Annotated in this window: 43 protein-coding genes; 37 read left to right on the top strand and 6 right to left on the bottom strand. The window is 43.5% G+C overall.

Annotated features, from left to right (window positions below; translation table 11 throughout):
- Positions 1–241 precede the first annotated feature (241 nt).
- Entirely contained in the window at positions 242–958 is a 717-nt protein-coding gene (locus tag ADI76_RS06800) for a GntR family transcriptional regulator (protein WP_009731970.1), read from the bottom strand.
- 132 nt (positions 959–1090) lie between these two features.
- Here ADI76_RS06800 and ADI76_RS06795 point away from each other — a divergent pair, with 132 nt between their 5' ends.
- The 7 genes from ADI76_RS06795 (at position 1091) to ADI76_RS06765 (ending at position 7900) form a co-directional block, all read left to right on the top strand.
- Entirely contained in the window at positions 1091–2878 is a 1788-nt protein-coding gene (locus ADI76_RS06795; RefSeq protein WP_049515301.1) for a glycoside hydrolase family 35 protein, read from the top strand.
- Positions 2875–3351: a PTS system mannose/fructose/N-acetylgalactosamine-transporter subunit IIB gene (locus ADI76_RS06790; RefSeq protein ID WP_049515298.1), complete on the top strand. Its 477-nt coding sequence runs from the start codon at positions 2875–2877 to the stop codon at positions 3349–3351. The genes ADI76_RS06795 and ADI76_RS06790 overlap by 4 nt, the downstream gene beginning before the upstream one ends.
- Before the next feature lie 39 nt (positions 3352–3390).
- Positions 3391–4305 (top strand): PTS mannose/fructose/sorbose/N-acetylgalactosamine transporter subunit IIC, encoded by a 915-nt coding sequence (locus ADI76_RS06785; RefSeq protein ID WP_049515296.1) that lies wholly within the window; start codon positions 3391–3393, stop codon positions 4303–4305.
- Entirely contained in the window at positions 4292–5110 is an 819-nt protein-coding gene (locus ADI76_RS06780) for a PTS system mannose/fructose/sorbose family transporter subunit IID (RefSeq protein ID WP_045760097.1), read from the top strand. The genes ADI76_RS06785 and ADI76_RS06780 overlap by 14 nt, the downstream gene beginning before the upstream one ends.
- A gap of 11 nt (positions 5111–5121) precedes the next feature.
- Positions 5122–5526, top strand: a complete 405-nt coding sequence (locus ADI76_RS06775; protein WP_049515293.1) for a PTS sugar transporter subunit IIA — start codon at positions 5122–5124, stop codon at positions 5524–5526.
- 82 nt (positions 5527–5608) lie between these two features.
- A complete protein-coding gene (locus tag ADI76_RS06770) occupies positions 5609–6778 on the top strand; it encodes an SIS domain-containing protein (RefSeq protein ID WP_049515291.1) in 1170 nt (389 codons plus the stop codon).
- 81 nt (positions 6779–6859) lie between these two features.
- The gene (locus ADI76_RS06765; RefSeq protein WP_049515289.1) at positions 6860–7900 is read left to right on the top strand and encodes an aldose epimerase family protein; all 1041 of its coding nucleotides are present in this window, start codon (positions 6860–6862) and stop codon (positions 7898–7900) included.
- 546 nt (positions 7901–8446) lie between these two features.
- Here ADI76_RS06765 and ADI76_RS06760 read toward each other — a convergent pair.
- The 3 genes from ADI76_RS06760 to ADI76_RS06750 all read right to left on the bottom strand — a co-directional run bounded on the left by ADI76_RS06760 (position 8447) and on the right by ADI76_RS06750 (position 11444).
- Positions 8447–9754 carry a hypothetical protein gene (locus tag ADI76_RS06760; protein WP_049515287.1) on the bottom strand — a complete coding sequence of 436 codons (1308 nt, stop codon included), beginning with the start codon at positions 9752–9754 and terminating at the stop codon, positions 8447–8449.
- A gap of 244 nt (positions 9755–9998) precedes the next feature.
- A complete protein-coding gene (locus tag ADI76_RS06755) occupies positions 9999–10724 on the bottom strand; it encodes a hypothetical protein (RefSeq protein ID WP_049515284.1) in 726 nt (241 codons plus the stop codon).
- A gap of 15 nt (positions 10725–10739) precedes the next feature.
- Positions 10740–11444, bottom strand: a complete 705-nt coding sequence (locus ADI76_RS06750) for a hypothetical protein (RefSeq protein WP_239683625.1) — start codon at positions 11442–11444, stop codon at positions 10740–10742.
- Positions 11445–11662: 218 nt separating this feature from the next.
- Between ADI76_RS06750 and ruvB the strand changes: the two genes are divergently transcribed.
- From ruvB to ADI76_RS06655, 19 genes are all read left to right on the top strand, one after another.
- Positions 11663–12661 carry a Holliday junction branch migration DNA helicase RuvB gene (gene ruvB / locus ADI76_RS06745; protein WP_045760104.1) on the top strand — a complete coding sequence of 333 codons (999 nt, stop codon included), beginning with the start codon at positions 11663–11665 and terminating at the stop codon, positions 12659–12661.
- 6 nt (positions 12662–12667) lie between these two features.
- Positions 12668–13234 carry a nucleotidyltransferase family protein gene (locus ADI76_RS06740; protein ID WP_049515279.1) on the top strand — a complete coding sequence of 189 codons (567 nt, stop codon included), beginning with the start codon at positions 12668–12670 and terminating at the stop codon, positions 13232–13234.
- A gap of 173 nt (positions 13235–13407) precedes the next feature.
- Entirely contained in the window at positions 13408–13833 is a 426-nt protein-coding gene (locus ADI76_RS06735; RefSeq protein ID WP_049515277.1) for a low molecular weight protein-tyrosine-phosphatase, read from the top strand.
- A 28-nt stretch (positions 13834–13861) separates the two neighbouring features.
- Positions 13862–14266, top strand: coding sequence for a membrane protein (locus ADI76_RS06730; RefSeq protein WP_049492303.1), 405 nt, complete (start codon positions 13862–13864; stop codon positions 14264–14266).
- Positions 14256–16058 (top strand): acyltransferase family protein, encoded by a 1803-nt coding sequence (locus ADI76_RS06725; RefSeq protein WP_049515275.1) that lies wholly within the window; start codon positions 14256–14258, stop codon positions 16056–16058. Before ADI76_RS06730 ends, ADI76_RS06725 begins: the two co-directional genes overlap by 11 nt.
- A 402-nt stretch (positions 16059–16460) precedes the next feature.
- Positions 16461–19112: a bifunctional acetaldehyde-CoA/alcohol dehydrogenase gene (adhE, locus tag ADI76_RS06720; protein WP_049515273.1), complete on the top strand. Its 2652-nt coding sequence runs from the start codon at positions 16461–16463 to the stop codon at positions 19110–19112.
- A gap of 310 nt (positions 19113–19422) precedes the next feature.
- The gene (locus ADI76_RS06715) at positions 19423–19974 is read left to right on the top strand and encodes a hypothetical protein (RefSeq protein WP_049492291.1); all 552 of its coding nucleotides are present in this window, start codon (positions 19423–19425) and stop codon (positions 19972–19974) included.
- A 9-nt stretch (positions 19975–19983) separates the two neighbouring features.
- Positions 19984–20289 (top strand): hypothetical protein, encoded by a 306-nt coding sequence (locus tag ADI76_RS06710; RefSeq protein WP_049515270.1) that lies wholly within the window; start codon positions 19984–19986, stop codon positions 20287–20289.
- Positions 20289–20612 carry a hypothetical protein gene (locus tag ADI76_RS06705; RefSeq protein WP_003009394.1) on the top strand — a complete coding sequence of 108 codons (324 nt, stop codon included), beginning with the start codon at positions 20289–20291 and terminating at the stop codon, positions 20610–20612. Before ADI76_RS06710 ends, ADI76_RS06705 begins: the two co-directional genes overlap by 1 nt.
- Positions 20613–20775: 163 nt before the next feature.
- A complete protein-coding gene (locus ADI76_RS06700) occupies positions 20776–21828 on the top strand; it encodes a zinc-dependent alcohol dehydrogenase family protein (RefSeq protein ID WP_049515268.1) in 1053 nt (350 codons plus the stop codon).
- Between the two features lie 158 nt (positions 21829–21986).
- Entirely contained in the window at positions 21987–22373 is a 387-nt protein-coding gene (locus ADI76_RS06695; protein WP_049515266.1) for a hypothetical protein, read from the top strand.
- 170 nt (positions 22374–22543) lie between these two features.
- Positions 22544–23242, top strand: a complete 699-nt coding sequence (locus tag ADI76_RS06690) for an N-acetylmannosamine-6-phosphate 2-epimerase (protein WP_009731987.1) — start codon at positions 22544–22546, stop codon at positions 23240–23242.
- 162 nt (positions 23243–23404) lie between these two features.
- Positions 23405–23857 carry a YhcH/YjgK/YiaL family protein gene (locus ADI76_RS06685; protein ID WP_023920078.1) on the top strand — a complete coding sequence of 151 codons (453 nt, stop codon included), beginning with the start codon at positions 23405–23407 and terminating at the stop codon, positions 23855–23857.
- Between the two features lie 113 nt (positions 23858–23970).
- Positions 23971–25320, top strand: coding sequence for an ABC transporter substrate-binding protein (locus ADI76_RS06680; protein ID WP_023920080.1), 1350 nt, complete (start codon positions 23971–23973; stop codon positions 25318–25320).
- A 53-nt stretch (positions 25321–25373) separates the two neighbouring features.
- On the top strand, positions 25374–26258 hold the full coding sequence (locus ADI76_RS06675) for a carbohydrate ABC transporter permease (RefSeq protein ID WP_023920083.1): 885 nt from the start codon (positions 25374–25376) through the stop codon (positions 26256–26258).
- Positions 26258–27091: a carbohydrate ABC transporter permease gene (locus tag ADI76_RS06670; RefSeq protein WP_045760232.1), complete on the top strand. Its 834-nt coding sequence runs from the start codon at positions 26258–26260 to the stop codon at positions 27089–27091. The genes ADI76_RS06675 and ADI76_RS06670 overlap by 1 nt, the downstream gene beginning before the upstream one ends.
- Before the next feature lie 25 nt (positions 27092–27116).
- Complete coding sequence (locus ADI76_RS06665) at positions 27117–28223, top strand: Gfo/Idh/MocA family protein (RefSeq protein WP_049515264.1); 1107 nt, start codon at positions 27117–27119, stop codon at positions 28221–28223.
- Positions 28224–28254: 31 nt separating this feature from the next.
- Positions 28255–29172: a dihydrodipicolinate synthase family protein gene (locus ADI76_RS06660; protein ID WP_049515262.1), complete on the top strand. Its 918-nt coding sequence runs from the start codon at positions 28255–28257 to the stop codon at positions 29170–29172.
- Between the two features lie 15 nt (positions 29173–29187).
- On the top strand, positions 29188–30075 hold the full coding sequence (locus ADI76_RS06655; protein ID WP_049515259.1) for an ROK family protein: 888 nt from the start codon (positions 29188–29190) through the stop codon (positions 30073–30075).
- 97 nt (positions 30076–30172) lie between these two features.
- Here ADI76_RS06655 and ADI76_RS06650 read toward each other — a convergent pair whose 3' ends face one another.
- Positions 30173–31012: a MurR/RpiR family transcriptional regulator gene (locus ADI76_RS06650; RefSeq protein ID WP_003009426.1), complete on the bottom strand. Its 840-nt coding sequence runs from the start codon at positions 31010–31012 to the stop codon at positions 30173–30175.
- 293 nt (positions 31013–31305) lie between these two features.
- On the opposite strand from ADI76_RS06650, the gene ADI76_RS06645 reads away from it, so the two are divergent.
- The 11 genes from ADI76_RS06645 (at position 31306) to ADI76_RS06595 (ending at position 42309) form a co-directional block, all read left to right on the top strand.
- Positions 31306–31629 (top strand): hypothetical protein, encoded by a 324-nt coding sequence (locus ADI76_RS06645; RefSeq protein ID WP_003015405.1) that lies wholly within the window; start codon positions 31306–31308, stop codon positions 31627–31629.
- Positions 31619–33580, top strand: a complete 1962-nt coding sequence (locus tag ADI76_RS06640; protein WP_049515257.1) for a V-type ATP synthase subunit I — start codon at positions 31619–31621, stop codon at positions 33578–33580. The genes ADI76_RS06645 and ADI76_RS06640 overlap by 11 nt, the downstream gene beginning before the upstream one ends.
- A gap of 30 nt (positions 33581–33610) precedes the next feature.
- On the top strand, positions 33611–34090 hold the full coding sequence (locus ADI76_RS06635; RefSeq protein ID WP_003009435.1) for a V-type ATP synthase subunit K: 480 nt from the start codon (positions 33611–33613) through the stop codon (positions 34088–34090).
- Positions 34091–34160: 70 nt separating this feature from the next.
- Positions 34161–34751, top strand: coding sequence for an ATP synthase subunit E (locus tag ADI76_RS06630; RefSeq protein WP_049515255.1), 591 nt, complete (start codon positions 34161–34163; stop codon positions 34749–34751).
- 9 nt (positions 34752–34760) lie between these two features.
- Positions 34761–35780, top strand: a complete 1020-nt coding sequence (locus ADI76_RS06625; RefSeq protein WP_049515252.1) for a V-type ATPase subunit — start codon at positions 34761–34763, stop codon at positions 35778–35780.
- Positions 35761–36081 carry a V-type ATP synthase subunit F gene (locus tag ADI76_RS06620; protein WP_003009443.1) on the top strand — a complete coding sequence of 107 codons (321 nt, stop codon included), beginning with the start codon at positions 35761–35763 and terminating at the stop codon, positions 36079–36081. The genes ADI76_RS06625 and ADI76_RS06620 overlap by 20 nt, the downstream gene beginning before the upstream one ends.
- Positions 36078–36782 (top strand): GNAT family N-acetyltransferase, encoded by a 705-nt coding sequence (locus tag ADI76_RS06615; protein WP_049515249.1) that lies wholly within the window; start codon positions 36078–36080, stop codon positions 36780–36782. The genes ADI76_RS06620 and ADI76_RS06615 overlap by 4 nt, the downstream gene beginning before the upstream one ends.
- A 33-nt stretch (positions 36783–36815) precedes the next feature.
- Positions 36816–38606, top strand: a complete 1791-nt coding sequence (locus ADI76_RS06610; protein ID WP_049515247.1) for a V-type ATP synthase subunit A — start codon at positions 36816–36818, stop codon at positions 38604–38606.
- Positions 38593–39978 carry a V-type ATP synthase subunit B gene (locus ADI76_RS06605; protein WP_003002370.1) on the top strand — a complete coding sequence of 462 codons (1386 nt, stop codon included), beginning with the start codon at positions 38593–38595 and terminating at the stop codon, positions 39976–39978. Before ADI76_RS06610 ends, ADI76_RS06605 begins: the two co-directional genes overlap by 14 nt.
- A gap of 3 nt (positions 39979–39981) precedes the next feature.
- A complete protein-coding gene (locus ADI76_RS06600; protein ID WP_049515244.1) occupies positions 39982–40605 on the top strand; it encodes a V-type ATP synthase subunit D in 624 nt (207 codons plus the stop codon).
- A gap of 585 nt (positions 40606–41190) precedes the next feature.
- A complete protein-coding gene (locus ADI76_RS06595) occupies positions 41191–42309 on the top strand; it encodes a LysM peptidoglycan-binding domain-containing protein (RefSeq protein WP_049515242.1) in 1119 nt (372 codons plus the stop codon).
- Positions 42310–42393: 84 nt separating this feature from the next.
- Here ADI76_RS06595 and ADI76_RS06590 read toward each other — a convergent pair whose 3' ends face one another.
- Positions 42394–43563: a CynX/NimT family MFS transporter gene (locus ADI76_RS06590; protein WP_049515240.1), complete on the bottom strand. Its 1170-nt coding sequence runs from the start codon at positions 43561–43563 to the stop codon at positions 42394–42396.
- Positions 43564–43784: the final 221 nt, after the last annotated feature.

Below are 43784 nucleotides of genomic sequence, written 5' to 3'. Positions count from 1 at the left end.
GTTGAGTGGGCTCTACTACGCTGATTTCATCAGCTTTTACAGCCCTACTCAACTGTGCGGAGGAGGGACGACGAAATCGAATTCTAACGAATTACCGATTTCTGTCCCACTCTCTTTTTTAAACTTTTTATAGCTAAACTATCACTAATTATATATATTTTTAAAGAGGTCTTTAGAAATCGTTTTCAACATGTTACAATGTACATATAAAAAGACCGAGCTGTCTCAGTCTTTTTGCTTCTTAGTGATCGCGGTCACAGGAGATGAATTTAATCTTGTAGTAGTCACCGCGTTTGTAGGTTTCCGTGTATTCAAGGATTTGGCCAGTAGCTTCTAACTTGGTCGTCTTCACTTGTTTAACAGTTGGGAAATTTTCATCGATCTCCAAAACTTTAGCCACCTTGCTCGGTGTAGGAAAGACGATTTCATTGATTTCTTCGAAGTGCTCATCATTCATATGAATGTGGTAATCCTCTTTGAAGCGATCATAGATAGAACTATAGTATTCCAAATTTGGATAGTTTGGATTGATATATTGTTCAGGAATATAGGTTTGGTGGAAGATATACGTATCATCCCCTGTCTGGCGGGTCCGTTCGATCTTATAGTAGAATTGCGTTGGGTTGAGGCCTAGTTTGTCTAGGATGCTTAAGGTGTTTCCACGTTTAATAGAGAGAACTTTGACTTTGGCCTTTTGGATGGGGAAGGTTTCAACATCTGAAAATTCAACCAGTTTGTGTTTTCGAGCACGAGAAACAAAGGTCCCTTTTCCTTGCTGGCGGACAATGTAGCCATCGGCAGCGAGGTCATTCAAAGCACGGACAACGGTGATAGAGCTAACATCATAAATTTTGATGAGTTCAGCTTCAGTATAAAATTTATCCCCATTTTCAAATTTTCCTGAGATAATTTGCTGTTTCAATTCATCTTTGATGTGTTGGTACTTTGGAATTGCCATAGTGCTACCTCTCTTTAGATTTCTCTTATTTAACCCTATTTTAACATATTTTTTCTAAAAGTGTTGACATTTTTAAAAAAATTTATTATATTAATAACTGAAAAGGGTTACATATAAGAAAGGGGGGCGTTTATGGGAGTTTTTGAGATTCGCGATGCTTTCTATTTAAAAGGTCAACCCTTCAAGATTTTGTCCGGAGCGATCCATTATTTCCGAATTGACCCAGCAGACTGGTATCATTCCTTGTATAATCTAAAGGCTTTGGGTTTTAACACGGTTGAGACTTATGTCCCTTGGAATGCGCATGAACCTCGCAAAGGGGAATTTGACTTTAGTGGTCGATTGGATCTAGAGCGTTTCATTCAAACAGCTCAGTCCCTAGGACTTTACATGATTGTAAGGCCGTCGCCCTTTATCTGTGCAGAGTGGGAATTTGGTGGATTGCCAGCCTGGCTCTTAGAAGAAGACCTGCGAATCCGCTCATCAGACCCAGCCTTTATCGAAGCGGTAGATCGTTATTATGATCGCTTGCTTGGATTGTTGACACCCTACCAAATGGATCGGGGTGGTCCAATCCTTATGATGCAGGTGGAAAATGAGTACGGCTCTTATGGAGAGGACAAGGATTATCTTCGTGCCATTCGGGATTTGATGAAGGAAAAAGGCGTGACCTGCCCCCTCTTTACATCAGATGGGCCATGGCGAGCAACGCTAAGAACAGGAACCTTGATCGAAGAGGACCTCTTTGTGACGGGAAACTTCGGTTCTAAAGCAGCCTATAACTTTGGTCAAATGAAAGAATTCTTTAACGAATACGGCAAGAAATGGCCTTTGATGTGTATGGAATTCTGGGATGGCTGGTTTACCCGCTGGAAGGAGCCTGTGATTCAAAGGGACCCAGAGGAGTTGGCAGAAGCTGTCCATGAGGTCTTGGAGCTCGGCTCCATCAATCTCTACATGTTTCATGGTGGAACCAATTTCGGCTTTATGAATGGTTGCTCAGCTCGGGGGACGCTGGATTTGCCACAGGTGACGTCCTATGACTACGGGGCTTTGCTCAATGAGCAGGGCAATCCGACGGAGAAGTATGATGCTATTCAAAAAATGATGGCGACCTATTATCCGGAATACCCACAGCAAGAACCGCTCATCAAAGAATGTTTGCCGGAACAAAGCTTGCAATTGGCAGCCAAGACCAGTCTCTTCGCTAATCTGGACAACTTGGCTCAGCTTAAGACTAGTCTCTATCCAGAAAAGATGGAAGAGTTGGGGCAAACCACAGGTTATCTCTTGTATGAGACAGACCTTGAATTGGATGCGGAGGAAGAAAAACTGCGCATCATTGATGGTCGGGATCGGGTACAGATTTACCTGGATGATCAACATGTAGCAACGCAATACCAAACAGAGATCGGTGAAGATCTTTTTATCAAAGGAAAAAAGAAAGCGGTTACGAATTTAAAAATCTTGCTTGAGAATATGGGACGTGTCAACTACGGGCACAAGCTCTTGGCTGATAGCCAGCACAAGGGTATTCGCACAGGTGTCTGTGTGGATTTGCATTTCCACCTTCATTGGAAGCAGTACCCGCTGGATTTACAAGATCTCAGCCAGCTCGATTTTTCAAAGGAATGGCAGGCAGGTGCTCCAGCATTTTACCGATATGATTTTCAGCTGGACCACACCCTTGACACCTATCTAGATATGACAGGATTTGGGAAAGGGGTCGTCTTTGTCAACGGCCACAACCTTGGTCGCTTCTGGGAGGTCGGTCCGACCACTTCACTTTACGTGCCTCATGGTTTCCTTAAAGAAGGAGCCAATAGCCTGATCGTCTTTGAGACAGAAGGGCGTTACCAAGAGACACTTCAACTTGTTCAACAACCTACATTCAAAGAAGTAAAGGGGGAAAACTTATGACAATTGTAGGATGCCGTATCGATGGACGTTTGATCCACGGGCAGGTAGCTAATCTTTGGACTACCAAACTAAATGTTTCACGTATCATGGTGATCGATGATGAAGTCGCTCAAAATGATATCGAAAAAAGTGGCTTGAAACTAGCGACACCACCTGGTGTTAAGCTTAGTATCTTGCCAGTCGCAAAGGCTGCGGAAAATATCTTGGCTGGAAAATATGATAGCCAACGTCTCTTCATCGTAGCTCGCAAGCCAGACCGTTTCCTCGGTTTGGTGGAAGCAGGTGTGCCACTTGAAACCTTAAACGTAGGGAACATGTCTCAATCAGACGAGACTCGTCCCGTTACTCGTTCAATCAACGTAGTGGATGCCGATGTGGAAGCTTTCCACAAGCTAGCTGAAAAAGGAGTTAAGCTAACTGCTCAAATGGTTCCAAATGATCCAGTTGAAGACTTCTTGAAGTTGCTCAAATAGTTTATAAATAAAAAAGAAAATTTTTAGGAGGAAATTGTCATGATACAATGGTGGCAAATTTTACTACTTACTTTGTACTCAGCTTATCAAATCTGTGATGAGTTGACGATTGTTTCATCAGCAGGATCACCAGTCTTTGCTGGTTTCATTACAGGACTTGTTATGGGAGATTTAAAGACAGGTCTATTTATCGGAGCTTCTCTTCAATTGACAGTGCTCGGTGTTGGTACTTTCGGTGGTGCTTCTCGTATTGACGCCACTTCTGGTGCCGTTCTTGCGACTGCCTTCTCAGTAGCACAAGGGATTGATCCAGAGATTGCTATTGCTACAATCGCTGTGCCAGTAGCAACTTTGTTGACCTACTTTGATATTCTTGGTCGTATGACTACAACTTACTTCGCTCACCGTGTAGATGCTGCAATCGACCGCTTTGACTACAAAGGTATCGAACGCAACTACCTTCTTGGAGCGATTCCTTGGGCTCTTTCTCGAGCTCTCCCAGTTTACTTCGCGCTTGCTTTTGGTGGATCTTTCGTAGAAACTGTTGTTACAGGTCTTGCTAATGTACAATGGTTGGCAAACGGTCTGAAACTTGCAGGTCAAATGCTTCCAGGTCTTGGATTTGCGATCTTGCTTCGTTACCTTCCTGTTCGTCGTAATCTTCACTACTTAGCACTTGGATTTGGCTTAACAGCAATGTTGACAGTGCTTTATAGCAATGTTCAAAGCCTTGGTGCTGCAGTGTCTAGCATTGTTGGTTCTGAAGTGTTTGCTAAACTTCCAAAAGAACAAGCTATTACTTTTGTTAACAACTTCAAGAGTGTATCTATGATTGGGGTTGCCATCATCGGTATCTTCCTTGCAGTACAACACTTCAAAAACAGTCAACGTACAGTCGTAGCTGCTCCAGTAACTGAATCAGAAAGCGGGGAAATTGAAGATGACGAATTCTAATTACAAACTAACAAAAGAAGATTTTAAACAAATCAACAAACGTAGCCTCTTCACCTTCCAATTGGGTTGGAACTACGAACGGATGCAGGCTTCTGGTTATCTTTATATGCTTTTACCTCAGTTGCGTAAAATGTATGGTGATGGCACTCCAGAATTGAAAGAAATGATGAAATTGCATACGCAATTCTTCAATACTTCACCATTCTTCCACACTATTATCACTGGTTTTGACCTTGCTTTGGAAGAAAAAGATGGTGTCAAATCAAAAGATGCGGTGAACGGGATCAAGACAGGTCTCATGGGACCATTCGCTCCTCTTGGAGACTCAATCTTTGGATCATTGGTACCAGCTATTATGGGTTCAATCGCAGCAACTTTGGCTGTTGCAGGAAACCCAGCCGGTATCTTCTTATGGATCGCTGTGGCAGTTGCTTATGACATTTTCCGTTGGAAACAATTGGAATTTGCCTATAAAGAAGGGGTTAACCTCATCAACAACATGCAAAGTACCTTGACAGCTTTGATCGATGCAGCTGCCGTTCTGGGTATCTTCATGGTTGGTGCCTTGATTGCCAGCATGATTGGTGTTGAAGTTTCTTGGACTCCACACATTGGGGACAAAGCGATTGAAATTCAAGATATGCTCAACCTTATCTTCCCACGTTTGGTACCAGCTATCATCACAGGTGTCATCTACTGGTTGCTTGGACGTAAGGGTATGAACTCTACAAAAGCTATCTTGCTCATCATCCTTGCAGCAATCGCATTCTCAGCATTTGGCCACTTCTTCTTTGGAATGGCATAATGGAGTAAGGTATGGCAAAACAGTTAGTATTGGTCAGCCATGGTCACTTTTGTGAAGAGCTTAAAGCCAGCACAGAGATGATTATGGGACCACAAGAATCCATCCATACAGTTGCACTCTTACCAGAAGAAGGGCCAGAAGACTTTACTGCTAAATTTGAAGCAACAGTTCAAGGCCTAGAAGACTATATTGTATTTGCAGATCTATTAGGAGGGACTCCTTGCAACACTGTGAGCCGCTTGATCCTTGAAGGACGTGCGATTGACTTATACGCAGGGATGAATCTTCCGATGGTTATCGAATTTATCAATAGCAGTCTGACTGGTAGCGAAGGGGACTACCCTGAGCGTGCAAAAGAAAGTATTGTCAAGGTCAATGACCTCTTGTCAAACCTTGATGATGATGAAGATGAGTAGGTTGGTAGGGAGTCTGGGAGTATCATCTCAGGCTCCTTTCCCATTTATCAATGTTAGATTGTAGAAAGGAACAACAGGTTCTATGTTAGAATATACAAAAGAAGACCTGCAGGAGCTAGGAGCAGAGATCACAACACGTGAGATCTACCAACAACCAAGTGTTTGGAAGGAAACGGCTCGCTTGTACCAAGAAAGACAAGCAGAAATAAAAGCTTTCTTAGATAAGATTGGCCAAGAGCATGACTATATCAAGGTTATCTTGACAGGGGCAGGTACCTCTGCCTATGTGGGGGACACTTTGGTTCCTTACTTGCAGGAAGTGCACGATGAACGCCACTGGAATTTCCAATCCATTGCGACGACCGATATCGTGGCGCATCCACAAACCTATCTCAAAAAAGAAGTGCCGACGGTCTTAGTTTCCTTTGCACGAAGTGGTAATTCGCCAGAAAGTGTCGCAACCGTGCAGTTGGCCCAAGATCTGGTTGATGAACTCTATCAGATCACCATTACCTGTGCAGCAGAAGGAAAACTGGCCCAGCAGGCCCACGGAGATGAGCGCAATCTCTTGCTTCTCCAGCCGAAAGAAACCAACGATGCTGGCTTTGCCATGACTTCGAGCTTCACCTCCATGCTCTTGACAGCCCTCTTGGTCTTTGATCCAAGTGAGGAAAAAACCAAAGAAAAACGGGTAGAAGAATTGATTCATCTGTCAGAGCAGGTCTTGGAGAAAGATCGTGAGGTCAAGGAAGTGGTCGATCTAGACTTCGAGCGCGTGATCTATCTGGGGGCAGGACCTTTCTTTGGTCTAGCCCATGAAGCCCAGCTCAAAATTTTGGAATTAACAGCAGGCAAAATCGCAACCATGTATGAGAGTCCTGTCGGCTTCCGTCACGGTCCAAAATCCCTCATCAATGAGCAGACTCTGGTCTTGGTCTTTGGATCCATTGATCCTTATACCCGTCAGTATGATCTGGACTTGGTTCGCGAAGTTGCAGGAGATCAGATTGCCCGTCAGGTCGTCCTTTTGACCGACCAAGCTGCAGGCATTGAGCATGTACGGGAAGTGTTGATAGCATCTTTAGACGATTCACTGGACATCTATCGTGCCTTCCCATACATTATCTATGGTCAATTGATTTCTCTCTTGACTTCGCTCAAGGTGCAAAATCGCCCAGATACGCCTTCACCGACTGGTACCGTCAATCGGGTTGTTCAAGGAGTGATCATTCATCCATTTCATAAAGAATAGCCACTAATTTTCTATAAAAAGTGGAGTGTTTCTTCTTATGAAACTGATACAATGGAGAAAAACAGTGAGAGGAGAAGGTTTGTGAAACAGTATCAAGAAAGCGTGTTTGGGGAATGGCAGAATCAGGAAGTTCGTGCTTATCGCCTCGAAAATGATAAGGGCTACCAATTATCTGTCATGACCTATGGGGCGACGATCTTAGAATATGTGACACCGGATAAAGAAGACCGGTTTGCTAATATTATCCTAGGCTTTGATCGCTTTGAGGACTATGTAGGCAACAGCCCTAAATATGGGGCTAGTATTGGTCCAGTAGCGGGCCGGATTGCGGGGGCCAGTTTTGAACTCAATGGAGAGACCTATCACTTGGAAGTTAATAACGGTGCCAACTGCAACCACAGTGGGTCGACTGGTTGGGACAGCGCCTTGTTTAGCGTGGAGTCGGTAACGGACCAAGAAATCACTCTCTATACAGAACGGGCGGATGGGACAGGCGGTTTCCCTGGAAATCTCAAGATCTGGGTGACCTATGGTTTAACGGAAGATGGTGAACTCGAGATTGCTTATCGGGTAGAAACGGATCAAGACACCTTGGTTAACCCGACCAACCACAGCTATTTCAACCTATCAGGCAACTTCACTCAGCCGATTAATGACCATGTCTTTCAGATCAATCATAAAGGGCTTTACCCTATCCACCCAGATGGTGTCCCTCTTCACACTGTGGATAGAGAAAGTCCGGTTGTCCAGCATCTCTATCAAGCTATGCTCTTGGAAGATCTTTTTAAGGACTCTGATCCGCAAATCCGCCTGGTAGAAGGATTGGACCATCCTTTCGCTCTACCAGATGGACATGAAAATGCAGGCTTCTTCTACCATCAACCATCTGGACGCTTCTTGACCTTCAAGTCAGAGGCTCCCGCCTTGGTGGTGTATTCTGCCAATTTCGTAGATGAAACCGTTCGTCTCCAAGGCCAACCAATGGTTCAGCACAATGGCTTGGCTCTAGAATTCCAAACAGTGCCAGATGCCATTCACGGTGACCAGGCTGAAAAGGTCATCCTGAGAGCAGGTCAAGTCTTTACCAGTAAGACTAGCTACCATGCCATCGCTAAGAAATAAAGAGGAAAGGGGAGTGGCCAAACAAGGATGTGAAATTCTTGCTTGAGACCTCCTCTTTTTCTCAAAAAAAATTTAGAAAAACTATAAGGAAAGTTTAAGCTTCCTATCGTATACTAATACCATCATCAAAGACCTCCTAACTTTGAATGATAAAACTCCTAAAACTTTTTCATAATAATCTCCCTATAAGAGCCACCAAAACCGGTGGCTTTTCTATGTACCTTAGTGAGTCAAGTCCAATCGGGACGCAGACGAACTTAGGTACATTGACGCAGTTCGAACGGTAGTGAGAACTACGATCTTTATTTTTCACGAGCATCAGCGAGCTTAGGTACATTGATGCAGTTTGAGCGAAGCGAAAACTACGATCTTTATTTTTTACGAGCATCAGCGAGTTTAGGTACGTTGATGCAGTTTGAGCGGAGCGAAAACTACGTTCCTTCCTAACCGAATCAAAGGTAACGAAGTATTTTAACAGAGCGTAAGCTCTTATTTTTCTTTACACAAAAAAGCCCCTTGAGAATTTCTCAAGGGGCAGTGGAATGACTAATTAGTTTTGGCGTCAGACACTTTTTTGAATTTTGCAGAGATAATCGTATTTAGATTATTCTGTCCATCGCGTTGCTCAATCGTCAACGTTAAAATATCTCCATCAATAGAGTATTTATACGTAGTTTCTTTAGCGACAGGTCCAATGGACATGGTTGCTAGTTGCACAATATTTATAGCTTCTGGGAAGATAATCGTTTGGTTTGCTGTATCTAATTTACCGTTCTTCAATACAGAATGAATTTTAGCATGACCTCTATCAAATTCATAAGTTGTATTGGGCAAGTCTTTAGCGCCATCCTGTAGGTTGACTGATAATTTGGTAAATTGATTTTTAATATATTCGTCTTTCGTTTGAGTCACTTTAGATGCATCTTTTTGTTTTAAGTAATCGTAGAATCTTCCAAAACCATCTGCTAGAGATACAGTATAGTCGAATTCAACAGATGTACCTGTAATGTTTAACGTTGGTTTTAAATCTTTCCATGCCTCAGGATAGATCAGCTTGATAGCCGAATCATCATTGTCAAAATCTTTAAAGGCTAAGCTACGTTCAAGAGCTGGTCGGAAGTCGATGGCTTGCCATTTTCCTTCAATTGGAACGGGGTCTTTTTGAGTAGTGCTTCCTTTACGTTTGAAGTGTAGTTCATAGTGAACTGGAAGATTATCTTTCTTCGCTTTTCCGTCAATCGTGACATAAAGCATGTCGTCTTTTAATTTGTAGTGATATGTGTTTGGCGAAACGCGATTTTCACCGAATGAGAAGAAGAATGAGTTTGCTACTGAAAGTCCTTCATCAAAGGTCATTGTTTTGGCACCTTGATCAATAGAACCCGTTGCTTCGTAGCTAAACACGCCAGTATCTTTATTCATGCTGACTTTGTATTTCTTAAAGTCGCCTGCGAATCCTTCATGAGAGTCATACATGACTTTTTTGAATTCTTCTTCAGTCTTACCTCTAGCTTCTGTTGTGACAGTGGAGAAAGCTTTAATAAAGTTATCAATGTTATAGTCGTATTTAATCGTTGCCGTATCGTTTTCAATCTTCATATCCATTTTGAAGTCTTTAACAGAATCAAGCAAGTGTGCAAAGTGGATTCCATGAAGGGTATAGGCTCCGATGGATTCCGTTAAAGCATCGAGAGTATCGACTAATTCCCATTCGCCATCAATCGTTTCGACTTTTGGTGTTTCTGTTTTAGCGGCATTTTTAGAGCCGCTTTGTTCTTGAGAACAAGAAGCCAGTAAGAAGACTGAGAGCAGAGCAACGAATGCTAAAAATAATTTTTTATAATGTCTAATCATCGCTAAACCTCCTTAAAATAAATTATTGTATTACGCTTATATTATACGTGCAACATAAATGTTTTGCAAGGGCTTTCAAACGAATCGCAATTTCGTTTTGTAACTTGACCGATTATTCAACATGAGAAACGGGGAAATTGTATGTAGCAGAGTCCCCAATAGATGAGATTCTCAAGGCCTCCTAAATTAATTTATTTGCACACAAAAAAGCCCCTTGAGAAAATCTCAAGGGGCAGGGAGTTATTTAATTAGTTTTAGGATCTGAAACTTTCTTGAATTTCATTGGATAAACAAGATGAGCACCAGTTTCATCGTACGTTTTCTCGGCATAAATTGTAAGGATATCACCATTCAATTCGTAGTGATAAGTAATTGGTACGTCTGTAGAATTAATATAAAGAGGTAGAACTCCAAAGATGTTTGGAACTTCAGGGAATACGATCGTTTTTGCATTCTCGTTTAAAACCCCATCATTTAACGTTGCAGTTAACACTTTTGTATCGTTATCAAACGTTCCAGTTTGATGTTTAAAACTTCCAAATTTCTTTTCTCTTACGCCTAGAAGGATGGCAGTAGCTTCTTCTTTTGTAGGGTATTTATCTTTATTCTGTTCAGCATAAAAATCAATATACTTGTTCATATCAGCACTATAAGAATAAGTTACATCTGTTCCTGTAATTTTTAGAGTCGGAACGATATCTTGGAAGGCTTCAGTAACCTTTAATCGACTATTAGCATCACCATAATAAATTAAGAAAGTACGTTCCACTGTATCTCTAAAATCTACAGCTTTCCAGTCTCCTTCGAGTGAGACTGGGGTCGGTGCTACTGTGGTAGTTTCTGCAACTGTTGTAGTCTCAGCGGTTGTTTGTTGTTGCTGTTGTTTCTGTTGTTTTTGCCCACATCCTGATACAAATAGAAGAGCAAGAAGGGAAAACATCCATAGGGAACTTTTTTTCATAATGTTCATGATTGATCACTCCTTCTAATGATTGTCTCCTACGTAGTTGAAACGAAGACGCATTACTCTAAAATGACTTTGTTCATCTTTACCTTCAGCATAAAGTGTTATTTGCTTACCTTCAACGGTGTAAGTATAAGTAATGGGTACAAGCGAGTTATACGTGGTTCCCATAACAATTCTACTTAAAAATGTAGGTGTTTCAGGAAACGTAATAGTATGTTTCTGCGTATCGATTTCGCCAGTTAGAGAGTAATCATAGGCATAATTAGGTTCGTCAAGAGTAATCTTTGTATGTTTCAAATTTGGAATATAATTCTTAAATTCAGTAGTTTTATTTTTTAAATACGATTCATAATTTGCTTTGTTCTCTCCTGTTGCAAATGCTTGATCTTCATACAGTTCTCTGTAATCAAAATGGTACTTCAATTCAACGCTTTTATCTTTAATGGTCATCGTCATCTTAACCTTATCGAAGTCATCAAGCATTAGTACGGCGGCAAGTTTTTTTATATTAGAAGCTAGGAATACTTTCTGAATGGTCATTTGTTGGTCAGACCATTTCCAAGTTCCTTGTTGATCCTTTGTAAGATCTTGTGGAGCTTTATTTGTTTGAGAAGACTTATTTGTTTTAGAAGACTGCAATGGAGAAGGTTGACATCCCGCAATAAGGAGCACTGCAAAGAATGCCAAGAAACCGAAAAGGATCTTCTTTGTTTTAGTAAACATAAATTTACCTCCTAAACGTTGTTGCTTTAATTTTATCATTAAAGGAAATAATTATAAAGTGAAATTGTAAGCGATAGATGAAGAAGAAGGGACCGTAAAATAAAAAGAAAGTACAACCTTTCAACTTTTTCTAACGAATGGCAGTGAAAACTAGGATCTTTAAAAAACACATTCTATTTGTGGTACCCAAGGTATCATTTTTTGCTATAATAGACTGTATGAGTAGAATTTTAGACAATGAAATCATGGGCGATGAAGAGGCTGTTGAACGGACGCTGCGCCCGCAATATTTACATGAATATATCGGTCAAGATAAGGTCAAGGACCAGCTAAAAATCTTTATTGAGGCGGCTAAGCTTCGGGATGAAGCGCTGGATCATGTCCTTCTTTTTGGCCCTCCAGGCCTTGGGAAAACCACCATGGCTTTTGTCATTGCCAATGAACTGGGTGTCAATCTCAAGCAGACTTCCGGCCCTGTCATTGAAAAGGCTGGTGACTTGGTAGCCATCCTCAATGATCTAGAGCCGGGGGATGTTCTCTTTATCGATGAGATCCACCGTCTTCCCATGTCAGTTGAAGAAGTGCTCTACAGTGCTATGGAAGATTTTTACATCGATATCATGATTGGTGCTGGTGAGACCAGCCGGAGTGTCCATCTGGACCTTCCTCCCTTCACTTTGATTGGGGCGACGACGCGAGCGGGTATGCTGTCCAATCCCTTGCGCGCTCGCTTTGGAATTACGGGGCACATGGAATACTATGAGCAAGATGATTTGACAGAGATTGTCGAGCGGACCGCCGAGATCTTTGAGATGGAGATTACCCACGAAGCTGCCGAAGAGCTTTCTCTTCGTAGTCGTGGGACCCCTCGGATTGCCAACCGGTTGCTTAAACGAGTGCGCGATTTTGCTCAGATTATGGGCGATGGCTTGATTGACGATACCATTACTGACAAGGCCCTCTCTATGCTAGATGTGGACCATGAAGGACTGGACTATGTCGATCAAAAGATCCTACGTACCATGATTGAGATGTACGGCGGTGGCCCGGTCGGCCTTGGGACTCTATCAGTCAATATTGCCGAAGAGAGGGAGACCGTAGAAGATATGTATGAGCCTTACTTAATTCAGAAAGGCTTTATCATGCGGACCCGGACAGGGCGCGTGGCGACTCGCAAGGCCTATGAACACCTGGGTTATCCCTACAATGGAGACTAGAAGAAGATGCTGACGGAAGAAGCGATAGTAGAACAGATCCAAGCGGATCAAGAGATGATGGCCGTCTTGACTATTATTCGAGATCTAGGCTTGGCAGATGCCTGGCTTGCAGCGGGTGCGGTGCGAAATTTCATCTGGAACCAGCTCTCTGGAAGACCTGGGTTTGACGCGACAACCGATATGGATCTGGTCTTTTATGACCCTGCGATCAGCTATGAGGAGACGCAGCAGATTGAGCAGGAATTAAAGAGGATCTATCCTCAGTACGCTTGGGAAGTCAAAAACCAAGTCTACATGCACCAACATAGCCCGGGGACAGCTCCCTACACTAGTTCTTGCGATGCTGTTTCCAAATACCCCGAGCAGTGTACGGCTCTTGCAGTTCGCTTAAGGAAAGACGATCAGCTAGAGCTCTTTCTCCCTTATGGGACAAGGAATATCGAAGACTTTATCGTTGAGCCGACTCCACATTTTTTAGCCAGTCCAGAGCGCTTGGTGGTTTATACAGAGCGGATGAAAAAGAAGAATTGGCAGACCAAATGGCCTCAATTAGAGGTTCGTTTTCCAAAATAGAGAAAAAAATCAGATTTGAAAAGGGAATCTGATTTTTCTTTAAAATGATAGAGCCCCTTTGTCATCTTTCTGTCACATTTTTGTTATAATAGTAATAGTATGCTGGTTTTCCATAGTGGAAAGCGAAGAGATCAGCTAGGTTGGGTAGTCCGAACAAGGAGTTAGGTGGAATCATGAAAAAAATCGTCTTTGTCTGCTTAGGAAATATTTGTCGGAGCCCTATGGCGGAGTTTGTCATGAAGGACTTGACGGATCAGTATGAGATTGAAAGTCGGGCCACCTCTAGCTGGGAACATGGGAATCCCATCCACCGGGGAACCCAGAAAATCTTTCAACAACACCAGGTCCCGTATGATCCAGCCAAGACTTCTTTACAGATCAAAGAAGAGGATTTTTACAACTTTGATTTGATCCTAGGGATGGACGAAAATAATGTGGCAGATTTGAAGCAAATGGCTCCTGCAGGGACAGAGCACAAGGTTCATCTTTTTGCTACTGAAAGTGTGCCAGATCCATGGTATACGGGTGATTTTGAGGAGACCTATTCTAGAGTTCTGACTGGCTGTAAGGCCTGGTTGGATCAGCTAGCAACTTCTTAAGAGTTTGAGATGTGAGAGAATACAGAATATGAAAGAATTTTATGAGACTTATAAGGTCTATCTGACGCGAAAAAATTTAGAAATAGCAGCATTAGTAGTGATTGTCTTATCTGCTTTAATGGTTTTCTTTTCGGCCATTCCAGGTCAGGGTGTCTTGACCTTGGACAAGGGGGCGATCCGTTACGACGGAAGTCTAGTCCGTGGCAAGATGAATGGCAAGGGAACCGTCACCTTTAAAAACGGCGATACCTATACAGGCAACCTCGTCAATGGCTCCTTTAGTGGTTATGGTAAGTTTAAGTCCAAGGCTGGTTGGACCTATGAAGGGCAGTTTGTCAATGGTCAGCCAGAGGGCAAAGGCACCTTAACCACAGAAGCCAACGTCGTATACAAAGGAACATTCAAGCAGGGGATTTATCAAAATGCGCATTAAATGGTTTTCACTCGTCCGTGTTACAGGACTCTTATTGGTATTGCTTTACCATTTCTTCCAAAAAGCCTTTCCTGGAGGCTTCATTGGGGTAGATATTTTCTTCACCTTCTCAGGATTTTTGATTACAGCGCTCTTGATCGATGAATTTGCGCGCAAGCAAGGAATCGACTACTTGTCTTTCTTGAAACGGCGCTTTTACCGGATCGTACCGCCCCTTGTCTTTATGGTCTTGGTCGTGATGCCCTTTACCTTTATGGTGCAACGGGACTACGTGGCTGGTATTGGGACACAGATTGCGGCGGTCTTTGGTTTTGTGACCAATTTCTTTGAGATGGCAACTGGTGGTAGCTACGAAAGCAACTTCATTCCGCATCTCTTTCTTCATACCTGGAGTTTGGCCCTAGAAGTGCATTACTATGTACTATGGGCGCTTCTGGCATGGTTCTTGGCTAAGCGGGCCAAGACGGTTGGAAAATACCGAGGTATGCTCTTTTTAGCATCCAGCGGGCTCTTTCTCTTTACCTTCTTGTCCATGTTCATCCGCGCCTTTCTGACAGCTAATTTCTCCACTATCTATTTCTCTAGTTTCACTCACATCTTCCCCTTCTTTGCGGGATCGTGCCTAGCAACGGTAACAGGGATTGCTAATGTCAGCCCGAACTTTACAAAGCTGGTGCAGTCTTGGAGTATGAAAAAGACTTTGTCGGTCTTGGGTGGAAGCTTTGCCTTCTTGTTTGTGCTCAGTCTTTTCTTGCCATTTGATAGCTTGTGGACCTATCTGTTTGGCTTTTTAGCAGCGACAATCGCAGCTTGTGCCATGATTCTGTCGGCCCGTATTCTCCATGAAAAGACACCAGATAAAAAGGAACCAGCCATCCTCAATTTCTTGGCAGATACCAGTTATGGTGTCTATCTTTTCCACTGGCCTTTCTTTATCATCTTTTCTCAACACTTGGGAAATATGATGGCAGCCCTTGTGACGACGATTGTTTCCTTGATTCTAACGGCTCTTTCCTTCTATATTTTGGAGCCAACCATTGCAGGCAAGGAGCCTCGTGTCTTTGGTATGAAGATGGATCTGAGTTTTTTGACCAAGCCGATCTTTTACCTCATGATTCCACTGGCTCTCTTGATGATCGGAATCTCTGCCTTTGCACCAACAGTCGGAGCTTTTGATGAGAGTTTGGTTGTGAGTGGGCTCAATCAAGCAGATAGCAAAATGCAGGTTACGCGGACGCAGGTGGACAATGCGACTGCAACAGACTATAACGTCTCAAATGGTGTGACCATGATCGGTGATTCCGTTAACTTGCGAGCGCAGGACTACCTGACTAAAGCGATCCCTGGCATCCAGATTGATGCGGTGGTGAGCCGTCAGTTGGAAAATGGAATGAAGGTCTTCGAGACTGATATCTCCAATAAAGTTCTCCTAAAAAATGTGGTCATTGCCCTAGGAACCAATACCGTGAGCAACTACAAAGAGTTGCTGGATCAGTATGTTGAAAAACTTCCAAAAGGCCGTCGCTTGATCCTTGTGACACCATATGATGGTCGATATGCCAACGATCAGTCCAGTGAATCAGTTCAAACTCGTCTTTATGAGTTGGGACTCGCCAAGAAATACGACTTTATCACCATTGCGGACTGGTACCAAGTAGCAATTGAAAATCCAAATATTTGGGTGGGAACAGACTCCGTTCACTTCAATATGGAAACCAATGGTGGAGAACTCTATGCTCAAACAGTCAAAGAAGCTCTTGACAAGGCTGAAAAAGGTCCAGTCAAGAAGTAAAAATGCTTCTCTGAAACTGAAACAAAACAAATCCTAACAAAATAAAACAAAAAGCAACTTTTTACTTGTAAAAAGCTGCTTTTTTTAGTAAGATTAAGAAAACGCTTACATAAATCAATTGAAAACATCACTTTGTGAAGAAAAAATTTTTTAAATTATTTTTTCACAATTTTGCTAAAGAATTGCTTTTACAGCAATCAAATTGATAAAACTTTCACAAATTTCAAAAAAATCTTTGTGAAAGTTGCTTGGAAGTGTTTACAAAAAACTCAAAATAGAGTACAATTATATTGTGAAATAATTAACAAATCGAAATTTCTTACACTATTCTTGAAAGTTTCTGAAAACAAGAAAAAGTTCCGGAAAAGGATAAGGGTTTCAAACATTGGAGGAAAGCATCAAATGGCTGATAAAAAAACTCTCTCACCTGAAGAAAAGAAACTCGCTGCTGAAAAACACGTAGACGAGTTGGTGCAAAAAGCGCTCGTAGCGCTTGAAGAAATGCGCAAATTGAATCAGGAACAAGTAGACTACATCGTTGCGAAAGCATCTGTAGCTGCTCTTGACGCACACGGTGAGCTTGCTCTTCATGCATATGAAGAAACTGGTCGTGGAGTCTTCGAAGACAAGGCGACGAAGAACTTGTTCGCTTGTGAGCACGTTGTAAACAACATGCGTCACACCAAGACAGTTGGTGTCATTTCAGAAGATGACGTCACTGGTTTGACTCTTATTGCTGAGCCCGTCGGAGTTGTCTGCGGGATCACTCCTACAACAAACCCAACTTCAACAGCAATCTTTAAAGCTTTGATTTCCTTGAAGACACGGAACCCTATCGTCTTTGCCTTCCACCCATCCGCTCAAGAATCATCAGCTCATGCAGCACAAATCGTACGCGATGCGGCAATTGCAGCTGGAGCGCCTGAGAACTGTGTGCAATGGATTACTCAACCTTCTATGGAAGCAACGAGTGCACTGATGAACCACGAGGGAGTTGCTACGATCCTTGCGACTGGTGGGAACGCCATGGTGAAAGCAGCTTATTCTTGTGGAAAACCAGCTCTTGGGGTTGGTGCCGGAAACGTGCCTGCTTATGTTGAAAAATCAGCCAACATCCGCCAAGCAGCCCACGATATCGTCATGTCTAAGTCATTTGACAACGGAATGGTTTGTGCATCTGAACAAGCGGTCATCATCGATAAAGAAATCTACGATGAGTTTGTAGAAGAATTCAAATCTTACCACACTTACTTTGTCAACAAAAAAGAAAAAGCCCTTCTTGAAGAGTTCTGCTTCGGTGTGAAAGCGAACAGCAAGAACTGTGCGGGTGCAAAATTGAATGCGGACATCGTTGGAAAACCAGCAGCATGGATCGCTGAACAAGCTGGCTTCTCTGTACCAGAAGGAACCAATATCCTTGCTGCAGAATGTAAAGAAGTTGGTGAAAAAGAGCCTTTGACTCGTGAAAAATTGTCACCAGTCATTGCAGTCTTGAAATCTGAAAGCCGTGAAGACGGAATTAACAAAGCTCGCCAAATGGTTGAATTCAACGGTCTTGGTCACTCAGCAGCCATCCATACTGCTGATGAAGAATTGACCAAAGAATTTGGTAAAGCAGTTAAAGCCATTCGTGTCATCTGCAACTCTCCTTCGACTTTCGGTGGTATCGGGGATGTTTACAATGCCTTCTTGCCATCATTGACACTTGGATGTGGTTCTTACGGACGCAACTCTGTTGGGGACAACGTTAGTGCCATCAACCTCTTGAATATTAAAAAAGTCGGACGCCGGAGAAATAACATGCAATGGATGAAACTACCTTCAAAAACATACTTTGAACGTGATTCAATTGAATACCTACAAAAATGTCGTGACGTTGAACGTGTCATGATCGTTACAGACCACGCTATGGTAGAGCTTGGTTTCCTTGATCGCATCATCGAACAGCTTGACCTTCGTCGCAACAAGGTGGTTTACCAAATCTTTGCAGACGTAGAACCAGATCCAGATATCACAACCGTTGAACGTGGTACAGAGATCATGCGTGCCTTCAAACCAGATACCATCGTCGCTCTCGGTGGAGGATCTCCAATGGATGCGGCCAAAGTAATGTGGCTCTTCTACGAGCAACCAGAAGTGGACTTCCGTGACTTGGTTCAAAAATTCATGGATATCCGTAAACGTGCCTTCAAATTCCCATTACTTGGTAAGAAGACGAAATTCATCGCCATCCCAACAACATCTGGTACAGGATCTGAAGTAACACCATTTGCCGTTATCTCTGATAAAGCAAACAACCGTAAATACCCAATCGCAGACTACTCATTGACTCCAACCGTTGCCATCGTAGACCCTGCCTTGGTATTGACTGTTCCAGGATCTGTTGCAGCAGACACTGGTATGGACGTCTTGACGCACGCGACAGAAGCTTACGTATCACAAATGGCTAGCGACTTCACAGATGGTCTTGCCCTTCAAGCTATTAAACTTGTCTTTGAAAACTTGGAAAGCTCAGTGAAGAACGCGGACTTCCATTCACGCGAAAAGATGCACAATGCGTCAACTATTGCAGGTATGGCCTTCGCCAATGCTTTCCTCGGTATTTCTCACTCAATGGCCCACAAGATTGGTGCGCAATTCCACACAATTCACGGACGGACCAATGCGATCTTGCTTCCATACGTTATCCGTTACAACGGTACACGCCCGGCTAAGACAGCTACATGGCCTAAGTACAACTACTACCGTGCAGATGAAAAATACCAAGATATCGCTCGTATGCTAGGACTTCCATGCTCTACACCAGAAGAAGCCGTTGAAGCTTACGCAAAAGCTGTGTACGAACTTGGTGAACGCTGTGGTATCGAAATGAACTTCAAAGCACAAGGCATCGATGAAAAAGAATGGAAGAAACATTCTCGTGAATTGGCCTTCCTTGCTTACGAAGATCAATGTTCACCAGCTAACCCACGTCTTCCAATGGTAGACCATATGCAAGAAATCATCGAAGATGCTTACTATGGTTACAAGGAACGCCCAGGACGTCGTAAATAAGACGCCAAGGAACAACTGATGTTTATCAGCCATCCCTCGCTCAAAAGAGCGGGGGTTTTTGATGGCCTTTTCAGGTTTCAATCGAAAAAAGGGAGCTGAGGGATTGCCTGTCTTTTTTTTGCTTTTCAGACCTCCGAACCATTTTTTCATAAAAATTAGACTTTTTTTCAGAAATTGTGTTATTTTTATAGCATTACGGGCTAATTTATGATACCCTATAGTATGTGAATCTGCTTGTAGCTGAAGGGTTAGGATCCTTTTTCAGTTATAGGAAACGAAAAAACAAATCCAAGAAAGGAGGCCATCTCAAATGGAGTTAGAAGGTGAAGTGCAAGATCAGGCACAGAAAATTATTGAAATGCCCCAACGAGATCGGGCAACGTCCGCTTCAGAAAATCAGCCATCATCTGCTTCGGTGGTCTCCATGTATGGGCAGGAAAGGCCCAGCATTCCGAGTCTCCATCAGCAATTGGCAGGAGCATCTGGTACCCAGACCATTCAATTGCGAGAGGAATTGGTACTGGCAGTAGCGCAGAATGCTTCAGCGCAAGCGACGGTCTTTGAGGCCGAGCTCAAAGATCAGCTAGAAGTGGCCAAGGAGACGGTTTCCCATAAGGTTGCTGAGGTGTCACAAATGGCCCACAGTATGGCTCAATTTTTAACAGATGCAGAAGTGGAGCAACTATTAGGAGAGTTCTCCATGGATACTTGCTGGGACCAAGCGGTCGAGGCGGAAAACCTGGCCCAAGCAAAGGCCTACTCGACACGTCTGTCAGATCTGGCAGGCCAACTGGAGGCTGCATCAGCCCAATTGGTGGACTTGGATAAGGGACAAGCAGCGGCCTTTGATTTTCATAAGTAGGAGAAAAAGATGTTAGAGATCCTGGGAGAGGACAGAGAACGAATTGAGGAGCTCCATCGAGAGATTAAAAAGGAGCAAGAGCGGATTGCGATCCGAAGTTTGATTGCAACGCAAAAGGCCTTGATGATGTTGGAAGGGATGAGTTTGCAGGTGACCTTGGCCGGTCAATCCGAAAAAATGCGCTCTTTTGCTACAACAACTCTAGTTAATGATTTGAAAGATGGATTTACAGGAGGAGCAGCGGACGCGGCAGAAGCAGCACTGAAATCAGTGAAAAAGCCGATTTTATTGAGTCCGATTAAAGGAGGTATGTGATGTACCATTCAGGAAATAGTGAATTAGAACAACTAGAAGATCGACATTACCGCTTCAACCAGAAACTTAGCGAGTTGGAGTGGGATTATGCGGATATGCGTATGGATGTCCGCCAACATACAGAAAATTTAGTAGACTGGCTGAGTGCCCTGCATTTTCAAGCCCCAAGTGCGGAGGCTCAAAGTGGCTTGGAGCGTTTATTTGCCTTGCAAGAAGAGTTTGAGGCAGAACTCAAGCGCTATGAAGAGCGTTTAGAAGAAGAACGTGAGCGCGAGCAGCAAGAGTACTATAAGCAGCGCCAACAATTAGAACAAGGTGATTGAAACATTCCTCTGGTAGAGATAAGAGGAATGTTTTTGTTTGCTCAAAAAACTTTTAAAAATGTGCTCATAAAATCTTGTAAGCGTTTACTTAATATGTTATAATATTCACAAAGAAACGAAAATAAAATGGTTTTATCAAACCAACAAAGAAAAGGAGTCGCTTATGAAAGCTGCAACTTATGTATCTGCAGGCAATCTGCAACTGCTGGATCAACCAAAACCAGTGATCAAAAATCCAACGGATGCCATTGTGCGTGTCTTGAAGACAACCATCTGTGGGACAGACCTTCACATCCTAGGAGGTGATGTGCCAGCTTGTAAGGAAGGCACAATTTTAGGCCACGAAGGAATCGGGATCGTCGAAGAAGTCGGCGATGCAGTGAATAACTTCAAGGTGGGCGACAAGGTTATCATCTCTTGTGTCACAGCTTGTAATACCTGCTACTACTGTAAACGTAGTTTGCCTTCTCACTGTGAAGATGGTGGTTGGATTTTGGGTCACTTGATCAACGGAACCCAAGCAGAGTATGTCCACATTCCACATGCTGATGGTAGTCTTTATCATGCGCCTGAGACTGTGGATGACGAAGCCTTGGTCATGCTCTCAGACATTCTCCCAACGTCTTATGAAATTGGGGTGCTTCCATCTCATGTGAAACCAGGGGACAATGTCTGTATCGTTGGAGCTGGTCCGATTGGCCTTGCGGCTCTTTTGACCGTTCAATTCTTCTCACCAGCTACCATTATCATGGTGGACTTGTCCGAATCTCGTCTTGAAGCAGCCAAGAAATTTGGAGCTACGCATACCATTTGCTCCAGCGATATTGCGGAAATCAAGGCCTTTATCAATGAAGTGACGGATGGTCGTGGTGTCGATATTTCAATGGAATGTGTGGGTTATCCTGCGACCTTTGATGTCTGCCAAAACGTCATCTCTGTCGGCGGTCATATTGCCAATGTCGGTGTTCACGGAAAACCAGTTAGTTTCAATTTGGATGAATTGTGGATCAAGAACATTACCCTCAACACCGGTCTTGTCAATGCTAATACCACTGAAATGTTGCTCAATGTCTTAAAATCCGGCAAAATTGATGCGACCAAACTCATCACTCACCACTTCAAACTCTCAGAAGTCGAAAAGGCCTATGATGTCTTTAAACATGCGGGTGAAAACAATGCACTCAAGGTTATTATCGAAAATGACATCAGTGAATGATGTGCTCGTTACTCTTTGTTCATAGTTTTTTTAGAAGGGCCAGAGATATTCTGGTCCTATTTTCAACCCCAAATAGCCGATGATTCCTTGCAAAAAAAATTCCTTGTCTTATAATATAAGTGTAGAAAACGAATACATTAAGAGAAAGGTGTGATTTTATGAAAGGCTTTCGTTATCATCGTGAATTCTGGATGGACTTCCATTTCTGGCTCTTGGTCTTGCTTTTAGCAACTGTGGTTATGACGATGCAGGCTCCGCTTTCGGTAGTTAGCCTAGCTTATCTTGCTTTTGTAGGGATTTTGATTCTGTTGCAGGTCTTTCAACCGTCTGTATCGACACGGCAGTACCCAGAAGGTAGCTACCATTTCAATTGGACCTTCTATCGCGATACTAGACTGTATATCGATCTCTTTTTATTAGCAGGTCTCTTGGCAGGCCCAATTACTTCATCGGATATGGTCTATTGGATCTTGCTTGGAGCCGTCGTCGGCTCTATCGGCTTTGTATTTGTTGTAAAGGAAAAAGCGACTCAAAAGATGGCTTAGGGAATCACCATGTCCTAGATCTCTGAAACTAGTTTCAGAGATCTTTTTATTTTTCCCTAAAATGTGAAACTATAATCCAATTGCACGATTAATATTGTAAGCGCTTTAAAAATAGATTATAATCAATTTACAAGTACTCGAGTTGCCTTATTATCAAAGGAGAAGGAGTTATGTCAAAGATTACAAAAGATGAACTGATTGAACAAATCAAAGACGGCATCATTGTTTCTTGTCAAGCTCTCCCTCATGAACCGCTCTATACAGAAGCAGGAGGAGTCATTCCTCTCTTGGTCAAAGCGGCTGAACAGGGTGGAGCTGTCGGAATCCGAGCCAATAGTGTCCGGGATATCAAGGAAATCAAGGAAGTGACCAAGTTACCAATTATTGGGATTATCAAACGTGATTACCCACCTGAAGAACCCTTTATCACGGCTACTATGAAAGAAGTCGATGAGCTGGCAGCTTTGGATATCGCAGTCATTGCTCTTGATTGTACCAAACGTCCCCGTCATGATGGTCTTTCGATTAGTGACTTTATCCATCAAGTCAAAGAGAAATATCCAGACCAACTCTTGATGGCTGATACCTCTACTCTGGAAGAAGGATTGACAGCAGTCGAAGCGGGAGTAGACTTTGTCGGAACGACCCTTTCGGGCTATACGGACTACAGTCCGAAGGTTGATGGGCCAGATTTTGAACTGATCCATAGCCTCTGTCAAGCAGGAGTGGATGTCATCGCAGAAGGCAAGATCCACTATCCTGATCAGGCCAAGAAAATCCATGATCTCGGGGTTCGTGGGATCGTTGTAGGCGGCGCCATTACCCGACCAAAAGAGATCACCGAGCGCTTTGTCGCAGCCTTAAAATGAGAAAACAAAACAGTAGATTGAAGGAGGAGGAGACCGAATAGAGAGTAGTCGAATTCATTTAATGAGAATGTTTCAGTGAAGGGATAACGATGAAGATTTCAAGAAGGAAGTCATATTTGCTTAACTTTCTGTAACATAAATCTAGTGTTAAAGGAGAAATAGATGATATTTGATGATTTAACAAACATAAAATTGTACAAAGGGATTCATCCTAATCTGGATCAAGCGATTGATTTTCTCTATGAACACCGGAAAGATTCTTTTGAGCTAGGGAGATATGATATCGACGGTGACAAGGTCTTTCTCGTTGTTCAAGAAAACACCCTTAACAAAGATGAAAATAATCGCTTTGAACATCATCGCCGTTATGCCGACCTTCATTTATTAGTTGAAGGGCATGAATTCTCTAGCTACGGTTCCCGTATCCTAGATGAAGCTATTCCATTTGATGAAGCAAGTGATATTGGCTTTGTTCATTGTGAGAAATTCTATCCACTTCATTTGGGCTATCATAATTTTGCAGTCTTCTTCCCTGGTGAACCTCACCAACCAAATGGTTATTCAGGTCAGGAAGAAACAGTCAGAAAATATTTATTCAAAATTGCGATTGATTAGATGTCTTAAATAGAAAATGGAGGAGATAGGCAATATAGTTAGTTTTTTCGGAGAAGTTAAGTCTTCAAAGCGCTGATTACATATTTTGTATTTAAAACAGAAAGAGGAAAACAATGAAAAATAGTAAGAAAATTCTTTTCGCTTTGGTTCTCGCGTTATTCGCATTGTTTGTCACTGCATGTTCATCTTCAAAAAATGATGCAGAAGGAAGTAATAAAACTGGAGAATTATCTGGTGAAATTGTAATGTGGCACTCATTTACTCAGGGGCCTCGGTTAGAAAGTATTCAAAAATCAGCTGATGAGTTCATGAAGAAGCATCCAAAAGTTAAAATCAAGATTGAGACATTTTCATGGAATGACTTCTATACAAAATGGACGACTGGATTAGCAAATGGCAATGTTCCAGATATTAGTACAGCTTTGCCAAACCAAGTTATGGAAATGGTAAATTCAGATGCCTTAGTTCCATTGAATGATACCGTTAAGAAAATCGGAGAAGATAAATTTAATAAAACAGCATTAGATGAAGCGAAGGTTGATGGCAATTTTTATTCTGTTCCTTTGTATTCACATGCTCAAGTCATGTGGGTTCGCACTGATTTATTGAAACAATATAATATTGAAGTTCCAAAAACATGGGACCAGTTGTATGAAGCTTCAAAAAAATTAAAAGAAAATGGAGTTTATGGATTGTCTGTTCCTTTCGGGACAAATGACCTGATGGGTACACGCTTCTTAAATTTCTACGTACGAAGCGGTGGCGGAAGTCTGTTGACAAAAGATTTGAAAGCTAACTTGACAAGCAAGCTGGCCCAAGATGGAATTAAATATTGGGTGAAGATGTACAAGGAATTTTCTCCTAAAGATTCATTGAACTTTAATGTCTTGCAGCAAGCTACTTTGTTCTATCAAGGAAAGACAGCCTTTGACTTTAACTCAGGCTTCCATGTAGGTGGTATTCAAGCAAATAGCCCTCAATTGATTGATGCAATTGACGCCTATCCGATTCCAAAAGTAAAAGAATCAGATAAAGATTATGGTATTGAAACTTCTAATATTCCATTGGTAGTTTGGAAGAATTCCAAACATCCAGAAGTAGCGAAAGCATTCTTAGAATCTTTGTATGAAAAGAAAGATTATATTAGCTTCTTAGATTCAACTCCTGTTGGAATGTTGCCTGCCATCAAAGGAATTAGTGATGATCCAGCCTATAAAGATAATGACGTTCGCAAAAAATTCCAACATGCAGAAGAAGTTATTACAAAAGCAGCAGAAAAAGGTACAGCTATTGGATATGAAAATGGTCCAAGTGTTCAAGCTGGAATGTTAACAAACCAACATATCATTGAACAAATGTTCCAAGATATTATTACAAATGGTAAAGATCCAATGGAGGCTGCTAAGGATGCAGAAAAACAATTGAACGATTTATTCGAAACTGTAGCAGTTGATGTTAAATAATAATAGCAGAGGCTACAATAATGTAGCCTCTGTTTTTAGAGAGGAAAAAGCATATGGTCAAAAATAGAAATTTGACTCGATGGGTGTTTGTGTTACCTGCTATTATCATTGTTGGACTATTATTTGTTTACCCATTTTTCTCCAGCATTTATTTTAGCTTTACAAACAAACATTTGATCATGCCGCGGTATAAATTTGTAGGATTAGCAAATTATAAAGCAGTTTTATCGGATCCTAATTTCTACAATGCCTTCTTCAACTCCCTTAAATGGACAGTCTTTTCTCTTGTGGGACAAGTGCTTGTTGGTTTTGTATTAGCACTTGCATTGCATAGAGTTAGACGTTTTAAGAAGTTATATAGGACATTGTTGATTGTTCCTTGGGCGTTCCCAACTATTGTCATTGCCTTTTCTTGGCAATGGATCTTAAATGGAGTATATGGTTATCTACCTAACTTGATTGTGAAATTAGGACTGATGAATCACGTCCCTGGATTTTTGACAGAAAGTACGTGGGCTTTCATCTGTTTAGTGTTTATTAATATTTGGTTTGGTGCCCCTATGATCATGGTCAATGTTCTATCTGCCTTACAAACGGTTCCGGAGGAACAGTTTGAAGCGGCTAGGATTGATGGAGCCTCCAGTTGGCAAGTTTTTCGATTTGTAATTTTACCTCATATTAAAGTAGTAGTCGGATTACTTGTTGTACTTAGAACAGTATGGATCTTTAATAACTTTGATATTATCTATCTGATTACAGGCGGAGGCCCTTCAAACGCAACAACAACATTGCCAATATTTGCATATAATCTCGGATGGGGAACAAAACTCCTTGGGCGTGCCTCAGCGGTAACAGTCTTGCTATTTATTTTCTTATTGGCAGTATGTTTCATTTACTTTGGAGTAATTAGTAAATGGGAGAAGGAGGGTAGAAAATGATGAAGAGAAGAACAAATGTACTCCTTGATATTGGGTCACATGTTGTTTTAGTTATTTCAACTATTATCGCAATTTTTCCTTTAGTTTGGATCCTCCTATCTTCTGTGAAAGGAAAAGGAGAATTAACCCAATTTCCAACAAGATTTTGGCCTAAACAGTTTACTCTAGATTATTTTACGCATGTCATTAATGATTTACATTTTATAAATAATATAAAAAATAGCCTGTTAATCGCATTAACGACAACAGTTATCGCTATTATCATTTCTGCAATGGCTGCTTATGGTATTGTTCGATTCTTTCCAAAATTAGGGGCGATTATGTCCCGGTTGCTTGTAATTACCTATATCTTCCCTCCGATTTTATTGGCAATTCCTTATTCGATCGCCATTGCAAAAGTTGGATTGACCAATAGTTTAATTGGTTTAATGATTGTTTATCTTTCATTTAGTGTTCCTTATGCAGTGTGGTTGTTAGTAGGGTTCTTTCAAACAGTTCCAATTGGAATCGAGGAAGCAGCAAAAATAGATGGTGCGAATAAATTTGTCACCTTCTATAAAGTGGTATTACCAATTGTAGCACCAGGAATTGTTGCTACAGCGATATATACCTTTATCAATGCCTGGAATGAATTTCTTTATGCATTGATCCTGATCAATGATACAAGTAAGATGACTGTTGCAGTGGCTTTGCGTTCATTAAATGGTTCGGAAATACTGGATTGGGGAGATATGATGGCGGCATCCGTAATTGTAGTATTGCCTTCAATTATCTTCTTCTCAATTATCCAAAATAAAATCGCAAGTGGTCTTTCTGAAGGATCTGTAAAATAGTAAAAATAGAAATAGGAGAAAAACAATGGTTGTAAATTATGGTGTTGTTGGCACAGGATACTTTGGTGCTGAATTGGCAAGATATATGAAAGAAAATGACGGTGCAGTAATTACAGTTGTGTATGATCCAGAAAATGCAGAAGCTGTAGCAGAAGAATTAGGAGCCCGAGTGGCTTCATCACTCGATGAATTGGTTCAAAGTGATGATGTGGACTGTGTGATTGTTGCTTCTCCTAATAATCTACATAAAGAACCCGTTATTAAAGCTGCTCAGAATGGAAAAAATGTTTTTTGTGAAAAACCGATTGCCCTATCATATGAAGATTGTAAAGAGATGGTAGAAACATGTAAAGAAAATGGTGTGATTTTCATGGCTGGTCATATTATGAATTTCTTTAATGGTGTTCATCATGCTAAAGAATTGATCAACCAAGGAGTTATTGGAGATGTTTTGTACTGTCATACAGCTAGAAATGGCTGGGAAGAACAACAACCATCCATTTCATGGAAAAAAATTCGTGAAAAATCAGGAGGACATCTTTACCACCATATTCATGAGTTGGATTGCGTTCAATTTTTAATGGGAGGTATTCCTGAAACAGTTACGATGACAGGCGGAAATGTTGCTCACCAAGGGGAAAACTTTGGTGATGAAGATGATATGATTTTTGTCAATATGGAATTCCCTGGTAAGCGATTTGCTTTGCTTGAATGGGGCTCTGCCTATCGTTGGGGAGAACACTATGTTCTGATTCAGGGAACGAAAGGTGCTATAAAATTAGATCTATTTAATTGTAAAGGTACTCTGAAAGTAGACGGAAAAGAAACTTATTTCTTAATCCATGAATCTCAGGAAGAGGATGATGACCGTACAAGAATTTATCATAGCACTGAGATGGATGGTGCCATTGCTTATGGTAAACCAGGGAAACGAACTCCATTATGGCTATCTTCTGTTATTGATAAAGAAATGAAATATCTTCATGATATAATGAATGGTGCTCCTGTATCAAAAGAATTTGAAAAACTATTAACCGGAGAAGCAGCGTTGGAAGCAATTGCGTCTGCTGATGCTTGTACTCGTTCCATTAATGAGGATCGAAAAGTTAAATTATCAGAGGTCATGGGTTAATAACATTACTGATACGACAAAAGGAGAAAATATGTCAGATTTAAAAAAATATGAAGGAGTCATCCCTGCTTTTTATGCCTGCTATGATGACCAAGGGGAAATTAGCCCGGAGCGGGTGCGTGCTCTCGTAGAATATTTTATCGCGAAAGGTGTGCAGGGCTTGTATGTCAACGGATCCTCTGGCGAATGTATCTACCAGAGCGTGGCCGATCGCAAGCTGATCTTGGAAGAAGTGATGGCAGTAGCTAAAGGAAAATTGACCATCATCGCTCATGTAGCCTGCAACAACACCAAGGATAGCGTGGAATTGGCACGACATGCAGAAGAGCTAGGAGTAGATGCCATTGCGGCCATTCCACCGATCTATTTCCGCTTGCCAGAATACAGTGTGGCCCACTACTGGAATGAAATCAGTGCAGCAGCACCCCATACAGACTTTGTCATCTACAATATCCCGCAATTGGCTGGGGTTGCTTTGACACCGAGCCTTTACAAGGAAATGTTGAAAAACCCACGGGTGATTGGGGTCAAGAATTCTTCGATGCCTGTTCAGGACATTCAAACCTTTGCTTCTTTAGGAGGCGACGACCATATTGTCTTTAATGGTCCAGATGAACAATTCTTAGGTGGCCGTCTCATGGGAGCGCATGCAGGGATCGGTGGTACCTATGGTGCGATGCCAGAACTCTTCTTGAAGCTCAATCAGCTGATTGCTGAGAAAGACTTGGAGACTGCGCGTGCCCTGCAGTTTGCCATCAATGACATTATCGGAGTCTTGACGTCTGCTCATGGCAATATGTATGCAGTCATCAAAGCGGTTTTGCGTATCAATGAAGGTTTGGACTTGGGATCTGTTCGCTCCCCTTTGACGCCAGTAGTAGAAGCGGATCAAGAAGTGATTCAACGTGCTGCTCAACTCATTCAGGACACAAAAGCCAGATTCCTTTGATCAAAGGAGGTCTAGATGAATCCATATGTTGTAATTGATATCGGAGGGACCAGTATCAAGTATGGCCTATCCGATGCAAAAGGGCAACTCCTAGAGACCCATGAAATGCCAACGGAGGCTCAAAAAGGAGGACCTCACATTCTTAACACAACAAAGGAAATCGTAGCCCGTTATTTGAAGAAGCATCCCTTGGCAGGGGTGGCGATTTCTTCGGCCGGAATGGTAGATCCTGATAAGGGAGAAATCTTTTATGCTGGCCCACAAATTCCCAACTATGCAGGCACCCAATTCAAAAAGGAAATCGAAGAGACCTTTCAGATCCCTTGCGAGATCGAAAATGATGTCAACTGTGCCGGTCTCGCAGAGGTCACTACAGGCCATGCAAAAGGATCGAACAATGCTGTTTGCCTGACGATTGGGACAGGGATCGGTGGTTGCCTCTTGCTCGATGGTCAAGTCTTTCATGGCTTTAGCAATTCAGCCTGTGAGGTTGGCTATCTTCATTTGCCAGACGGTGCCTTTCAGGATCTAGCTTCAACGACGGCTTTAGTCGAGTATGTGGCAGAACATCATGGTGATCCTGTGGAACAGTGGAATGGTCGCCGGATCTTCAAGCAGGCAACAGAAGGAGATAAGATCTGTATGGCTGGAATTGATCGAATGGTGACCTACCTTGGCAAAGGACTAGCCAATATCGTTTATGTGGTCAATCCAGAGGTCATTGTTCTTGGAGGGGGGATTATGGCTCAGGAAGCCATCCTGAAACCTAAAATCTATCAAGCCCTGTGTGCCGAACTGGTTCCTAGCCTAGCAGATAAGATCCGTTTGGAATTTGCCCACCATCAAAACGCCGCAGGTATGTTGGGGGCCTACTACCACTTTAGACAAAAACATGGAACATAAAACAAGTCGCGCTGGCGACTTGTTTTTGATTCATCAAAAAAAGCATGAAAGATGAAGAAAACCTGATCTTTCATGCTTTTTAAATAGGGAGACCATATTAAGATTTTCGAGAACGTTGATTAGAAAGTTTTTTGTTTTCCCAGTAGCTATTAAAGACAATTTCCTTTTGTTCTCGGCTTTTATTAAGGAAATGAGCATAGATCAAATCGACCACAATGAGGAGTGGTAAAATAGCAGAAATTCGATCGATATAGGTACTACTAGGAAGAGGTGCGGCCGGTAACACTTCTGTGAATCCTTGGTGGATGGCAGCCGGGTTAGCCGTCACAAGAACCGTTTTAGCCCCTTTTTCTTTGGCGTCCAGGAGACTGTCTGTAATGGAGTTGGTGCCTCCTGACAATGAGAAACCGATGACTAAACAAGAGGAATCGAGAATACTGGTCGTCCAAGCAAAGCCATCTTGATCAGTCAGGGCTTCACAAACGACGCCCAGTCGCATAAAGCGCAATTTCATTTCTCGAGCGACTAAACCGGAACTACCGATCCCGAAGAAATAGACTCGGTCTACTTGACCGATTAGTTCAGCGACCCGATCTAATTGGGAATCTTTTACCAGACTTTCAGTGACGTTACTGATATGGTGGTAGCGTTGCAAGACGCTCAGCGTCAGCTCGTCATGCTCTTGCACCTGTTTTTGATTTTTGGTTTCTTCGTTAAAGTGATAGACAAATTCCCGATAGCCGGAAAAGCCACATTTTTGAGAGAAACGCGTTAAAGCCGCCTTTGAAACATGGAGTAACTCTGTTACACGAGAAGAGGACAGGGAGTGCTGTCGTGCTTCGGATGATAAAAAATATTGGGCAATGTCGCGTTCCATATCTGTTAACTCAGCTTCATGGCTGGCGATAATGGCGCGTAAATCTTGATCTTGTTTCACAGCAATCCTCCTTTCTCACGAGATGAAATAACAGGATACTCCTATAATATATTACACATTATAACATGGGTAACCGCTTTATTCAAGTAAAAGAAATCAAGAAATACTGAAACTAGGAACAGGATAGGAGAAAAGAAGAGAACGCTACCAAACTTGAAACTAAGGTCTTATTTGTTGTCCACAATTTTCTGAAAATTCCCGGTTGGGTCTGAACAAACGATATGAATTGTGGTATAATTTAAGATAATTGTACTGTTGTTGGAAGAACAATAGTTGAATAAGGAGGTGTGACGATGTCGAATGCAACACTCGAGATGATGCAAGAGATCGAGCAAGCTGCTCAGGGCGTGATCGTAGGCTATGAAGCTCAAGTTGAACAAATCCGAACGGATTCGCGCGATCGACTTGCAACAGTGGCACAGCATTACGATGAGGAAACCAAGCAATTGGTCACAGAGGCAGAAAAAAACGCCCAGGAAAGACTCGTCCGTTTAACGAAAGATCTGGAAGAAACGGTTGCGCGCAATGATGCCAAGGTACAAGAGGCGATGACCGACAAGCGAGCTGGGTTAGTTGAAGCCATTGTAGAAAAGGTGGTAGCAAGCTATGGCCGTTAGTCAGATGCAAAAACTGTCTCTCATCTTGCCCAAAGATGACTTGGACAGTCTCCTACTAGCGCTGCAGTCTGAGGCGAAAATCCAGATTTATGACCTAAGTGAACAGGAAGAGTGGCAGGCTGCTTTTGAGGCAAATACCTTGTCTCAACCCTTGACAGAGGACAATCGTCAAGTCTTGGTAGAGCTACAAAAACGTCAAGAACAAGTTGAAAAAATGATTCAGACTCTGGAGCCCTATATGCCTGAGAAGAAGGCCCTGCAAGCTCTGAAGGAAGAACCTTTAAGTTTGTCTTTTGATGATCTGCAGGCCCACGGGATGATTCGAGATGAGGATCTTCTATTGACCAAGTTGAAACGCCAATTGCGCGTGTTAGACAAGGCTCGCCAGAAGATTGCAGATGCAAAGAGAGAGATCGAACGCTTAGAAAAATGGCGACCGTTAGAGGTGACGCCAGCTGCCCTCGCTACCTTTCACTATGTGCATGGTTTGATTGGGACTATCCCTAATAGCGATACAGACGCTGTTCGTTCTTCCTTAAAAGCTCATCCTGAGCTGGAGTTAGAAGAAGTCTTTACGTCTGAGACGGAACACGGCTATGTCATCTTGTATCGTTCGGGAGACCGTGTAGCTGTTCAGGAGCTTCTGGAAGAACATGGGTTCAAAGAATTGGACTATGAAGAAGAGCAAGTCCCAGCTGCTTACTTGGATCGCCTAGAAGGGGAAATCAAAGAGCAGGAAGCTGTCGTTGCAGCAACCCTAGCAGAGTTACAAAACTCCCAGAAGGAGTTGGACCAACTCAAGTATCAGATGGATTACTTGTTGAGCTTGGGAGCTCGTGAGGAAGCCAAGTCGCTGCTAGCCAGCACGCAAAGTTTGGTAGCCCTAGAGGGTTGGATTGAAACATCCCAAGTGGCCTCGTTACGAGACTTCTTACAAGAAGGCTTTGGTTCTCGGGTCTTACTAGAGACGCGCGATGTGACGGAAAAAGATTGGGATGACGTGCCGATCCAGTTGCGAAATAGCGCCTTGGTAGAGCCTTTTGAATTAGTCACAGAGATGTATGCCTTGCCTAAGTATTACGAGAAAGATCCGACTCCGATCGTTTCGCTCTTCTACTTTGTATTCTTTGGCATGATGGTCGCAGATATCGGTTATGGACTCTTGCTAACGGTAGCGACAGGGTTTGCCCTTAAAGCCTTTAAGCTCAATCCTGGGACAGCAAAGAACCTTCGTTTCTTCAGTCTCCTCGGAATTTCAGTGGCCCTTTGGGGTGTGGTCTATGGCTCTTTCTTTGGATTTGAGATGCCTTTTGCCCTGATCAGTACGACCAGCAACGCTATGACCATCCTGATCCTCTCAGTGGTCTTTGGTTTTGTCACTGTCTTAGTGGGATTGTTCTTAGGGGGAATGAAAAATGTCCGCCTCAAAGACTACACGGAAGCCTATAATGCGGGCTTTGCTTGGGTCTTGATCCTACTTGGCTTGATGCTTCTAGCAGTAGGCAATATCTTGCCAGGGATGAGCGTCCTAGTTCCGATTGGCAAGTGGCTAGCCATTTTAAATGCCATTGGGATCTTGATTGTTTCCATTGTCAGTGCTAAGAAGTTATCCGGTCTAGCATCCGGTCTCTTTAACCTCTACAATGTCAGTGGGTACGTCGGAGACTTGGTCAGCTTCACCCGTTTGATGGCCCTGGGCTTGTCTGGAGCTAGTATCGGTTCAGCCTTTAACCTTATTGTCAATCTCTTCCCACCGCTTGGACGGTTTACGGTAGGACTTGTGCTCTTTATCGTCCTACATGCCATTAACATGTTCCTGTCCTTCTTGTCAGGATATGTGCATGGAGCCCGTTTAATCTTTGTGGAGTTCTTCGGTAAGTTCTACGAAGGAGGAGGCAAGCCATTTCGTCCTCTCAAACCTTCTGAACGCTATATTAAAACAAAAAAATAAGTATTATCTTAAAAAAATAGGAGTATATTCATGGAATCTTTAGCATCATATTTTTCAGCCCATGGGGGCGCCTTCTTTGCAGCATTTGGTGTCGCGATCGCAGTCGCACTTAGTGGGATGGGATCTGCTCTTGGGGTTGGTAAAACGGGTCAAGCAGCAGCAGCGCTCTTGAAAGAACAACCCGAAAAATTTGCCCAAGCCCTGATTTTGCAATTGTTGCCAGGTACACAAGGTTTGTACGGTTTCGTTATCGGGATCTTGATCTGGTTGCAAATTAAGCCAGATATGCCACTTGAAACAGGGGTTGCTTACTTCTTTACAGCTCTTCCAGTTGCGATCGTTGGTTATTTCTCAGCAAAACACCAAGGAAATGTTGCGACAGCAGGGATGCAAATCTTGGCAAAACGTCCTGAAGACATGATGAAAGGGGTTATCCTTGCGGCCATGGTTGAAACCTATGCCATCTTGGCCTTCGTTGTGTCCTTCCTATTGACTCTACGCGTCGGCTAAGAGCTAGCTTTGATGAATTTGCCTCGCGAGGCGAAAAACACAAGACGCATGCAATAGGAGAAAAAACGATATGGATGAACAAACCCAATTAAAGGATTCTATCTTGGCCCAAGCCCACGAAAAAGGGCGTAAACTCTTAGAAGAGGCCAAGGAAACCATCCTAAAAGAAGAGACTGCGCAAGAAGAGCGTTTGATCCAAGATAGACTCAATCAACGCTCCGAGCAGCTCAAGCGGATTCAACGTCAATTGCAACGTGAAACCCAACAAATCGAAAATAAAAAACGTCAATCAACCCTTGTCACCAAGCAACGAGTCTTAAAGGATCTCTTTGCAGATGCTTATGAAGCAATGGCGGCTTGGCCCCTTGAAAAGGAAATGCAGTTTGTAGATGCGATTTTAGACCGCTATCAAGGGCAAGTTGTGACTCTGACCTTTGGGGCGGTGAGTGCTAGCAAATTTGATCCAGCAGCTCTCGAGAAATTAAAGCAAACTCATCAGAATGTGACAGTTGCGGATGCGACGATTCCAGCTCAGGCAGGCTTTGTCTTGTCGGTTGGGAAGATTGATGATAACTATCTCTACCGTGATTTGGTGGATTCCATTTGGGAGCAAGAAAGCTACCAGATGGCAGCCAGCATTTTCACCGATGAAGAGAACTAGGAGGTTGCAATGAGCGAACGGACCTATTCTCAAGTTAATACAGGAATCAGCGTACGTGAGGCTAGTTTTGTCAGTCCCAGTCAGTTCGAGCAGTTGCTTGCAAGTCCCTCCAGTGAGAGCCGAGAAGGCTTGCTACAAGGGACACCTTATGCTTTAGACAGCCACGAGATCAAGGATTTAGCAGCCCTTGAAGAGCGCCTGATGGCAGCCTTGTTGGCGGAATACCAATGGGCTTTTGAGGTAACCCCTCAGTCAGACCTGGTTAGCCTGTTCACCTTGAAATACACTTATCATAATCTCAAGGTTTATCTAAAACACAAGGCGACAGAGCGCAAGTTGGGGCATTTATTGATCCCTATCGGTCCTTATTCTCTTGATGTGCTCGAGCATTTGGTGGCGACCTTTTCTGCGGAGCATTGTCCGGCCTTTATGGCGGAAGAAGTGGCTGCAACTTGGCAGGAATTCCAAGACTATCAGGACTTGCGGGTCCTCGAAATCGGGATGGACTTAGCTTATTTTAAACACCTGAGATACTTAGGAGACAGCCTAGATCATCCAATTCTCAAGCAGCTGGTAGACGTGACCATTGACTTTTACAATGCGATTACGGTCAAACGGGCCTTGGATCAGCAAAAACCGCATAGTTTTATGCACCAATTGCTCTCGGATGAAGGAAGCCTCAGTGCCCATCAGGTGATCGACCTGCTAGAATCGGGTCAGTGGTTGACCTGGTTTTATCAAGTCAATCCGCTGGAGTACGATCTCGCCTTAGAGACTTATGAAGAAAAGATGCGCACCGGTCAACTAAAGACAGTAGAGTTGGAGTATCTAGAAAGCTTGGTGAAATTCAGCCTTTTAGACGCTGGCCGTTTTGAAGTCGATGGACCACTCCCTCTTGTCCGCTATCTTTACGGAAAAGAGTTAGAGGTGACCAACCTTCGTTTGGTCCTCTCTGGTTTGGACAATGGTTTTCCGCTATCAGAAATCAAAGAAAGGATGAGACCGATTTATGGACAAACAGACCTATAAGATCGCCGTTGTGGGCAATCGGGACGCCATCCTTCCTTTTCGCCTGATTGGCTTTCAAACCTATCCGGTCACAGAGCCACAAGAAGCGATCAATACCTTGCGAAAACTCAGTCGGGAAAACTTCGGGATTATCTACCTGACAGAGGATATTGCTCAGGCCATTCCAGACACAGTGGCTTTTTACGACCAGCAGCTGACACCGGCTCTGATCCTTATCCCGACCCATAGAGGGACTACAGGACTGGGCCAACAGCGGATTCGTGATAATGTCGAAAAAGCAGTAGGACAGGATATTTTATGAGAACAAATGAATTTGGCCAAGCGATTGGCGATGCACTGCCGGAGTTTACACCGGGGCGCTTGCCAGCTATTGAGCGGATCGAAGGTCGCTATACCGTGATCGAGCGCCTCTCAAAAGAAAAACATGGAGCAGATCTTTATCAGGTTTACGGGCCGGACTCTCCAGCAGCTATGTGGACCTTTCTGTTTAAAGGTCCTGCCCGCAATGAAGAGGAGTGGGACCACTTATTGGATGATCTCATGACAGCCCAAGGTCGCTTTTACTATGCAATTGTAGACAAAGATTCAGGCAAGGCTTTAGGGACATTCTCTCTCATGCGGATCGATCAAGCCAACCGGGTGATCGAAGTCGGAGCAGTGACCTACTCACCAGCGCTCCAAAAGACTCGCATGGCCACAGAAGCCCAGTATCTATTAGCGCGCTATGTGTTTGAGGATCTAGGTTACCGCCGTTATGAGTGGAAATGTGATGCCTTAAACCAAGCTTCTCGCAAAGCAGCTGAGCGCTTAGGGTTTACCTATGAAGGCTGTTTCCGTCAGGCTGTTGTTTATAAAGGTCGTACCCGCGATACAGACTGGTTGTCTATCATTGACCAAGAATGGCCAGCAATCAAAGAGCGCTTCGAAGCCTGGTTGGATCCAAGCAATTTCGATGCCAATGGCCAACAAAAGCAAGCTCTAAGAGAGATAGCACAAAAGTAAAACAAAGAAACAAAGGATTCCCAGGAGGAATACATGACTCAAGGAAAAATTATCAAAGTTTCCGGTCCCTTGGTGGTTGCATCAGGGATGCAGGAGGCCAATATCCAAGACATTTGCCGGGTCGGCGATCTTGGTTTGATTGGCGAAATTATTGAGATGCGGCGGGATGAAGCCTCTATCCAAGTATATGAAGAAACGTCTGGAGTTGGTCCAGGAGAACCAGTGGTAACAACCGGAGCTCCCCTTTCTGTTGAATTGGGACCAGGCTTGATCTCTCAGATGTTTGACGGGATCCAACGCCCCTTGGAACGCTTCCAAGAAGTCACCGCCAGCGATTTTTTGGTTCGTGGGGTACAAGTTCCTAATCTCGATCGGGACACTAAATGGGCCTTCGAACCAAGTGTAGTAGAAGGAACTGAGGTAGTCGCAGGAGACATCGTTGGTACCGTTCAAGAGACCAATATGGTGGAACACCGCATCATGGTGCCATTTGGAGTCAGTGGACGTGTGACCAAGATCGCAGCAGGTTCTTACACAGTAGAAGAGCCGGTTTATGAGATCGAGCAGGCTGATGGTAGCCTCTTTACTGGTACTTTGATGCAAAAATGGCCAGTTCGTCGAGGCCGTCCCTTTGCACAAAAACTGATTCCGGTAGAGCCTTTGGTCACAGGTCAACGGGTTATTGATACCTTCTTCCCTGTTACGAAAGGTGGAGCTGCAGCTGTTCCTGGTCCTTTCGGAGCTGGAAAGACCGTTGTGCAACACCAGGTGGCCAAGTTTGCCAATGTAGACATCGTGATTTACGTTGGTTGTGGGGAACGTGGAAATGAAATGACGGACGTTCTGAATGAATTTCCAGAATTGATCGATCCAACAACTGGCCAATCCATCATGCAACGGACCGTACTGATCGCCAACACTTCGAACATGCCAGTGGCGGCGCGGGAAGCTTCTATCTACACAGGGATTACCATTGCCGAATACTTCCGTGACATGGGCTATTCCGTTGCCATCATGGCGGACTCTACTTCGCGCTGGGCAGAAGCTCTCCGTGAAATGTCTGGTCGTCTAGAAGAAATGCCAGGGGATGAAGGCTACCCAGCCTACCTTGGTAGTCGGATCGCCGAATACTACGAGCGGGCAGGTCGGGTCAAGACACTTGGAACTACTGCGCGCGAAGGCTCGATTACGGCAATCGGTGCCGTTTCCCCTCCGGGTGGAGATATTTCAGAGCCCGTGACGCAAAACACCCTGCGGATCGTCAAGGTTTTCTGGGGCTTAGATGCTCAATTGGCCCAACGTCGCCACTTCCCAGCTATCAACTGGTTGAGTTCTTATTCCCTTTACCAAGATGAAGTTGGTCGCTATATCGATCTACATGAACAAATCAGCTGGTCTGAAAAAGTGACCCGTGCCATGAACTTGCTTCAAAAGGAAAGTGAATTACAAGAAATCGTCCGCCTGGTTGGTCTGGATTCCTTGTCTGAAAAAGACCGCTTGACCATGAATGCGGCCAAGATGATCCGCGAAGACTACCTGCAACAAAATGCCTTTGATGAGGTGGACACCTATACCTCTTTCAGCAAGCAGGTGGCCTTGTTGACCAACATTTTGACCTTTGACCAAGAAAGTCAAAAAGCGTTGGAATTAGGGGCTTACTTCACAGAAATTATGGAAGGAACCGTAACTCTTCGAGACCGCATTGCCCGGAGCAAGTTCATCCATGAGGATCAGTTGGCAACTATTCAAGCCTTGAAAGAAGAAATCGTAGAAACCCTACACCAAATCGTCGCAAAAGGAGGAATAGACAATGAGCGTGATTAAAGAATACCGTACTGTCAGCGAAGTTGTTGGCCCCTTGATGATTGTCGATCAGGTCGAGGGGGTTCACTACAATGAACTGGTAGAAATCAAACTCCATGATGGAACAACCCGTCAGGGACAAGTCCTCGAAGTCCAAGAAGACAAGGCCATGGTCCAGCTCTTTGAAGGATCTAGCGGGATCAACTTGGAAAAAGCCAAAGTCCGCTTTACCGGACGTCCCCTAGAACTTCCTGTATCTGAAGACATGGTGGGACGCATCTTTAACGGGATGGGCAAACCCATCGATGGCGGTCCAGAGATTATCCCAGAGAAGTACTTGGACATTGATGGCCAAGCCATCAACCCTGTTTCACGGGACTATCCGGATGAATTTATCCAGACAGGGATCTCAGCCATTGACCATTTGAATACCTTAGTTCGGGGTCAAAAACTCCCAGTCTTCTCAGGTTCTGGTCTCCCTCACAAGGAGTTGGCAGCTCAGATTGCTCGTCAAGCGACGGTTCTTAATTCCGAAGAAAACTTCGCCGTGGTCTTTGCGGCCATGGGGATTACCTTTGAAGAAGCCGAGTTCTTTATGAACGACCTTCGGGAAACAGGAGCTATTGACCGCTCTGTCCTCTTTATCAACCTAGCCAACGACCCAGCTATCGAGCGGATTGCGACTCCTCGGATCGCCTTGACTGCTGCAGAATATTTGGCCTATGAAAAAGACATGCACGTCTTGGTTATTATGACTGACATGACCAACTACTGTGAGGCCCTTCGGGAAGTATCTGCTGCCCGCCGGGAAGTTCCAGGACGTCGGGGCTATCCAGGTTACCTCTATACCAACCTCTCAACCCTCTACGAACGTGCAGGACGCTTGGTTGGAAAGAAAGGATCTGTGACCCAAATTCCGATCCTCTCCATGCCAGAAGATGACATCACCCACCCCATCCCTGACTTGACAGGCTACATCACCGAAGGACAGATTATTCTGTCCCGCGATCTCTATAATAGTGGTTACCGCCCACCGATTAATGTTCTTCCCTCCCTTTCTCGTTTGAAGGACAAGGGTTCTGGTGAAGGCAAGACTCGGGAAGACCATGCGGCGACCATGAACCAGCTCTTTGCGGCTTACGCTCAAGGAAAGCAAGCCAAAGAACTGGCTGTAGTACTTGGGGAGTCTGCCTTGTCAGATACCGACAAGCTCTATGTTAAATTTACGGACCGCTTTGAGCAGGAATACATCAATCAAGGTTTTACCACCAATCGGACGATTGAGGAAAGTTTGGATCTAGGTTGGGAACTCTTATCCATCCTTCCACGAACAGAGCTTAAACGGATCAAGGATGAGATGATTGACAAGTATCTGCCAAACAAAGAGGATTAGCCTATGGCACGATTAAATGTAAAACCAACTCGGATGGAGCTTAATATTCTCAAAGAACGCCTCAAGACAGCAACCCGAGGGCACAAGTTGCTCAAGGATAAGCGGGATGAACTTATGCGTCGCTTTATTGAAGCTGTGCGTGAGAATAATCGTCTGCGCCAAAAGGTGGAGGCAGAGCTTGTGGGCAATATGCAAGATTTCGTGATGGCCAAGTCCTTAGAGAGCGACCTCATGGTGGAAGAAATCTTCGCCGTTCCCACTCGAGAAGTGATGCTCCATATCGAAGAAGAAAATGTCATGAGTGTGCGCGTGCCCAAGCTCCATGCCCGTATCGATAATCCATACGGAGATGATGAAGGGGACGTGGTTTATAGCTACCTCGCCTCCAACAGTCAAATGGACAGCACCATTCAAGAAATGGGGGATCTACTCCCAGATTTGCTTAAGTTAGCGGAAATTGAAAAAAGCTGCCAACTCATGGCAGATGAAATCGAGAAAACCCGCCGTCGAGTGAACGGACTGGAGTATGCGACTATCCCAGACCTCAAAGAGACTATCTACTATATCGAAATGAAACTCGAAGAAGCCGAACGCGCCAACCTCGTCAGAATCATGAAGGTAAAATAAGATACAAAGCCGTTAAGCAACTCAAAGGAAAAAAGGAAATCCAACGACGAAGCGTCTGCTTCTAGTTGGATTTATCTTTTTCCAAAGAGTTGTAGGCGTGTTCAGTTATAAGATACAAAGCCCGTAAAATGCAAAGGAAAATAGGGAGCAGGACAGAAGCACTGTTGTATAGAATGCTTCGTTGTCCTGCCCCCACAAGGCTGATTAGGATTTTTCCGAGCTCTTAAAGCGAGAGAAAAATCCAATCAGCTACTGTGCCTTTGAAGTTAGTACTATTACAGTTTGCGTTTTTCCCCCAGCTTTTCAGATCGGCCTCAATTACTTAAAAAATACAAGAACCTCATCGAGGAACCGCTTCTTGATGAGGCTTTTTTTGCGCCCTCGAACTCTTCTTCCAGCACCCTCTTTTTATGTTACTAGTTTGTAACAATGTGACAAGAAAGACGAAATGTTACAAGAAAAATACAGTTTTGTTAAATAGCCAAAAAGGCCTTTTATTATTTTTAAATTGTGATAAGATAGTATAGTAGTTAATTTGTCCAAGAAAATCTTGAGCAAAAAAACAAAGAAAAAAGAGGATAAAAGATGAAATTAAAAGTTAATACGAAAGCCTTGATCGCTTCAACAGTAGCTCTTGCAGTGATTCCATTTACAAAAGCCACTGCAGAAACACTTGAAGATTGGGTAGCTCGCTCAGTAGATGAAATCAAACATGATATCCAACAAAGCGGTGAAAACCAACAAACTTATACCATCAAATATGGTGATACATTGAGTTCGATCGCAGAAGCGCTTGGAATCGATGTACATGTGTTGGCAAACTTGAACAACATCAGCAACATGGATTTGATCTACCCAGGTACTGTTTTGAAAACAACAGTAAATGATCAAAAAGAAGTAACTTCAGTTGAAATCCAAACTCCTCAAGCAGGTTCGACAGATGCAACCGTTGCAAGTGCTGACTTGACAACAAACCAAGTGACAGTTGATGACCAAACAGTCGCTGTCAACGATTTGTCTAAACCAGTAAACGAAGATAACAAAGCTGTTCCAGTAGCTCCAGCAGCGGAAGCTCAAGAAGCTCCAGCGGAAGCTCCTGTAGTTGAAGTACCAGCAGCAGAAACACCAGCACAACCGGCTGTTCCAGAAACACCAAGCTACGGTGCTCCAGCTCCCAATGTTGCAACTCAAAACCCAGAAACAGCCTCAGTTTCTGCTCCTGAAGCTCCAGCAACTCAACCAGAAGCTCCTGCTGAAACACCAGCTCCTGCAGACGAAGCTCCGGCAGCAGAAACTGTCGCAGCACCTGAAGTGCAACCAGTAGCATCAACTCCAACAACTGGTAATGCTATTCCAACTGATCCAAATCTTCAACCGCAAGCGGAAGCTTTCCGTCAAGAAATTGCAGCGAAATTCGGTATCACAAACATCGGTGGTTACCGTGAAGGGGATCCAGAAGACCATGGTAAAGGACTTGCAGTGGACGTGATGGTTCCAACAAATTCAGAGCTTGGAGATCAAGTTGCACAGTATGCGATTGATAACATGGACCGTGCAGGTATCTCATATATTATCTGGAAACAACAATTCTACATGCCAGTAAATAACATTTACGGACCAGCTAATACATGGAACCAAATGCCGGACCGTGGTGGAGATACAGCAAACCACAACGACCACGTACATATCTCATTTAACGGATAATAAAACATTGAACTAGGCCTAGAGCCTAGTTCTTTTTTGTGTGCACAAAAAAGCCGGAAGACGAATCTTCCAGCCAGATATTGATTATAAAATATGATCGACCTTTTCCACTTGATAAAGGGCAATCGCCATGATAATGGTTAAGACCAGGAGCATAAGAATGGCAGGTGTCCAAGAGTGGAAGAGAGATTTGCTGTAGCCGAAGAGGATGGGACCAAAGGCTGCAAAGACGTAGCCTCCGGTTTGGGCAAGTCCAGAAAGTTGAGCTGTTTTTTCAGGTGTGCTGGATTTCATAGAGAAAGCGACCATGAGGTAAGGGAAGAGCGAACTAACGGAACTTCCAATTAGGGCATTTAATACCAACCAGTAGAAGAAGTTGCTGGTCGGGATTAAGAGCATGGCTACCCCCAGAATCCCTGCTCCGACAACAATCGTCAGCATCAAGTGTCGATTGCGATCGGATAACCGTGTGGTTAAACTTGGGATCGTCAAGGAGAATGGGAGACTGATCAGGGTGAACACGGAGGCCAGTAGTCCAGATTCAACCTTTGAAAGGCCAGCTTGAACAGCCATGGTCGGAAGCCAAGTCATACTTGTGTAGAAAAGCAGTGACTGCAAGCCTCCAAAAATCATGATAGCCCAGACATATTTATTGGTATACCACTTGCTACTAGATTCCGTAGTAGCAGCCTTTTTGAGTCGGTGGTTGTAGCGAAGGTTAGGAATCCAGATGACCAAAGCAAGAGCACACAAGGCTGTCAAAATGTTGACCAAACCTTGCCAAGAAGTGGCTTTGGTGATCGGAACAGCGACAGAAGAGGCGATCGCTGTGGACATCCCCATAGAAGTGATGTACAAAGTGGTCAGAATGCCTAGTTGGCGGGGTCTGTTCGCCTGAATCAGGCTTGGAAGCAACACATTGAGAAAGGCGATGCCAGCTCCAATCAAGATGGTTCCCAGATAGAGGAAGGGGAGGTTGATAATCCGAATGGCAGATCCGATCGTCATTGCGATCAAAACTAGGAAAAAGAGGCGCTCAATCCCCAACTTTTTAGCAAATTGAATCGCAAAAGGTGAGAAAATGGCAAAGGTGAGAAGTGGTAAGCTAGTCAATAGTCCCAGAGAGCTCACATCTACCCCCAAACCAGCAGCGATGTCAGACAAGACCGTCGGAAGCGTAGTAAATGGTGTTCGTAAAACAATCCCAAGCATAATGATGCCCGGGATGAATAGCGTAGAATGTGTTTTTTTCATAAATCCTCCTCAGACAAAAATTCTCTTCATTATAACATAGATCGAGCATAAATTGGATTATTTGTACAAATGAAGGAGAAGGACCGTAGTTCTCACTGTCGTTCGAACTGCGTCAACGTACCTAAGTTCGTCTACGCCCCTATTGGACTTGACTCACTAAGGTACGTAGAAAAAGCCACCGGTTTTGGTGGCTCTTATAGGGAGATTATTATGAAAAAGTT

This window comes from Streptococcus parasanguinis (assembly GCF_001074805.1).
Taxonomy (GTDB): domain Bacteria; phylum Bacillota; class Bacilli; order Lactobacillales; family Streptococcaceae; genus Streptococcus; species Streptococcus parasanguinis_A.
This window is presented reverse-complemented; position numbering and strand designations above follow the sequence as displayed.

Excerpts from the sequence above, each read along its gene's own strand:
- ADI76_RS06770 (WP_049515291.1), top strand. The coding sequence starts at position 5,609 with ATGTTAGAATATACAAAAGAAGACCTGCAGGAGCTAGGAGCAGAGATC.
- ADI76_RS06755 (WP_049515284.1), bottom strand. The coding sequence starts at position 10,724 with ATGAACATTATGAAAAAAAGTTCCCTATGGATGTTTTCCCTTCTTGCT.
- ADI76_RS06655 (WP_049515259.1), top strand. The coding sequence starts at position 29,188 with ATGAATCCATATGTTGTAATTGATATCGGAGGGACCAGTATCAAGTAT.
- ADI76_RS06695 (WP_049515266.1), top strand. The coding sequence starts at position 21,987 with ATGAAAGGCTTTCGTTATCATCGTGAATTCTGGATGGACTTCCATTTC.
- ADI76_RS06640 (WP_049515257.1), top strand. The coding sequence starts at position 31,619 with ATGGCCGTTAGTCAGATGCAAAAACTGTCTCTCATCTTGCCCAAAGAT.
- ADI76_RS06685 (WP_023920078.1), top strand. The coding sequence starts at position 23,405 with ATGATATTTGATGATTTAACAAACATAAAATTGTACAAAGGGATTCAT.
- ADI76_RS06630 (WP_049515255.1), top strand. The coding sequence starts at position 34,161 with ATGGATGAACAAACCCAATTAAAGGATTCTATCTTGGCCCAAGCCCAC.
- ADI76_RS06600 (WP_049515244.1), top strand. The coding sequence starts at position 39,982 with ATGGCACGATTAAATGTAAAACCAACTCGGATGGAGCTTAATATTCTC.
- ADI76_RS06760 (WP_049515287.1), bottom strand. The coding sequence starts at position 9,754 with ATGATTAGACATTATAAAAAATTATTTTTAGCATTCGTTGCTCTGCTC.
- ADI76_RS06795 (WP_049515301.1), top strand. The coding sequence starts at position 1,091 with ATGGGAGTTTTTGAGATTCGCGATGCTTTCTATTTAAAAGGTCAACCC.
- ADI76_RS06625 (WP_049515252.1), top strand. The coding sequence starts at position 34,761 with ATGAGCGAACGGACCTATTCTCAAGTTAATACAGGAATCAGCGTACGT.
- ADI76_RS06750 (WP_239683625.1), bottom strand. The coding sequence starts at position 11,444 with ATGTTTACTAAAACAAAGAAGATCCTTTTCGGTTTCTTGGCATTCTTT.
- ADI76_RS06705 (WP_003009394.1), top strand. The coding sequence starts at position 20,289 with ATGTACCATTCAGGAAATAGTGAATTAGAACAACTAGAAGATCGACAT.
- ADI76_RS06590 (WP_049515240.1), bottom strand. The coding sequence starts at position 43,563 with ATGAAAAAAACACATTCTACGCTATTCATCCCGGGCATCATTATGCTT.
- ADI76_RS06785 (WP_049515296.1), top strand. The coding sequence starts at position 3,391 with ATGATACAATGGTGGCAAATTTTACTACTTACTTTGTACTCAGCTTAT.
- ADI76_RS06715 (WP_049492291.1), top strand. The coding sequence starts at position 19,423 with ATGGAGTTAGAAGGTGAAGTGCAAGATCAGGCACAGAAAATTATTGAA.
- ADI76_RS06645 (WP_003015405.1), top strand. The coding sequence starts at position 31,306 with ATGTCGAATGCAACACTCGAGATGATGCAAGAGATCGAGCAAGCTGCT.
- ADI76_RS06675 (WP_023920083.1), top strand. The coding sequence starts at position 25,374 with ATGGTCAAAAATAGAAATTTGACTCGATGGGTGTTTGTGTTACCTGCT.
- ADI76_RS06680 (WP_023920080.1), top strand. The coding sequence starts at position 23,971 with ATGAAAAATAGTAAGAAAATTCTTTTCGCTTTGGTTCTCGCGTTATTC.
- ADI76_RS06730 (WP_049492303.1), top strand. The coding sequence starts at position 13,862 with ATGAAAGAATTTTATGAGACTTATAAGGTCTATCTGACGCGAAAAAAT.
- ADI76_RS06780 (WP_045760097.1), top strand. The coding sequence starts at position 4,292 with ATGACGAATTCTAATTACAAACTAACAAAAGAAGATTTTAAACAAATC.
- ADI76_RS06735 (WP_049515277.1), top strand. The coding sequence starts at position 13,408 with ATGAAAAAAATCGTCTTTGTCTGCTTAGGAAATATTTGTCGGAGCCCT.
- ADI76_RS06595 (WP_049515242.1), top strand. The coding sequence starts at position 41,191 with ATGAAATTAAAAGTTAATACGAAAGCCTTGATCGCTTCAACAGTAGCT.
- ADI76_RS06635 (WP_003009435.1), top strand. The coding sequence starts at position 33,611 with ATGGAATCTTTAGCATCATATTTTTCAGCCCATGGGGGCGCCTTCTTT.
- ADI76_RS06670 (WP_045760232.1), top strand. The coding sequence starts at position 26,258 with ATGAAGAGAAGAACAAATGTACTCCTTGATATTGGGTCACATGTTGTT.
- ADI76_RS06710 (WP_049515270.1), top strand. The coding sequence starts at position 19,984 with ATGTTAGAGATCCTGGGAGAGGACAGAGAACGAATTGAGGAGCTCCAT.
- ADI76_RS06665 (WP_049515264.1), top strand. The coding sequence starts at position 27,117 with ATGGTTGTAAATTATGGTGTTGTTGGCACAGGATACTTTGGTGCTGAA.
- ADI76_RS06775 (WP_049515293.1), top strand. The coding sequence starts at position 5,122 with ATGGCAAAACAGTTAGTATTGGTCAGCCATGGTCACTTTTGTGAAGAG.
- ADI76_RS06615 (WP_049515249.1), top strand. The coding sequence starts at position 36,078 with ATGAGAACAAATGAATTTGGCCAAGCGATTGGCGATGCACTGCCGGAG.
- ADI76_RS06700 (WP_049515268.1), top strand. The coding sequence starts at position 20,776 with ATGAAAGCTGCAACTTATGTATCTGCAGGCAATCTGCAACTGCTGGAT.
- ADI76_RS06690 (WP_009731987.1), top strand. The coding sequence starts at position 22,544 with ATGTCAAAGATTACAAAAGATGAACTGATTGAACAAATCAAAGACGGC.
- ADI76_RS06610 (WP_049515247.1), top strand. The coding sequence starts at position 36,816 with ATGACTCAAGGAAAAATTATCAAAGTTTCCGGTCCCTTGGTGGTTGCA.
- ADI76_RS06620 (WP_003009443.1), top strand. The coding sequence starts at position 35,761 with ATGGACAAACAGACCTATAAGATCGCCGTTGTGGGCAATCGGGACGCC.
- ADI76_RS06740 (WP_049515279.1), top strand. The coding sequence starts at position 12,668 with ATGCTGACGGAAGAAGCGATAGTAGAACAGATCCAAGCGGATCAAGAG.
- ruvB (WP_045760104.1), top strand. The coding sequence starts at position 11,663 with ATGAGTAGAATTTTAGACAATGAAATCATGGGCGATGAAGAGGCTGTT.
- ADI76_RS06660 (WP_049515262.1), top strand. The coding sequence starts at position 28,255 with ATGTCAGATTTAAAAAAATATGAAGGAGTCATCCCTGCTTTTTATGCC.
- adhE (WP_049515273.1), top strand. The coding sequence starts at position 16,461 with ATGGCTGATAAAAAAACTCTCTCACCTGAAGAAAAGAAACTCGCTGCT.
- ADI76_RS06790 (WP_049515298.1), top strand. The coding sequence starts at position 2,875 with ATGACAATTGTAGGATGCCGTATCGATGGACGTTTGATCCACGGGCAG.
- ADI76_RS06605 (WP_003002370.1), top strand. The coding sequence starts at position 38,593 with ATGAGCGTGATTAAAGAATACCGTACTGTCAGCGAAGTTGTTGGCCCC.
- ADI76_RS06800 (WP_009731970.1), bottom strand. The coding sequence starts at position 958 with ATGGCAATTCCAAAGTACCAACACATCAAAGATGAATTGAAACAGCAA.
- ADI76_RS06725 (WP_049515275.1), top strand. The coding sequence starts at position 14,256 with ATGCGCATTAAATGGTTTTCACTCGTCCGTGTTACAGGACTCTTATTG.